Annotated in this window: 52 protein-coding genes and 1 pseudogene (2 of these 53 running past the window's edge); 18 read left to right on the forward strand and 35 right to left on the reverse strand. The window is 53.4% G+C overall.

Going from position 1 to position 57671, the window contains the following annotated elements:
- The 5 genes from dgoD to yidA form a co-directional block, all read right to left on the reverse strand.
- Positions 1-359 carry the 5' portion of a galactonate dehydratase gene (gene dgoD, locus N7E69_RS08225; protein ID WP_000704735.1) on the reverse strand. 790 nt of this gene lie to the left of the window's left edge, so 359 of the gene's 1149 nt are visible here — the first part of the coding sequence; the start codon lies at positions 357-359; its stop codon lies beyond the left edge, outside the window.
- A complete protein-coding gene (locus tag N7E69_RS08230) occupies positions 356-973 on the reverse strand; it encodes a 2-dehydro-3-deoxy-6-phosphogalactonate aldolase (protein ID WP_001198739.1) in 618 nt (205 codons plus the stop codon). The genes dgoD and N7E69_RS08230 overlap by 4 nt, the downstream gene beginning before the upstream one ends.
- The gene (locus tag N7E69_RS08235; protein WP_000127122.1) at positions 957-1835 is read right to left on the reverse strand and encodes a 2-dehydro-3-deoxygalactonokinase; all 879 of its coding nucleotides are present in this window, start codon (positions 1833-1835) and stop codon (positions 957-959) included. The genes N7E69_RS08230 and N7E69_RS08235 overlap by 17 nt, the downstream gene beginning before the upstream one ends.
- Complete coding sequence (gene dgoR, locus N7E69_RS08240; RefSeq protein ID WP_000174317.1) at positions 1832-2521, reverse strand: D-galactonate utilization transcriptional regulator DgoR; 690 nt, start codon at positions 2519-2521, stop codon at positions 1832-1834. The genes N7E69_RS08235 and dgoR overlap by 4 nt, the downstream gene beginning before the upstream one ends.
- 260 nt (positions 2522-2781) lie before the next feature.
- The gene (gene yidA, locus N7E69_RS08245) at positions 2782-3627 is read right to left on the reverse strand and encodes a sugar-phosphatase (protein ID WP_000985575.1); all 846 of its coding nucleotides are present in this window, start codon (positions 3625-3627) and stop codon (positions 2782-2784) included.
- Positions 3628-3931: 304 nt separating this feature from the next.
- Between yidA and N7E69_RS08250 the strand changes: the two genes are divergently transcribed.
- The 3 genes from N7E69_RS08250 (at position 3932) to N7E69_RS08260 (ending at position 7412) form a co-directional block, all read left to right on the forward strand.
- On the forward strand, positions 3932-5194 hold the full coding sequence (locus N7E69_RS08250) for an MFS transporter (RefSeq protein ID WP_000061259.1): 1263 nt from the start codon (positions 3932-3934) through the stop codon (positions 5192-5194).
- A gap of 13 nt (positions 5195-5207) precedes the next feature.
- A complete protein-coding gene (locus N7E69_RS08255; protein ID WP_001575168.1) occupies positions 5208-6401 on the forward strand; it encodes a mandelate racemase/muconate lactonizing enzyme family protein in 1194 nt (397 codons plus the stop codon).
- Between the two features lie 114 nt (positions 6402-6515).
- The gene (locus tag N7E69_RS08260) at positions 6516-7412 is read left to right on the forward strand and encodes a LysR family transcriptional regulator (RefSeq protein ID WP_001054589.1); all 897 of its coding nucleotides are present in this window, start codon (positions 6516-6518) and stop codon (positions 7410-7412) included.
- Positions 7413-7430: 18 nt separating this feature from the next.
- Here the strand turns inward: N7E69_RS08260 and gyrB are convergent, their stop codons facing one another.
- From gyrB to dnaA, 4 genes are all read right to left on the reverse strand, one after another.
- Positions 7431-9845: a DNA topoisomerase (ATP-hydrolyzing) subunit B gene (gene gyrB, locus N7E69_RS08265; RefSeq protein ID WP_000072047.1), complete on the reverse strand. Its 2415-nt coding sequence runs from the start codon at positions 9843-9845 to the stop codon at positions 7431-7433.
- A gap of 28 nt (positions 9846-9873) precedes the next feature.
- Positions 9874-10947 carry a DNA replication/repair protein RecF gene (gene recF, locus N7E69_RS08270; RefSeq protein WP_000060083.1) on the reverse strand — a complete coding sequence of 358 codons (1074 nt, stop codon included), beginning with the start codon at positions 10945-10947 and terminating at the stop codon, positions 9874-9876.
- Between the two features lie 147 nt (positions 10948-11094).
- Positions 11095-12195: a DNA polymerase III subunit beta gene (gene dnaN / locus N7E69_RS08275; RefSeq protein ID WP_000673474.1), complete on the reverse strand. Its 1101-nt coding sequence runs from the start codon at positions 12193-12195 to the stop codon at positions 11095-11097.
- A 4-nt stretch (positions 12196-12199) separates the two neighbouring features.
- Positions 12200-13600, reverse strand: coding sequence for a chromosomal replication initiator protein DnaA (gene dnaA, locus N7E69_RS08280; protein ID WP_000059090.1), 1401 nt, complete (start codon positions 13598-13600; stop codon positions 12200-12202).
- 660 nt (positions 13601-14260) lie between these two features.
- Here dnaA and rpmH point away from each other — a divergent pair.
- The 9 genes from rpmH (at position 14261) to N7E69_RS08325 (ending at position 21947) form a co-directional block, all read left to right on the forward strand.
- Positions 14261-14401, forward strand: coding sequence for a 50S ribosomal protein L34 (gene rpmH / locus N7E69_RS08285; protein WP_000831330.1), 141 nt, complete (start codon positions 14261-14263; stop codon positions 14399-14401).
- Positions 14402-14417: 16 nt separating this feature from the next.
- Positions 14418-14777, forward strand: coding sequence for a ribonuclease P protein component (gene rnpA, locus N7E69_RS08290; protein ID WP_000239725.1), 360 nt, complete (start codon positions 14418-14420; stop codon positions 14775-14777).
- Positions 14741-14998: a membrane protein insertion efficiency factor YidD gene (yidD, locus tag N7E69_RS08295; protein ID WP_001307474.1), complete on the forward strand. Its 258-nt coding sequence runs from the start codon at positions 14741-14743 to the stop codon at positions 14996-14998. Before rnpA ends, yidD begins: the two co-directional genes overlap by 37 nt.
- 2 nt (positions 14999-15000) lie before the next feature.
- A complete protein-coding gene (gene yidC, locus N7E69_RS08300; RefSeq protein WP_000378284.1) occupies positions 15001-16647 on the forward strand; it encodes a membrane protein insertase YidC in 1647 nt (548 codons plus the stop codon).
- Between the two features lie 140 nt (positions 16648-16787).
- Positions 16788-18152, forward strand: coding sequence for a tRNA uridine-5-carboxymethylaminomethyl(34) synthesis GTPase MnmE (gene mnmE, locus N7E69_RS08305; RefSeq protein ID WP_000019081.1), 1365 nt, complete (start codon positions 16788-16790; stop codon positions 18150-18152).
- A gap of 182 nt (positions 18153-18334) precedes the next feature.
- The gene (locus N7E69_RS08310; RefSeq protein WP_000819602.1) at positions 18335-19522 is read left to right on the forward strand and encodes an MFS transporter; all 1188 of its coding nucleotides are present in this window, start codon (positions 18335-18337) and stop codon (positions 19520-19522) included.
- The gene (gene yidZ, locus N7E69_RS08315) at positions 19491-20450 is read left to right on the forward strand and encodes an HTH-type transcriptional regulator YidZ (protein ID WP_000749365.1); all 960 of its coding nucleotides are present in this window, start codon (positions 19491-19493) and stop codon (positions 20448-20450) included. The genes N7E69_RS08310 and yidZ overlap by 32 nt, the downstream gene beginning before the upstream one ends.
- Positions 20451-20607: 157 nt before the next feature.
- Complete coding sequence (locus N7E69_RS08320; RefSeq protein WP_000190678.1) at positions 20608-21363, forward strand: 4'-phosphopantetheinyl transferase family protein; 756 nt, start codon at positions 20608-20610, stop codon at positions 21361-21363.
- Positions 21363-21947 (forward strand): NADPH-dependent FMN reductase, encoded by a 585-nt coding sequence (locus tag N7E69_RS08325; RefSeq protein ID WP_001575173.1) that lies wholly within the window; start codon positions 21363-21365, stop codon positions 21945-21947. The genes N7E69_RS08320 and N7E69_RS08325 overlap by 1 nt, the downstream gene beginning before the upstream one ends.
- 44 nt (positions 21948-21991) lie before the next feature.
- On the opposite strand, the gene adeP is transcribed toward N7E69_RS08325, so the two are convergent.
- On the reverse strand, positions 21992-23329 hold the full coding sequence (gene adeP / locus N7E69_RS08330; RefSeq protein WP_001675586.1) for an adenine permease AdeP: 1338 nt from the start codon (positions 23327-23329) through the stop codon (positions 21992-21994).
- 168 nt (positions 23330-23497) lie between these two features.
- Between adeP and yieH the strand changes: the two genes are divergently transcribed.
- On the forward strand, positions 23498-24163 hold the full coding sequence (yieH, locus tag N7E69_RS08335) for a 6-phosphogluconate phosphatase (RefSeq protein ID WP_000078082.1): 666 nt from the start codon (positions 23498-23500) through the stop codon (positions 24161-24163).
- A gap of 94 nt (positions 24164-24257) precedes the next feature.
- Here yieH and phoU read toward each other — a convergent pair whose 3' ends face one another.
- The 7 genes and pseudogenes from phoU to N7E69_RS08370 form a co-directional block, all read right to left on the reverse strand.
- Positions 24258-24983: a phosphate signaling complex protein PhoU gene (phoU, locus tag N7E69_RS08340; protein WP_000377800.1), complete on the reverse strand. Its 726-nt coding sequence runs from the start codon at positions 24981-24983 to the stop codon at positions 24258-24260.
- A 14-nt stretch (positions 24984-24997) separates the two neighbouring features.
- On the reverse strand, positions 24998-25771 hold the full coding sequence (pstB, locus tag N7E69_RS08345; RefSeq protein WP_000063118.1) for a phosphate ABC transporter ATP-binding protein PstB: 774 nt from the start codon (positions 25769-25771) through the stop codon (positions 24998-25000).
- 86 nt (positions 25772-25857) lie between these two features.
- Entirely contained in the window at positions 25858-26748 is an 891-nt protein-coding gene (gene pstA, locus N7E69_RS08350; protein WP_000212197.1) for a phosphate ABC transporter permease PstA, read from the reverse strand.
- Positions 26748-27707, reverse strand: coding sequence for a phosphate ABC transporter permease PstC (pstC, locus tag N7E69_RS08355; protein ID WP_000741630.1), 960 nt, complete (start codon positions 27705-27707; stop codon positions 26748-26750). Before pstC ends, pstA begins: the two co-directional genes overlap by 1 nt.
- Positions 27708-27842: 135 nt before the next feature.
- Positions 27843-28883, reverse strand: coding sequence for a phosphate ABC transporter substrate-binding protein PstS (pstS, locus tag N7E69_RS08360; protein WP_000867130.1), 1041 nt, complete (start codon positions 28881-28883; stop codon positions 27843-27845).
- Between the two features lie 165 nt (positions 28884-29048).
- Positions 29049-30421: pseudogene (locus N7E69_RS08365) on the reverse strand (fructose-specific PTS transporter subunit EIIC).
- A gap of 48 nt (positions 30422-30469) precedes the next feature.
- Positions 30470-31288 (reverse strand): shikimate 5-dehydrogenase, encoded by an 819-nt coding sequence (locus N7E69_RS08370; RefSeq protein WP_000166716.1) that lies wholly within the window; start codon positions 31286-31288, stop codon positions 30470-30472.
- A gap of 94 nt (positions 31289-31382) precedes the next feature.
- Here N7E69_RS08370 and N7E69_RS08375 point away from each other — a divergent pair, with 94 nt between their 5' ends.
- A complete protein-coding gene (locus N7E69_RS08375) occupies positions 31383-33140 on the forward strand; it encodes an SgrR family transcriptional regulator (RefSeq protein ID WP_000213166.1) in 1758 nt (585 codons plus the stop codon).
- Between the two features lie 150 nt (positions 33141-33290).
- On the opposite strand, the gene glmS is transcribed toward N7E69_RS08375, so the two are convergent.
- The 16 genes from glmS to asnC form a co-directional block, all read right to left on the reverse strand.
- Positions 33291-35120 carry a glutamine--fructose-6-phosphate transaminase (isomerizing) gene (gene glmS / locus N7E69_RS08380; RefSeq protein ID WP_000334052.1) on the reverse strand — a complete coding sequence of 610 codons (1830 nt, stop codon included), beginning with the start codon at positions 35118-35120 and terminating at the stop codon, positions 33291-33293.
- Positions 35121-35308: 188 nt separating this feature from the next.
- Entirely contained in the window at positions 35309-36679 is a 1371-nt protein-coding gene (gene glmU / locus N7E69_RS08385) for a bifunctional UDP-N-acetylglucosamine diphosphorylase/glucosamine-1-phosphate N-acetyltransferase GlmU (protein ID WP_000934851.1), read from the reverse strand.
- A 319-nt stretch (positions 36680-36998) separates the two neighbouring features.
- On the reverse strand, positions 36999-37697 hold the full coding sequence (locus N7E69_RS08390) for a Bax inhibitor-1 family protein (protein WP_000009908.1): 699 nt from the start codon (positions 37695-37697) through the stop codon (positions 36999-37001).
- A gap of 229 nt (positions 37698-37926) precedes the next feature.
- Positions 37927-38346 (reverse strand): F0F1 ATP synthase subunit epsilon, encoded by a 420-nt coding sequence (locus N7E69_RS08395; RefSeq protein ID WP_001251971.1) that lies wholly within the window; start codon positions 38344-38346, stop codon positions 37927-37929.
- Between the two features lie 20 nt (positions 38347-38366).
- Positions 38367-39749 (reverse strand): F0F1 ATP synthase subunit beta, encoded by a 1383-nt coding sequence (gene atpD / locus N7E69_RS08400; protein WP_000190499.1) that lies wholly within the window; start codon positions 39747-39749, stop codon positions 38367-38369.
- A gap of 26 nt (positions 39750-39775) precedes the next feature.
- The gene (gene atpG, locus N7E69_RS08405; RefSeq protein WP_000896506.1) at positions 39776-40639 is read right to left on the reverse strand and encodes a F0F1 ATP synthase subunit gamma; all 864 of its coding nucleotides are present in this window, start codon (positions 40637-40639) and stop codon (positions 39776-39778) included.
- A 50-nt stretch (positions 40640-40689) separates the two neighbouring features.
- Positions 40690-42231 carry a F0F1 ATP synthase subunit alpha gene (gene atpA, locus N7E69_RS08410; protein WP_001176751.1) on the reverse strand — a complete coding sequence of 514 codons (1542 nt, stop codon included), beginning with the start codon at positions 42229-42231 and terminating at the stop codon, positions 40690-40692.
- A gap of 12 nt (positions 42232-42243) precedes the next feature.
- Positions 42244-42777 carry a F0F1 ATP synthase subunit delta gene (gene atpH / locus N7E69_RS08415; RefSeq protein WP_001288957.1) on the reverse strand — a complete coding sequence of 178 codons (534 nt, stop codon included), beginning with the start codon at positions 42775-42777 and terminating at the stop codon, positions 42244-42246.
- 14 nt (positions 42778-42791) lie between these two features.
- Positions 42792-43262, reverse strand: coding sequence for a F0F1 ATP synthase subunit B (atpF, locus tag N7E69_RS08420; RefSeq protein ID WP_001052212.1), 471 nt, complete (start codon positions 43260-43262; stop codon positions 42792-42794).
- 59 nt (positions 43263-43321) lie between these two features.
- Positions 43322-43561, reverse strand: a complete 240-nt coding sequence (atpE, locus tag N7E69_RS08425) for a F0F1 ATP synthase subunit C (protein ID WP_000429386.1) — start codon at positions 43559-43561, stop codon at positions 43322-43324.
- Positions 43562-43607: 46 nt separating this feature from the next.
- Positions 43608-44423: a F0F1 ATP synthase subunit A gene (gene atpB / locus N7E69_RS08430; RefSeq protein ID WP_000135632.1), complete on the reverse strand. Its 816-nt coding sequence runs from the start codon at positions 44421-44423 to the stop codon at positions 43608-43610.
- 8 nt (positions 44424-44431) lie between these two features.
- Positions 44432-44812, reverse strand: a complete 381-nt coding sequence (gene atpI, locus N7E69_RS08435) for a F0F1 ATP synthase subunit I (RefSeq protein ID WP_000116686.1) — start codon at positions 44810-44812, stop codon at positions 44432-44434.
- A 614-nt stretch (positions 44813-45426) separates the two neighbouring features.
- Complete coding sequence (gene rsmG / locus N7E69_RS08440) at positions 45427-46050, reverse strand: 16S rRNA (guanine(527)-N(7))-methyltransferase RsmG (RefSeq protein ID WP_001519938.1); 624 nt, start codon at positions 46048-46050, stop codon at positions 45427-45429.
- Between the two features lie 102 nt (positions 46051-46152).
- Positions 46153-48042 (reverse strand): tRNA uridine-5-carboxymethylaminomethyl(34) synthesis enzyme MnmG, encoded by a 1890-nt coding sequence (mnmG, locus tag N7E69_RS08445; RefSeq protein ID WP_000499875.1) that lies wholly within the window; start codon positions 48040-48042, stop codon positions 46153-46155.
- Between the two features lie 378 nt (positions 48043-48420).
- Positions 48421-48864 (reverse strand): FMN-binding protein MioC, encoded by a 444-nt coding sequence (gene mioC, locus N7E69_RS08450; RefSeq protein ID WP_000763720.1) that lies wholly within the window; start codon positions 48862-48864, stop codon positions 48421-48423.
- A gap of 89 nt (positions 48865-48953) precedes the next feature.
- Positions 48954-49412, reverse strand: a complete 459-nt coding sequence (gene asnC / locus N7E69_RS08455) for a transcriptional regulator AsnC (protein ID WP_000433016.1) — start codon at positions 49410-49412, stop codon at positions 48954-48956.
- 150 nt (positions 49413-49562) lie between these two features.
- On the opposite strand from asnC, the gene asnA reads away from it, so the two are divergent.
- Positions 49563-50555, forward strand: a complete 993-nt coding sequence (gene asnA / locus N7E69_RS08460; RefSeq protein ID WP_000845123.1) for an aspartate--ammonia ligase — start codon at positions 49563-49565, stop codon at positions 50553-50555.
- Between the two features lie 4 nt (positions 50556-50559).
- Here asnA and viaA read toward each other — a convergent pair whose 3' ends face one another.
- Positions 50560-52011, reverse strand: a complete 1452-nt coding sequence (gene viaA / locus N7E69_RS08465) for an ATPase RavA stimulator ViaA (RefSeq protein WP_000956588.1) — start codon at positions 52009-52011, stop codon at positions 50560-50562.
- Positions 52005-53501, reverse strand: a complete 1497-nt coding sequence (gene ravA / locus N7E69_RS08470) for an ATPase RavA (protein ID WP_000940987.1) — start codon at positions 53499-53501, stop codon at positions 52005-52007. Before ravA ends, viaA begins: the two co-directional genes overlap by 7 nt.
- A gap of 347 nt (positions 53502-53848) precedes the next feature.
- On the opposite strand from ravA, the gene kup reads away from it, so the two are divergent.
- The 3 genes from kup to rbsA all read left to right on the forward strand — a co-directional run.
- Entirely contained in the window at positions 53849-55717 is a 1869-nt protein-coding gene (kup, locus tag N7E69_RS08475; RefSeq protein ID WP_000102338.1) for a low affinity potassium transporter Kup, read from the forward strand.
- Positions 55718-55933: 216 nt separating this feature from the next.
- Positions 55934-56353 carry a D-ribose pyranase gene (gene rbsD / locus N7E69_RS08480; protein ID WP_000715944.1) on the forward strand — a complete coding sequence of 140 codons (420 nt, stop codon included), beginning with the start codon at positions 55934-55936 and terminating at the stop codon, positions 56351-56353.
- 7 nt (positions 56354-56360) lie between these two features.
- Positions 56361-57671, forward strand: the 5' portion of a protein-coding gene (gene rbsA / locus N7E69_RS08485) for a ribose ABC transporter ATP-binding protein RbsA (RefSeq protein WP_000339359.1). It continues 195 nt past the right edge of the window; only the first 1311 of its 1506 coding nucleotides appear in the window; it begins with the start codon at positions 56361-56363; the stop codon falls past the right edge of the window.

Consider the following 57671-nt stretch of genomic DNA (forward strand, 5'->3'; position numbering starts at 1 on the left):
ACCCAGCTATAGGCCTTGATTTTGTCGCGCACCAGGCCGCCCATGAGCTGCCAGACCGGCGCATTCAACACCTTGCCTTTGATATCCCACAATGCCTGGTCAATACCGGCGATGGCGCTCATCATAATCGGGCCGCCGCGATAAAAACCGGCCCGGTACATTACCTGCCATAGGTCGTTGATACGCGCCGGATCTTTCCCTATCAGGTAGTCGGCAAACTCATGTACTGCCGCCTCTACAGTACGTGCCCGACCTTCAATGACCGGCTCTCCCCAGCCAACCACGCCTTCATCCGTTTCGATTTTCAGGAACATCCAACGTGGAGGTAAACGGTACGTGGTGATGTGAGTTATTTTCATTTCACTGCCTCTCGATACGCATTAACAAATGCCGCAGCCTGCTGCGCGGTGCGTTCAACGGATTGCCCGGCGCGATAGAGATCGCTACCCAATCCCGCGCCCACACAGCCGGCTTTAATCCATTGCGCCAGGTTTTCCGGCGTCACGCCGCCGACGGCAAATAGCGGAACATCCGGCGGAAGTACCGCTTTCAGCGCGCTGATGTAGCCCGGACCAAACGCCGACGACGGGAAAATTTTTAACGCCTGTGCGCCTGCATCCAGCGCAGAAAAGGCTTCCGTTGCCGTGGCGCAGCCCGGACACACGGTCATGCCATAGCTCACCGCCCGGCGGATCACCTCCGGTTGGATATTCGGCGTGACGATCAGCTTGCAGCCCATCCCGGCAAGCTGGTCTACCTGTTCCGGTTTCAGTACGGTACCAGCGCCAATAAGCGCCCTGCCGCCATACGCCTTCACCACGAAAGAAATGCTTTTTTCCCACTGTGGGGAGTTAAGCGGAATTTCTATAGCGTCAAATCCCGCATCCACCACCGCGCCAACGTGCGCCAGGGCATCATCGGGCGTAATACCGCGTAAGATAGCGATGAGAGGGAGATTAGTTTGCCACTGCATGAGCGATGCTCCTTATTCCAGCCTGAAATGCCATATCGCCATCCACGGTTGAAACATCACGCCCAATAGCACTAAACGCCTGTTGGTAACGTGAGATCAGCGCGGGTCCAGCGACGAGAGTGATAGCCTGTTGCGCCGCGAAGGATTCGCTCATGCTGGCGACTTCCGCGCCAATCAACAGGCCGGAGAGGAAGTCGCTGACCTGCTCACGCGCAAGGTGTCCCAACACGTGCGAGGCGCGAACCTCAAAAAGAGAAGGCAGGACGGCAGGAGAATTAAGACCGCGCTCCAGCCCCGCGGCATAGGCGTCGCCAGAAACTTCCTGTTCCGGCAAACCAGCCCCGACCAGCGAGTGACGCAGCAACAAGTGATGGAGTTCGCCTGTCATCACAGTACGAAAATCATGAATTTGTTGCGTATCAGTCTGTACCCATTTGCAATGCGTGCCGGGCATGACATAGACAGAAGAAGGAGAAAGTTCGCGGGCGCCAAGTAGTTGCGTCTCTTCACCGCGCATCACGTTGTGGTTATCCTCGCGTGAGACACACAATCCGGGAATGATCCAGATGTTGTCGCCAACGGCGGTTAACTGTTCGCCAATAGCGGAGAACAGGGCGGGAACCGGCAGATAAGGCGCATTTTGCCAGCCTACGTTACTGCCGATCATGCCCGCCATTATCACTGGGGTGGCGCTGTCGCGCCAGTGTGTTGTGACTTCTGCTAACACCGCGTCAGGAGATTTACCGTTCAGGCGTGTAACGCCTGCTTCTGATTGCCTGCTCTCCAGGCATTTGTCGCCCTGGTAAAGCCAGGCGCGCAGATTGGTCGATCCCCAGTCAATTGCGATGTAGCGAGCTGTCATGTGATTTCCTTTAACCTTCGTGTCGAGCTGGCGATCATGGTTAATGCCGCCTGCTCTGCCGCATCGCCATCCTGATGCCGTATCGCATCGAATAGCGCCTTATGTTCCTGGAGCGTTTTCGGCATGTTGGCCGCATCGCCCATCCAGGTCCGTTCAAATACCGCTCGCTGTAGCGAGCTGATCGCTACATTTAACTGTTGCAGCACCGGGTTATGCACCGACTGCAACACTGCCTCGTGATAGCGAATATCCGCCTCGTTAAACGCTTCCCGGTCCTGGTTGTTGGCAATCATGTCGTTTAGCGCCGACTCAATTTCAGCCAGATCGCTTGATGTTGCCCGTTCCGCCGCCCAGCGTGCTATTGCTGGCTCCACCAGGTTTCGTATTTCGCTCATCGCGCTGATAAGCCTCGGGTCGTAGTCATTTTCCAGCACCCATTGCAGCACGTCGGTATCGAGATAATTCCACTGGTTACGCGGTGCGATAAACGCGCCGCGATAGCGCTTCATTTCAATTAGCCGCTTCGCCATAAGCGAACGAAACACTTCGCGAATGATGTTGCGCGACGTTTCAAACTCCTCGCACAGATCCGCTTCCGCTGGCAGCGCCGAACCGGGTACGTATTTACCGCTGACAATCTGTTTGCCCAGCGTGATAACGATGCGATCGGTTTTATTGAGAGTCATAGAGAGTCCTTGTGCTCGATGTGAACTCTCTTACTTTACCGCGATAGCTGAATTACGCCGCAATTTTGTAGTACTAGCGTGATATCAACCGTCGTTACCATGCCATCAATGTAGTACAACACAATTATGTTGTACTACAATTTAGATCACAAAAACGACAATTGGTTATGGGGACGTTATAAGACGTAAACGAAAGATATAAAAAAACCCGCAGCAAGTGCGGGTCGTTAAGCGCGTATTTGCCCGATGGCGACTATGCCTTATCGGGCGGGGAAATGGCCGGATGAGTGATCGGGGTTCAGCACAAATTTTTCAATCGCCCAGGCAACACCATCTTCAAGGTTCGATTTAGTCACAAAGTTAGCCACCTCTTTGACCGACGGAATGGCGTTGTCCATTGCCACGCCCATGCCGGCGTATTCGATCATCGCAATGTCGTTTTCCTGATCGCCAATCGCCATCACCTCCTCTGGCTTAATACCCAGCGCCTCGGCCAGTGATTTTACGCCAGTGCCTTTATTAACCCGTTTATCGAGGATTTCAAGGAAGTACGGCGCACTTTTCAGCACGGTGTACTTTTCCTTCACCTCTGCCGGTATACGCGCAATCGCCCGGTCGAGAACGGCAGGCTCATCGATCATCATAACTTTCAGGAGCTGGGTGTTCGGGTCCATCTTCTCCGCTTCACAAAATACCAGCGGAATGGTCGCCACATACGACTCATGCACCGTGTAGTAGCTGATATCGCGGTTAGCGGTATAAAGCGTATTTCGGTCTAATGCGTGGAAGTGAGAACCCACCTCACGGGACAGTTTTTCCAGGTAACGGTAGTCATCATAGCTGAGCGCCGTTTGCGCAACCGTACTGCCGTCCCCTGCTTTCTGCACCAGCGCCCCGTTATAGGTGATGCAATAATCGCCGGGCTGTTCCATGTGAAGTTCTTTCAGGTAACTGTGCACACCCGCATACGGACGGCCTGTGGTCAGCACCACATTTACCCCTTTTTCACGCGCAGCGGCAATCGCGTTTTTAACCGCCGGAGAAATGGTGTGATCGGGCAGCAGAAGGGTGCCATCCATGTCGATAGCAATAAGTTTGATAGCCATGAAATCCCCGCATTAAATGAGTCCTGACTCATGCTAACGCGATTCCGCTCAAAAAACAGCAAAGAATCCGAGAGAAAGGGGGATAAGATTCACAAACGGGATTCCCCTTTTCAGGCCGTATTCTCCCTCCTGATGTATTAGATAACCTCATTAATCAAACAGAAAATACCGTTTTTCTAAAAGAATGTGTATTGCTACTTTGGACATCATCACTTAGAGCCTAATGGGATTGGTTCTTAATCAGTAAAAATCAACAAAAACTTATATTTTAAAATAACCTTATCCGATGAGAAGGAGATCGCTAATGTCGATGGCCCTTACCGCCCCCCCAACCAGGAAAAGATTTTTAATCGTTGCCTGTCTGTTTATTGGAATATTTATTGCTTATCTCGATCGCGTTAATGTTTCGGTATTAGCCGCGAATGAACCCTTCTTAGCCTATATGGGTATTGAAGGTATGCCATTGCAAATCGGCATGATGATGACCGTCTTTCTGGCCGCTTATGGTATCGCTAACGTTGTATTATCACCGCTTGGTGATTATCTCGGCCCCAGAAAAGCAATGATGCTTTGTATTCTGATCTGGACTATCGCTTTAATGATTGGCGGAGTCGCTACATCATTCGCTCTAATTATTATTTGCCGTATATTACTGGGCATCGGAGAGGGATTTTATTATCCACTGCAAAGCGTATTTATTAAAAACTGGTTCCCGAAGCAGGAACGCGGCAGAGCAAACGCGGCGTGGATCGTCGGCCAGTCAGTCGCTCCCGCCATTGCGATGCCTTTTTTCACCTGGTGGATAGGCACCCACGGCTGGCGCTCCAACTTCTTTTTATGCGCCGCTCTTGGGTTAATCCCACTCTGGCTACTTTGGCGATATGTTGCTGATAAACCAGAACAACATAAAAGTATCAGCGAGCAGGAACTGGCTTATATCAAAGCCGGGCAGGAAACGGAAAGCGCAGGCAGCAGCGAAAGTTTTATGTTGCGGGTAAAACCGGTGATTACCAACTACAGCTATTGGTTGCTGGTGCTGTGGTATCTGTGTCTGCAATGCCTGTACTGGGGGATGATTACCTGGCTGCCGACCTATCTAAAATCAGCCAGAGGGTTCAGTTGGGCGGAAATGGGCTGGCTGGCGTCGCTTCCCTTTGTCCTGTCGATATTTGCCAAAGCGGCCGCAGGCGTCTTCGTCGATAAAATAGGACGCAGCGCCCCCATATTAATGGTATTAATGTTTTTCGCTGGCGTCAGTATCTATTTCGGCACCATAACCGAACATAAATATATGTCAGCGGTACTCCTCTCCTTTGCTGTTGCTTTCTGTACGATGGGTACACCCGTTGCCTGGACGTTATTACAGGGAATGATACCCGGAAAATCTATTTCCGCCGCCAGCGGCGTAATGAACGGCGTCGCCAATGGACTCTCTTCATTATCCCCCGTATTTATCGGCTTATTTATTTCTATCACTGGAACTTATACCGGCGGCTTACTATGCCTGGTTTTTATCAGCGCTATCGCCGTGGTATCGGCATTAATCTTAACGATTAAAAAATATTAATTACGAGGAGTAAATGATGAAAATTACCAGCGTTGATATTATTGATGTGGCGAACGATTTTGCGTCCGCCACCAGCAAATGGCGTCCGGTGGTGGTAAAAATTAATACCGATGAGGGCATTTCCGGTTTTGGCGAAGTCGGGTTGGCCTACGGCGTCGGTGCCTCCGCAGGCATCGGCATGGCAAAAGATTTAGCCGCCATTATCATCGGCATGGACCCGATGAATAACGAAGCTATCTGGGAAAAGATGCTCAAAAAAACCTTCTGGGGGCAGGGCGGCGGCGGCATCTTTTCCGCTGCGATGAGCGGCATCGATATCGCGCTGTGGGATATCAAAGGCAAAGCGTGGGGCGTGCCGCTGTATAAAATGCTTGGCGGCAAAAGCCGCGAGAAAATAAGAACCTACGCCAGTCAGCTACAGTTTGGTTGGGGGGACGGCAGCGATAAAGATATGCTGACCGAGCCGGAGCAGTATGCACAGGCGGCACTGACCGCCGTCAGCGAAGGCTATGACGCAATAAAAGTGGATACCGTCGCAATGGATCGCCACGGCAACTGGAACCAGCAAAACCTCAACGGGCCTCTCACCGATAAAATCCTGCGTCTGGGCTACGACCGTATGGCCGCCATTCGCGATGCAGTCGGCCAGGATGTGGATATCATCGCCGAAATGCATGCCTTTACGGATACCACCTCGGCGATTCAGTTTGGCCGCATGATCGAAGAACTGGGCGTCTTCTACTACGAAGAGCCGGTCATGCCGTTGAACCCCGCGCAGATGAAGCAGGTTGCCGATAAGGTCAATATTCCACTGGCGGCTGGCGAACGTATTTACTGGCGCTGGGGATACCGTCCTTTCCTGGAAAACGGCAGCCTGAGCGTTATTCAGCCCGATATCTGCACCTGCGGCGGCATCACCGAAGTGAAGAAAATCTGCGATATGGCGCATGTTTACGACAAAACGGTGCAAATCCACGTTTGCGGCGGGCCAATTTCCACAGCAGTGGCGCTGCATATGGAAACCGTGATCCCGAACTTCGTCATCCACGAACTGCACCGGTATGCGCTGCTGGAGCCGAATACACAGACCTGTAAATACAACTACCTGCCGAAGAACGGCATGTACGAAGTCCCGGAGCTTCCCGGCATCGGCCAGGAACTGACCGAAGAAACCATGAAAAAATCACCAACCATCACCGTAAAATAAGCCAACTGTCTGCCTGCGCCGCAGGCAGACACCCTGTATTTGCGAGTCGTATCAACGCGACCTTATCCAGCCTGAGATAAAATCCTCTCAGTAAAGGGGTAACACAGGTGGCAAATGAATTTAACTATCCGGCAATTTCGCGCGTTTCTGGCCGTCGCGGATTTGCGTAGTTTTACCGCCGCCAGCAAATATCTGTGCATCACGCAGGGAGCTGTTAGCGGTTTAATCAACGAAATGGAAAGCCAGATGGAGGTTTCCCTTTTCGACCGCACTTCGCGCGTGGTGAAGCTATCGCCCGACGGCGAAAAGTTTTTACCCGCCGCCATGCGGGTTGTTGAAGAGTTTCAACGGGCCGAAAATTATGCCCGCGACCTGAAAGAGATCAAAAAATCCCTGGTGCGGGTTGTTGGCGCGCCGCTGATCGCCTGTGCTTTTCTGCCGCAAATCATCCATGCCTTTAAGCGGCAGCATCCGCATACCCACGTACAGCTTATTGATAAGCCCATGTCGCAATTACAAAAAAGCATTATGTTGGGAGAAGCCGATTTTGGTATCGGCCCGGAGCGGCCGCTGGAACCGGAAATCGACAAACAAACGCTGTTCACAACGGAAATCGCCCTGTACTGCCATCCGGACTATCGGCTGCATAAAAAAACGGTTCGCTGGGAAGAGATTCAAAGCGAAGAGCTGATCGCCGTTGGCAACGAATCCATTCCGATGATCTCCGCAACCGCTGGCGTGCGCATTAAGCCCAAAATGACGGTGGAACATATGGCGACCGCCATGTCGCTGGCGGCGCAGTGTGAAGGCGTGGTGATCGCCGGAACCTTTTCCCGCCATTACGCCAAAAGCTACCAATTAGCGACCTGTTCGCTCACGCCTCCGCTGCGGCGCAATATGAACCTTTATTTCCATGCGTGGCGCGCACAAACGCCCGCCACTCAGCGCTTTAGAGATTTTTTATTCAGCTATGTCGATGAACATCATGATGCCCCGGCCAACCAGCGGTAGGCCGGGGATTAAGGCAGGTTAAATATCGATATTCGCTGCTTTCAGGGCGTTCTCTTCGATAAAGGCACGACGCGGCTCAACGGCATCACCCATCAGCGTGGTGAACAGCTGGTCGGCAGCAATCGCATCTTTGACGGTCACACGCAGCATACGGCGGCTTTCCGGGTCCATGGTGGTTTCCCACAGCTGATCCGGGTTCATTTCACCCAGACCTTTATAACGCTGGATAGCCAGACCGCGACGTGATTCTTTCACCAGCCACTCCAGCGCCTGCTCGAAGCTGGTTACCGGCTGGCGACGCTCGCCGCGTTCGATAAACGCATCCTCTTCAATCAGACCGCGCAGCTTCTCGCCCAGCGTGCAGATACGACGATATTCCGCGCCGGTCACAAACTCGTGATCCAATGGATAATCGGTATCCACGCCATGCGTACGCACGCGAACGATCGGCTCGAACAGATTCTGTTCCGTATTAGTATGAACATCGAACTTCCACTGACTGCCGTGCTGCTCTTTCTCGTTCAGCTCGGTAATCAGCGCATTCACCCAGCGCGTTACAGTCTGCTCATCAGAAAGATCGGCTTCGGTCAGAGTTGGCTGATACACCAGCTCTTTGAGCAGCGCTTTCGGGAAGCGACGCTCCATACGACCAATCATTTTCTGCGTGGCGTTATATTCAGAGACCAGTTTTTCTAACGCTTCGCCGGATAGCGCTGGCGCATGAGCGTTCGCGTGCAGAGTCGCACCGTCAAGCGCGATGGAAATCTGGTACTGATCCATCGCTTCGTCGTCTTTAATGTACTGTTCCTGCTTGCCTTTCTTGACTTTGTACAGCGGCGGCTGCGCAATGTAGACGTGGCCGCGCTCGACGATTTCCGGCATCTGACGATAGAAGAAGGTCAACAGCAGCGTACGGATGTGCGAGCCGTCGACGTCCGCATCGGTCATGATGATGATGCTGTGATAGCGCAGCTTGTCCGGGTTGTACTCGTCGCGACCGATACCGCAGCCCAGCGCGGTGATCAGCGTCGCCACTTCCTGAGAGGAGAGCATCTTGTCGAAGCGCGCTTTCTCGACGTTGAGGATTTTACCTTTCAGCGGCAGAATCGCCTGGTTCTTGCGGTTACGCCCCTGCTTCGCAGAGCCGCCCGCGGAGTCCCCTTCCACCAGGTACAGTTCGGACAGCGCCGGGTCGCGTTCCTGGCAGTCCGCCAGTTTGCCCGGCAGGCCCGCTAAATCCAGCGCGCCTTTACGACGGGTCATTTCACGGGCGCGACGCGCCGCTTCACGCGCACGCGCGGCGTCGATAATTTTGCCGACGACAATTTTCGCGTCAGATGGGTTTTCCAGCAAGTATTCGCTCAGCAGTTCGTTCATCTGCTGTTCCACCGCCGATTTCACCTCGGAAGAGACCAGCTTGTCTTTGGTCTGCGAGGAGAATTTCGGGTCCGGTACTTTTACGGAAACCACCGCAATCAGACCTTCACGGGCATCGTCGCCAGTGGCGCTGACTTTGGCTTTTTTGCTGTAGCCTTCTTTGTCCATGTAGGCGTTCAGCGTACGGGTCATCGCCGCACGGAAGCCTGCAAGGTGAGTACCGCCGTCACGCTGCGGAATGTTGTTGGTAAAGCAGTAGATATTTTCCTGGAAACCATCGTTCCACTGCAGCGCTACTTCGACGCCGATACCGTCTTTTTCGGTGGAGAAGTAGAAGATATTCGGGTGGATCGGCGTTTTATTCTTGTTCAGATATTCAACAAACGCCTTGATGCCGCCTTCGTAGTGGAAATGATCTTCTTTGCCATCGCGCTTGTCGCGCAGGCGGATGGAAACGCCAGAGTTCAGGAATGACAGTTCACGCAGGCGTTTCGCCAGGATCTCATATTCAAATTCAGTGACGTTAGTGAAGGTTTCGTGGCTCGGCCAGAAACGTACCATCGTGCCGGTTTTATCGGTATCGCCAGTGACGGCCAGGGGTGCCTGCGGCACGCCGTGCTCGTAGATCTGACGGTGAATTTTGCCATCTCGCTGGATAACCAGTTCCAGTTTTTGCGACAGAGCGTTGACTACCGAGACGCCCACGCCGTGCAGACCACCAGAGACTTTATAGGAGTTATCGTCAAATTTACCGCCCGCGTGCAGAACGGTCATGATCACTTCCGCCGCCGAGACGCCTTCTTCCGGGTGAATACCGGTCGGAATGCCACGGCCATCATCCGTTACGGACACGGAATTATCGGCGTGAATAGTCACGACGATATCTTTACAGTGTCCCGCGAGCGCTTCGTCGATAGCGTTATCTACCACCTCGAATACCATGTGGTGCAGACCGGTGCCGTCATCCGTGTCGCCGATATACATACCCGGGCGCTTACGCACCGCATCCAGCCCTTTCAGGACTTTGATACTGGAGGAGTCATAAGAATTCGACATCAACGTTTCTCGCTCATTTAATCTTGGGTTAATCCGTTATTTTACCCTTTTCCACGGTAAACATCTTCGAATTTTCATCCGACATGTCTATAACGTGTTCAGCGCTAATTGCGCTGACAAAGACCTGCGATTGCGTGGCTTTTAAGCGGCTGGCCAGCAGTCCGCGACGCGCATCGTCAAGTTCAGAGGCAAAATCATCTATCAGGTACAGGCAGCGCCGCCCGCTTTCGCGGGTGAGGAACTCGCCCTGCGCCAGACGTAAGGCGCACATCAATAACTTTAGCTGCCCGCGCGACAGGGTATCTTCCACCGGCGCGCCGTCGGCGCGAATGCGAAAGTCCGCTTTATGCGGCCCGTGCGCGGTGTAGGTCAACATACGGTCACGCTCAAAGCTTCGCTCCAGCACGTCCGCATAGTCTGTCTCTTTCTCCCAGCCGCGCTGGAAAGAGAACGTCAGGGAAAATTCAGGTAAAAACTGCTGACAGGTATCCGCCATGTCCTGTGCGATAGCGCTACTGTACTCCGCCCGCCAGGTACTAATTTGTTCCGCCAGCGGAATCAGCTCTTTATCCCACGGGCGCAATTGCTCATAACGACTCACCTGGCGCAGCGCAGCATTACGCTGTTTCAGCAATCGTTTCAGGTTGCTCCAGGCGGTGAAGAATCCGGCTTCGTTGTGAAAGCATCCCCAGTCAAGGAACGCTCTTCTGTATTTGGGGCCGCCGTTGAGTAAAGTAAACCCCTCCGACGTAATCAACTGCATCGGCATTAAATGCGCCAGCTCCGCGATCTTGTGACCGTCGGTACCGTCGATACGGACTTTGCTGTCGCCCTGCTTATCTTTGGTTAAGCCAATCGACGTCTCACGCTCTTCGCCCTGCAGGCGCCCGTGGAGAACAAACGCTTCCTGCTCATGACGAATCACGCGGCCAGGCTGCAAACTGCGAAACGCCCGACCGTGGCCAAGCGTATAGATAGCTTCCAGCACGCTGGTTTTGCCGCTGCCGTTGGCGCCAACCAGGAAGTTAAAGCCGGGGGATAAAGCGAGATCCGCATTTTCTATGTTGCGGAAGTCTTTGATTAAAAGGCGCGTCAGTGACATATATTAGTACATTCGTCCAGGGGCGTGTGTGTCGCAGCCAGTTCGTCTACCGCCAGCGCGCAGAAAGCGGAGCGTACACGAAGTACGTGAGCATTTCGAGCACTGCCGGGAGGCGAAATGGCAAGTAAACCAGCCCCTTTTCAGATTCTACAGCCTCATTGGCATAACAACGTAGGCAGCACTCTGTGACGCCGCATCCTCAATCTGTACGCTGGATACGGAATCCGTCAGCATAATGCGCACGGTTTCGCACTTCAGCGCATTGAGCACGTCCAGCACGTAACTGACGTTAAAGCCGATTTCCATCTCCGTCCCGCCGTAGCTCACGTCCAGAATCTCTTCCGCTTCTTCCTGCTCCGGGTTATTGGCGGTGATTTTGAGCTGATTCTCACTGACGTACAGACGCACGCCGCGGAATTTCTCATTCGAGAGGATTGCTGCGCGGGCAAACGCCTGCTTGAGGATATCGCAGCCCGCTTCCAGATGTTTATCCGGATTCTTCGGCAGAACGCGACGGTAATCCGGGAAGCGACCATCCACCAGCTTCGAGGTGAAGATAAAGTCGCCAACGTGCGCGCGGATATTATTACTGCCGATCTGCACGCGCAGCGGGTTTTCACCGCCGTCGAGCATACGCATCAGTTCAATCACGCCTTTACGCGGCACAATCACCGAGTGGCTGGGTAAAGACGCTTCCAGCGGCATTGAGCACACCGCCAGGCGGTGGCCGTCGGTCGCGACAGTGCGCAGTTCGCTACCTTCCGTTTCAAACAGCATACCGTTTAAGTAGTAGCGCACATCCTGATGAGCCATCGAAAACTGGGTCGCTTCAATCAGGCGCTTCATCGTGGCCTGCGGCAGCGTAAATTCAACTTCGCTTTGCCAGTCGTCAAGATTCGGGAAATCGGCGGCAGGCAGCGTAGACAGCGAGAAGCGGCTACGGCCAGAACGCACCAGCATCCGATCGCCTTCCAACTGAACGGCAATCTCCGCGCCCTCCGGCAGGCCGCGGCAGATATCAAAGAATTTCCGCGCCGGCACGGTAGTGGCGCCCGGCTCATGCGGCTGAGAAAGCGTAACGCGCGCGACCATCTCCATTTCAAGATCGGTGCCGGTCAGAGAAAGCGTACCGTCCGCTACCTGGAGGAGCAGGTTACCGAGAATCGGCAGCGTAGGACGACCGCCCAGCGGGCCGCTGACCTGCTGAAGCGGTTTTAATAAATGTTCACGTTCAACGGTAAATTTCATAGGATCACGACGACAATGTTCTGATTAAATTCGAAAAATCTTCTTTGATATCGTGGCTTTCTTCACGCAGTTGCTCAATTTTACGACAGGCATGAAGTACGGTAGTGTGGTCGCGCCCGCCAAACGCATCGCCGATTTCCGGCAGACTGTGGTTGGTGAGTTCTTTTGCCAGCGCCATAGCCATCTGGCGCGGACGTGCTACCGAGCGAGATCGACGCTTAGAAAGCAGATCCGCAATTTTGATTTTGTAATACTCGGCCACCGTCTTCTGGATATTGTCGATGGTGACCAGTTTTTCCTGCAACGCCAGTAAATCGCGCAGCGCTTCGCGCACAAAGTCGATAGTAATCGCCCGGCCGGTAAAGTTGGCATTGGCGATCACCCGGTTCAGCGCGCCTTCCAGTTCACGTACGTTAGAGCGTAGACGCTTGGCGATAAAGAACGCTACTTCGCCTGGCAGACGAATATCATTTTCGTCCGCTTTTTTCATCAGGATCGCCACGCGGGTTTCCAGCTCTGGTGGTTCGATCGCCACTGTTAGCCCCCAACCAAAGCGGGACTTGAGACGATCCTCAACGCCGTTGATCTCTTTCGGATAGCGATCCGACGTCAAAATGATCTGCTGATTGCCTTCCAGCAGAGCGTTAAAGGTGTGGAAAAACTCTTCCTGGGATCGTTCTTTATTGGCGAAGAATTGAATATCGTCGATCAGCAATGCGTCAACGGAGCGGTAGTAGCGTTTAAACTCTTCGATGGCGTTATTTTGCAGGGCTTTTACCATGTCCTGCACAAAGCGCTCGGAGTGCATATACACGACTTTCGCGTTGGGTTTGCGCGCCATAATGCCGTTACCCACCGCGTGCAGCAGGTGAGTTTTACCCAGACCGGTGCCGCCATAGAGGAATAACGGGTTATAGGCGCCGCCAGGATTATCCGCCACCTGACGTGCCGCCGCGCGCGCCAGTTGGTTGGATTTACCTTCGACGAAGTTATCAAATGTATGTTTAACATTGACGTTGGAGCGGTAGGTCGGCTCCGCCGGCGCTGGTACGTTATCCCAGCCCGAACGGGCCGCAGGCGCTACGCGCTGCGGCTGCGCCGTCGTTGTCTGCGTAGGCGCGACAACGTTATGCACAGGCGTTTTTAGCGTTTGCGTAACGGGCTTTGTTCCCACTTCAAAACGCAGTTGTGGGGCATCCGCGCCGCAGAATGCGTTGAGTAATCCATTGATATTGTTGAGGTACTTATCTCTTACCCAATCGAGCACAAAACGGTTTGGCGCATACAAAGCCAGCGTGTTATCGCTCAGTTCCGCCTGCAACGGGCGTATCCACATACTGAATTCTGTGGCTGGTAACTCATCCTGCAATCGGGCAAGACACTGCTGCCAAAGCGAAAGTGACACGGCGGACTCCACTCGAACAAAAGTCGATAAATGACAAAGGCTGATACATTAATGATTGTTGGCGCACGTCGATAAGACCCTGCATGAAGGGTGACGCACGAACCGCTGTCTGCGGTTTTCACGGATCTTTCAAACGATCGCGACTTCACGCAGTCTGAAAGATTTCGTGTTCATGCCTGACCAGGATCGTTTGAAACGATCAGGACCGCGGATCATAGCCTAAACTGAGCAAGAGATCTTCTGTTTCTCACAGATTCTTCCCGATTTATCCACAGGACTTTCCAGGAAAGGATAAGTGTAATCGATCCTGGGGAACTCCTGTACGCTTTCGCGCGCATATTGAAAAAATTAATAGGTAAAGGTGAGCAGACGCCTAAAAGATCGCATAAAGATCCAGGGCGATCCTTGCGCTTTACCTGGCAGTCCGTATAATTCTCCACCCGTCGCGCAATGCCCGTCATATGGCGTCAACGCTGCTTATTTTCCGCACAAAAAGGCGTGGAAAATCGCGGGAAAATAAGGAAAGAGAATTGACTCCGGAGTGTACAATTATTACAATCCGGCCTCTTTAATCACCCACACTGTGGCGTAAGTCGTTCAAAGTTTGTTCGGGTATACGCAAAAGTCAGTGAATTTATTCAAGTTTAGGTAGAAATCGCCATGAAACGCACTTTTCAACCGTCTGTACTGAAGCGCAACCGTTCTCACGGCTTCCGTGCTCGTATGGCTACTAAAAATGGTCGTCAGGTTCTGGCACGTCGTCGTGCTAAAGGCCGCGCTCGTCTGACCGTTTCCAAGTAATAAAGCTAACCCCTGAGTGGTTAAGCTCGCATTTCCCAGGGAGTTACGTTTGTTAACTCCCGCTCATTTCACATTCGTCTTCCAGCAACCTCAACGGGCTGGCACGCCGCAAATCACCATCCTCGGCCGCCTGAATTCGCTGGGGCATCCCCGTATCGGTCTTACCGTCGCCAAGAAAAATGTTCGACGTGCGCATGAACGCAACCGGATTAAACGTCTGACGCGTGAAAGCTTCCGTCTGCGCCAGCATGAACTTCCTGCAATGGATTTCGTGGTGGTGGCGAAAAAAGGGGTTGCCGACCTCGATAACCGTGCTCTCTCGGAAGCGTTGGAAAAATTATGGCGCCGCCACTGTCGCCTGGCTCGCGGGTCCTGATAGCCCTTATTCGGGTCTATCAACGCCTGATCAGTCCGCTGCTTGGGCCGCATTGTCGTTTCACGCCAACGTGCTCAAGCTACGGAATTGAGGCATTGCGCAGGTTTGGAGTGATAAAAGGCAGTTGGTTGACGGTGAAACGCGTATTAAAATGCCACCCTTTACACCCTGGTGGTGACGATCCCGTCCCGCCCGGACCATTTGATACCAGAGAACACTAACGATGGATTCGCAACGCAATCTTTTAGTCATCGCTTTGCTGTTCGTGTCTTTCATGATCTGGCAAGCCTGGGAGCAGGATAAAAATCCGCAACCTCAGACTCAACAGACCACGCAGACAACGACCACCGCAGCGGGTAGCGCCGCCGACCAGGGCGTACCAGCCAGTGGCCAGGGGAAAATGATTACGGTGAAAACCGATGTGCTTGATTTGACTATCAACACCCGTGGTGGTGATGTCGAGCAGGCCTTGCTCCCGGCTTACCCGAAAGAACTGGGTTCCAACGAACCGTTCCAGCTGCTGGAAACCACCCCGCAGTTTATCTATCAGGCGCAAAGCGGCCTGACAGGCCGCGACGGCCCGGATAACCCGGCGAACGGCCCGCGTCCGCTGTACAACGTCGAGAAAGAGGCGTTTGTACTGGCCGACGGTCAGAACGAACTGCAGGTTCCGATGACTTATACTGACGCCGCAGGCAACACGTTTACCAAAACGTTTGTCTTTAAGCGTGGCGATTATGCGGTTAACGTGAACTATAGCGTGCAGAACACCGGCGAAAAACCGCTGGAAGTCTCCACCTTTGGTCAGTTAAAACAATCCGTCAACCTGCCTCCTCATCGCGACACCGGCAGCAGCAACTTTGCGCTGCATACGTTCCGCGGCGCAGCGTACTCCACGCCGGATGAGAAGTATGAGAAATACAAATTCGACACTATTGCCGATAACGAAAACCTCAACGTCAGCTCCAAAGGCGGTTGGGTGGCAATGTTGCAGCAGTATTTCGCTACCGCATGGATTCCGCGTAACGACGGCACCAACAATTTCTACACCGCTAATCTGGGTAACGGCATTGTCGCTATCGGCTATAAAGCGCAGCCGGTACTGGTACAGCCAGGCCAGACTGGCGCGATGACCAGCACCCTGTGGGTCGGCCCGGAAATTCAGGATAAAATGGCGGCTGTTGCACCGCACCTGGATTTGACCGTGGACTACGGTTGGTTGTGGTTCATCTCTCAGCCGCTGTTCAAGTTGCTGAAGTGGATCCACAGCTTTGTGGGCAACTGGGGCTTCTCCATTATCATCATTACCTTTATCGTTCGCGGTATCATGTACCCGCTGACCAAAGCGCAGTACACGTCAATGGCGAAGATGCGTATGCTGCAGCCGAAAATTCAGGCGATGCGCGAACGTCTTGGCGATGATAAACAGCGCCAAAGCCAGGAGATGATGGCCCTGTACAAAGCGGAGAAGGTTAACCCGCTGGGCGGCTGCTTCCCGCTGATCATCCAGATGCCTATCTTCCTGGCGTTGTACTACATGCTGATGGGTTCCATTGAACTGCGTCATGCGCCGTTCGCTCTGTGGATTCATGACCTGTCCGCACAGGACCCGTACTACATTCTGCCGATCCTGATGGGCGTAACGATGTTCTTCATTCAGAAGATGTCGCCGACCACCGTGACCGACCCGATGCAGCAGAAGATCATGACCTTTATGCCGGTCATCTTTACGGTGTTCTTCCTGTGGTTCCCGTCAGGTCTGGTGCTGTACTATATCGTCAGCAACCTGGTCACCATCATTCAGCAGCAGCTGATTTACCGTGGTCTGGAGAAGCGTGGCCTGCATAGCAGCGAGAAGAAAAAATCCTGATTCGGTGTAGGCCGGATAAGGCGAAGCCGCCATCCGGCAAGGCGCGCCGGTCAGCCTGATGGCGCTAACGCTTATCAGGCCTACAATCAAAAGGCGGTCATATGACCGCCTTTTTTATTGCAACAAAGTTGAGACTAACCATGAGCCATAACGACACTATCGTCGCCCAGGCAACCCCACCGGGACGCGGTGGCGTGGGTATCCTGCGTATCTCTGGTCTGAAAGCGCGCGACGTTGCGCAAGAGGTGCTGGGCAAGCTGCCGAAGCCGCGCTATGCCGACTACCTGCCGTTTAAAGACGTTGACGGCAGCGCGCTGGATCAGGGTATTGCGCTGTGGTTCCCCGGCCCGAACTCCTTCACCGGTGAAGATGTGCTGGAGCTACAAGGGCACGGCGGTCCGGTGATCCTGGACCTGCTGTTAAAACGTATCCTGACGCTTCCAGGCGTGCGCATTGCCCGACCGGGCGAGTTCTCCGAGCGAGCGTTCCTCAACGATAAGCTCGATTTAGCCCAAGCAGAAGCCATTGCCGACCTGATCGATGCCAGTTCCGAACAGGCGGCGCGTTCGGCGCTAAACTCGTTACAGGGGGCATTTTCCGCCCGCGTTAACCACCTTGTGGAAGCACTTACTCACCTGCGAATCTACGTCGAAGCGGCTATCGATTTTCCGGATGAGGAGATCGACTTTCTCTCTGACGGCAAAATCGAAGCGCAGCTCAATGGTGTCATCGCCGATCTTGACGCCGTGCGCACCGAAGCGCGCCAGGGCAGCCTGCTGCGCGAAGGGATGAAGGTAGTGATTGCCGGACGCCCGAATGCCGGGAAATCCAGCCTGCTGAATGCGCTGGCAGGCCGTGAAGCGGCCATTGTTACCGATATCGCCGGCACCACGCGCGACGTGTTGCGCGAGCATATTCACATCGACGGGATGCCGCTGCATATCATCGATACCGCCGGACTGCGCGACGCCAGCGACGAAGTTGAGCGTATCGGCATCGAACGCGCCTGGCAGGAGATTGAACAGGCCGATCGCGTGCTGTTTATGGTGGATGGCACCACGACGGACGCCGTTGACCCTGCCGACATCTGGCCGGACTTTATCGCCCGTCTGCCCAAAAATCTACCGATTACCGTGGTACGTAACAAGGCGGATATCACCGGCGAAACGTTGGGTATTAGTGAAGTAAACGGTCACTCACTGGTTCGCCTCTCGGCGCGTACCGGCGAAGGCGTCGACGTGTTGCGTAACCACCTCAAGCAGAGCATGGGGTTTGATACCAATATGGAAGGCGGCTTCCTGGCCCGCCGCCGTCACCTACAGGCGCTGGCGGAAGCCGCTGAACACCTTGAGCAGGGCAAAGCGCAGCTATTAGGCGCATGGGCGGGGGAACTGCTGGCGGAAGAGTTGCGCCTGGCGCAGCAAAGCTTAAGCGAGATTACCGGCGAGTTTACCTCCGACGACCTGCTGGGACGGATTTTCTCCAGCTTCTGTATCGGCAAATAACGTTGTGTTGCCCGGTGGCGCGATGCTTACCGGGCCTACAAAACCCGTAAGCCGGATAAGGCGTTTATGCCGCCATCCGGCAGCAATGATTTCCCATGCGGAAATCACTGTTGTCCAAATGGCAACTCGTCTCGCGCAACGTCGCCCCGTATTCTTAGCGCCACACTTTTCGTGAGGCCGCTATGAAACGTTTTCTACTGTGTAGTTTTGCCCTGGTTTTACTCTATCCTGCCGGTATTGATATGTATCTGGTCGGTTTACCGCGTATAGCCGCCGATCTGAACGCCAGCGAGGCGCAGTTGCATATCGCCTTCTCCGTTTACCTGGCCGGAATGGCGACGGCCATGCTGTTTGCCGGGAAGATAGCCGATCAGTCAGGCCGCAAACCGGTCGCGATCGTCGGCGCGATCGTCTTTATGATGGCCTCACTGCTTTGTTCACGGGCGTCGGAAGGCTCGCTATTTCTGAGTGGGCGTTTTCTTCAGGGAATAGGTGCAGGCGGCTGCTATGTGGTGGCGTTCGCCATTCTGCGCGACACGCTCGACGAGCATCGCCGGGCGAAAGTGCTGTCATTATTGAATGGGATTACCTGTATTGTGCCGGTACTCGCCCCGGTGGTGGGGCATTTGATTATGCTTCGTTTCCCCTGGCAAAGTCTGTTCTATACGATGTCCGCGATGGGCATTATTGTGGGCCTGTTATCACTGTTTATCCTGCGCGAGACGCGCCCGGTAAGGCTGGCTCCACGCGATTTATCACGATCGTCGCCCGCCGCCGAGTCGCTGATTAACCGTTTTTTCGTTAGTCGACTGGCGATCACCACCCTTAGCGTGTCGGTGATCCTGACCTTTGTCAATGCCTCTCCAGTGCTGCTGATGGAGGTGATGGGATTTAGCCGTGGCGACTATGCCATTACCATGGCGCTCACCGCAGGCGTCAGTATGGTCGTCTCTTTTTCCACCCCTTTTGCGCTTGGGTTATTTAAGCCGCGAACCTTAATGCTCGTCTCACAGGGGCTGTTTTTGACGGCTGGCGTGACGTTAAGCCTTGCTCATACCAATACCGTCACACTCTTTGGCCTGACGCTTATCTGCGCCGGATTCTCGGTTGGTTTTGGCGTCGCGATGAGCCAGGCGCTGGGGCCGTTTTCGCTGCGCGCTGGAGTGGCCAGTTCCACGCTCGGTATCGCGCAGGTTTGCGGTTCATCACTGTGGATTTGGCTGGCGGCAATACTCGGTATCAGCGCGATGAATATGCTGATCGGGATTCTGATTGGTTGTAGCATAGTGAGTATTCTGCTGATCTTCTCCGTCACGCCCAACAGGTCCGTAGCCGAGCATGAAGAAATCCCTTACCAATCTCGACCTTAATTTGCTGTTATGCCTACAGTTACTCATGCAGGAGCGCAGCGTCACTAAAGCTGCAAAACGGATGAACGTAACGCCCTCGGCGGTCAGCAAATCGCTGGCGAAACTCCGGGCATGGTTTGACGATCCGCTGTTCGTCAATACGCCGCTGGGCCTGGCGCCGACGCCGCTGATGGTCAGTATGGAGCAAAGTCTGGCGGACTGGATGCAGATGGGGAATCAACTGCTTGATAAACCGCATCATCAAACGCCGCGCGGTTTAAAATTTGAGTTGGCAGCAGAGTCGCCGCTGATGATGATTATGTTTAATTCACTGTCGCAGCAGATTTATCAGCGCTATCCGCAGGCTACCATTAAGGTTCGCAACTGGGATTATGACTCGCTGGAGGCGATTACGCGCGGGGAAGTCGATATCGGATTTACCGGACGCGAAAGCCATCCCCGCTCGCGAGAATTGCTCAGTCTGTTGCCGCTCGCGATTGATTTTGAGGTGTTGTTTAGCGATTTGCCGTGGGTCTGGCTGCGGGAAGATCATCCGGCACTGCGTGAAGCGTGGGATCTGGACACTTTTCTGCGCTACCCGCATATCAGTATTTGCTGGGAGCAAAGCGATACCTGGGCGCTGGATGATGTCCTGCAAGAAATGGGACGCAAACGCCATATCGCGTTGAGCCTGCCGGGGTTCGAGCAGTCACTCTTTATGGCCGCCCAGCCGGATCACACCCTGATAGCAACCGCGCCGCGCTATTGCCAGCACTACAATCAGCTCCACCAGCTACCGTTAGTGGCGCGCCCCCTGCCTTTTGATGCGCAACAGCGGGAAAAGCTGATGGTGCCGTTTACCCTATTATGGCACAAACGTAATAGTCATAATCCCAAGATTGTGTGGCTACGACAGGCTATCAACACGCTCTGCCGTCGCCTTATCTGACCACCTGCGTTGATAAATTAACCTTCCTCTTACCAGAAATGTCACCGTCTGATTAAAGAACCTTCTGAAATTGAATTTTTAGCGCGTAAAACCTGTCCATAATTTACGTTAATGTTACTCTCGTCATTATCACGGCCCATTAATCACGGAGCGAAAAATGGCGACTCACTTTGCCAGAGGGATACTTACGGAGGGACAGTTGGTTTCAATTCGTCTCTCTTCGTCTTGCCATATTGAAGCCAGAAACCTGCCTGCTCACCGACGAACGCGTTTTCTCGCCTCCAGAGGCCTTCTTGCCGAACTGATGTTTATGCTGTACGGAATTAGCGAGCTGCCGGAAATCATTATTCAGGCGAAAGGTAAACCCGCGTTTCGTGACAAAAATCTGCCAGGCTTTTCTATCTCCTACGCCGGAAATATGGTTGGCGTGGCGTTGACCACCGAAGGAGAGTGCGGGCTGGATATGGAATTACAGCGCACCTCCCGCGGCTTTCACCATCCGCATTCGCTCGAACGCCACCCTTTCTCCCGTAATGAAAACTTATGGGTAGCCAATCAAAACGATCCCAACGAAGCGCGAGCGCAACTCATTACATTGCGCCAGAGCGTGTTAAAACTCACCGGCGATGTCATGAATGACGATCCGCGGGAGCTGCAACTTTTACCCGTTGCCGGACGCCTGAAGTGCGCGCATGTCACGCAGCTTGAAGCCGTGTGCGATGCGGAAGATGTGCTGGTATGGTCCGTAACCGTTACGCCAGCGATAGAAAAATTAAAAGTGTGGGAGTTCGATGGCAAACTGGGCTGGAAAAGCCTGCCCGATATCCAGACGCGCGCCAATGAGCCAACCGGCCGTCTGATGCGATTCGCCCAACTCCCCGCCGCCAAATCGTATACGCTTAATCGTTCATAATGAAAAAAGGGGCACGTATGTCTGAAACGCTGAATGTGGTTACACTGCTGGGAAGTTTACGCAAAGGTTCCTTTAACGGGATGGTGGCGCGTACGCTGCCTAAAGTCGCGCCGGCAGGAATGACGGTATCGCCGCTGCCTTCGATCGGGGATATTCCGCTGTATGACGCCGATATCCAGCAAGAAGAGGGATTTCCAGCCAGCGTAGAGGCGCTGGCGGAGCAGATTCGCAACGCCGACGGCGTCGTCATTGTGACGCCGGAATATAACTATTCCGTTCCCGGCGGCCTGAAGAATGCCATCGACTGGCTATCCCGTCTGCCTGAGCAGCCGCTGGCGGGTAAGCCCGTTCTTATCCAGACCAGCTCAATGGGGGCGATTGGCGGCGCGCGCTGCCAGTATCATCTGCGTCAGATTCTGGTGTTCCTTGATGCGATGGTGATGAATAAACCGGAGTTTATGGGCGGCGTGATTCAGAATAAAGTCGATCCGCAGACTGGAGAAGTGGTGGATCAGGGAACGTTAGATCATTTGACTGGTCAGTTGACCGCATTTGGCGAGTATATTCAGCGCGTTAAAGCGTAAGTTCGTTAAAAACCCTCCCCCCGATGGGGCGAGGGTTCATTTCATCAGTGTGCGTCAATAAACACAATCTTCAGCACGAATAACAGCGCGACAATCACTACGCACGGGCTAAGGTCGCGCAGGCGACCGGTACCAATTTTCATCACGCAGTAAGAGATAAAGCCCAGCGCGATACCTTCGGTGATCGAGAAGCTAAACGGCATCATTACCGCCGTAATAAACGCCGGGACCGATTCGGTTAAATCCTGCCAGTTTACCCGCGCCAGGCTGGAGGTCATCAGCACGCCGACGTAAATCAGCGCGCCCGCCGCCGCGTAAGGCGGCACCATGCCCGCCAGCGGCGACAGGAAGATAACCAGCAGGAACAAAATACCGACCACCACCGCCGTTAAACCGGTGCGACCGCCCACCGAAACGCCGGAAGAGGACTCAATATAAGCGGTCACAGAAGACGTTCCGACAAATGCGCCAGTGACAGAAGAGATACTATCAACAAACAGCGCCTGCTTCATGCGCGGGAATTTGCCTTTCTCATCCGCCAGGCCGGCTTTATCAGTCACGCCAATCAGCGTACCGGAGGAGTCAAACAGGTTTACCAGCATGAAGGAGAAAATAACCCCCGCCAGGCCAAGATTGAACGAACCTGCCAAATCGACATGCCCTACCACGCTGGTGACGCTTGGCGGCGCGGAGACAATGCCGTTGTAATGTACATCGCCCATCATCCAGCCAAGCAGCGTCGTGACGATGATGGACACCAGCACCGCCGCATGAATGTTGCGCGAAGCGAGAATCGCAATAATAAAGAATCCGAGAACCCCCAGCAGCACGCTGTGCGAGGTCAGGTTGCCGATGCTGACCAGCGTTTCCGGGTTAGCGACGATCATGCCGGCGTTTTTCAGCCCCATCATGCCGATAAACAGGCCGATGCCGCTGGTGATGCCCACGCGCAGGCTGACCGGAATGTTGGCGATCATCCAGTAACGCACGCGGAAGATAGTCAGCAATAAAAGACCAACAGCGCCCCAGAAAATGGCGCCCATGCCTACCTGCCACGGCAGTCCCATTGCCTGCACAACCACGAAGGCAAAGAACGCATTCAGCCCCATCGCGGGCGCCAGCGCCACCGGCAAGTTAGCGAACAGGCCCATCAGAATACTGCCAAAGGCCGCAATCAGACAGGTGGTCACAAAGACGGCGCTGGTGTCCATGCCAGCTACGCCCAGAATTTGCGGGTTAACAAAAACGATATAAACCATCGTCAGGAAAGTGGTAAAACCGGCGATCACTTCGGTTCGTGCCGTCGTGCCATGTTCGCGCAGTTTAAACACGCGTTCCAGCATACCCTGACCAGAAGCCTGGGTGGTGTGTTGTTGACTCATTATCAATTTCCGGAGAAAGGAGGGAAAATTCGCCGTTATCCTATACCAAAATGCGACACCTGGCGCAGTTGTGTGGTAATTTTTTTCACTCAATTTGTTAGTACGGCAACGATTGCGTCCCCTCATTCAGCATTACGTAAACGTTAAACTTGTTAAAATGGAAATGACATGTCCCAAATCGAAGCGGTGTTTTTTGACTGTGACGGCACGCTGGTCGACAGTGAAGTAATTTGCTCGCGCGCCTATGTCACTATGTTCCGGCAGTTCGGCATTACGCTTGAGCTCACGGAAGTATTCAGACGCTTTAAAGGCGTAAAGCTCTACGAAATTATCGATACCATCAGTAAAGAGCATGGCGTTGCGCTGGCAAAGGCGGAGCTGGAGCCGGTGTACCGCGCGGAAGTGGCGCGCCTGTTCGATACCGAACTGGAAGCGATCGCGGGCGCAAATACCCTGCTGGAGAGCATTAAGACGCCCATGTGCGTGGTATCCAACGGACCGGTCAGTAAGATGCAGCATTCGCTGGGTAAACTGGGCATGTTGCATTATTTTCCCGATTTGCTGTTTAGCGGTTACGATATTCAACGCTGGAAGCCCGATCCGGCGCTGATGCTCCACGCGGCGAACGCCATGAAGGTCAATGTTGAGAAGTGTATTCTGGTGGATGATTCCAGCGCAGGCGCGCAGTCAGGAATTGCGGCGGGAATGGAAGTGTTTTATTTCTGCGCCGATCCGCATAACAAGCCGATCGATCACCCTAACGTGACGACTTTTACCGATTTGGCGCAGTTGCCGGGATTGTGGAAAGCGCGCGGGTGGGAGATTACGCGTTAACTGAAATGCCGGATGGCGCTGACGCTTATCCGGCCTACAGCATCTGTACCTGTAGGCCCGGTAAGCGCAGCGCCACCGGGCAAAAGAATGAGATTTACTCTTTCGGATCTTTCCCCGCCAGCAGCTTATCCAGCTCATCGCCGCCGACGTGACGGAAGTCTTGCCCCTTCACGAAGTAGAAGATGTATTCACAGATATTCTGGCAACGGTCACCGATACGCTCGATAGAGCGCGCGCAGAATAACGCGGTCAGCACGCTGGGAATGGTGCGCGAGTCTTCCATCATGTAGGTCATCAGCTGACGCACGATGCCTTCGTACTCCTGGTCAACTTTCTTATCTTCACGATAGATACGCACCGCTTCGTCGAGATCCATGCGCGCGAACGCATCCAGCACGTCGTGCAGCATCTGCACGGTGTGGCGGCCCAGTGACTCCAGACTCACCAACAGCGGCTGGTGCTGCTGGGAGAATTTCTCCAGCGCGGTACGGCAGATTTTATCCGCCACGTCACCAATGCGCTCCAGTTCGGCGATGGTTTTGATAATCGCCATCACCAGGCGCAGATCGCTCGCCGTCGGCTGGCGCTTGGCGATAATACGCACGCAGGCCTCATCGATGGCGACTTCCATCATATTAACCTGATGGTCGCCTTCTACCACGCGCTTCGCCAGCTCGCTGTCCTGGTTGTGCATAGCGGTGATAGCGTCAGAAAGCTGCTGCTCCACCATGCCGCCCATGGTCATTACCTGAGTGCGGATGCTTTCCAGTTCGGCGTTGAACTGGCCGGAAATATGTTTATTAAGGTTCAGACTGTCCATTACGCACTCCTGAATTAACCGTAACGACCGGTGATATAGTCTTCTGTTTGTTTCTTCGCGGGCTTGGTGAACAGATCGTCCGTGTTGCTGAACTCAATCAACTCGCCCAGGTACATAAACGCCGTATGATCGGAGCAACGTGCCGCCTGCTGCATGTTGTGGGTCACGATCACCACGGTGTAATCCTGTTTCAGCTCGGTGATCAGCTCTTCAATACGCCCGGTAGAGATCGGGTCCAGAGCTGAGCATGGCTCATCCAACAGCAGCACTTCCGGGCGAATGGCGATACCGCGCGCAATGCACAGGCGCTGCTGCTGACCACCGGAGAGAGAGTACCCGCTCTGGTGCAATTTATCTTTGGTTTCGTTCCATAATGCGGCTTTGGTCAACGCCCACTGCACGCGTTCGTCCATATCGGCACGAGACAGCTTCTCAAACAGACGCACGCCAAAGGCGATATTGTCATAGATGGACATCGGGAACGGCGTCGGCTTCTGGAATACCATCCCCACTTTTGCGCGCAGCAGCGCGATATCCTGGGTGTTGGTGAGAATATTGTCGCCATCCAGCAGAATTTCACCTTCCGCGCGCTGCTCCGGATAAAGCGAATACATTTTATTGAAGGTACGCAGTAGCGTTGATTTACCACAGCCGGATGGCCCGATAAATGCCGTTACCTGATTCTTCGCGATATCCAGATTAATGTTCTTCAGGGCATGGAATTTGCCGTAGTAGAAGTTCAAATCACGAACCTGAATCTTACTCGGGGCAGTTTCAACCATACTCATTTCACTCTTTTCCTCATCCAGCGCCGCATCCGCCACGCCGTAAAATAATGCCTGATGGCGCTACGCTTATCAGGCCTACAATGTCTTTAACCGTGTTTTTTCTTCGCGAAAACAACACGCGCCAGAATATTCAGCAGCAGTACGCACAGGGTAATAATCAGCACGCCCGCCCAGGCTAATTGTTGCCATTCGGCAAACGGGCTCATCGCGAATTTAAAAATGGTCACCGGCAGGTTGGCGATCGGCTGCATCATGTCGGTGCTCCAGAACTGGTTGGAGAGCGCGGTAAACAACAATGGCGCCGTTTCGCCGGCAATACGCGCAATAGCCAGCAGGATACCGGTCATAATGCCGGAGATAGAGGCTTTCAGCGTAATCGCGGAAATCATCTTCCACTTCGGCGTACCCAGCGCATAAGCGGCTTCACGCAGGCTATCCGGCACCAATTTGAGCATGTTTTCAGTGGTACGGATAACGATCGGTACCTGCAACAGCGCCAGCGCAATCACCCCTGCCCAGCCGGAGAAGTGCTGCATCTGCGCCACCACGATGGTGTAAACAAACAGCCCCACAACAATTGACGGCGCGGAAAGCAGAATGTCGTTAATAAAGCGAATGATTTCCGCCAGCCAGGATTTACGGCCATATTCCGCCAGATAGATCCCGGCCATAATCCCCAGCGGCGTACCCAATACGGTAGCCCAGAGAATCAACAATCCACTCCCCGCTAGGGCGTTCGCCAGCCCGCCGCCCGCCGTGTTCGGCGGCGGCGTCATTTCGGTAAACAGCGCCAGCGACATACCATCAATGCCGCGCGTGATGGTGGACATCAAAATCCAGATCAGCCAGAACAGGCCAAATGCCATCGTCGCCATTGAGAGCGTTAGTGCGATACGGTTCTTCATGCGGCGACGCGCCTGCATCTTGCGACGGGATTCCGCGAGCTGCGCGGTGTTCTGCATATCAAGCGTAGCCATTAACGTGCTCCCTCGTTCTTCGCCAGACGCATAATCATGAACTTAGACGCCGCCAGGACGATAAAGGTGATCACAAACAGGATCAGCCCCAGCTCCATCAACGCTGCCACGTGCAGGCCCGATTCCGCCTCAGCGAATTCGTTCGCCAGCGCGGAAGTGATGCTGTTGCCCGGCATATACAGCGACGCGCTGTCGAGCTGGTAAGTGTTGCCGATGATAAAAGTGACCGCCATCGTTTCACCCAGAGCACGGCCCAGCCCCAGCATAATGCCGCCGATCACGCCATTTTTGGTGAACGGTAGCACGATGCGCCAGATAACTTCCCAGGTAGTACAGCCGATACCGTAAGCGGACTCTTTCATCATTACCGGTGTTTGCTCGAAGACGTCGCGCATAACCGCCGCAATGTAGGGGATGATCATGATGGCGAGGATGACGCCCGCCGCCAGAATGCCGATACCAAAGGCCGGGCCGGAGAACAGCGCGCCGACAAACGGAATGTTGGAAAGAATATTGCCGACCGGCTCCTGGAAGTACGTCGCAAACAGCGGCGCGAAGATAAACAGCCCCCACATGCCGTACACGATACTGGGAATTGCCGCCAGCAGTTCAATGGCGATGCCGAGCGGACGCTTTAGCCAGCCTGGCGCCAGCTCGGTTAAAAACAGGGCAATGCCGAAACTGACCGGAACGGCGATCAGCAGTGCGATAAAGGAGGTCACCAGCGTGCCATAAATGGGCACCAGAGCGCCGTAGATATCGTTTGGCGCGTCCCATTCCTTAGTCCAAAGAAATGAGAAACCAAATTTCTGAATACTTGGCCAGGAGGAGATGATCAATGAGACGATAATACCGCCCAACATCAATAGCACAATCAGCGCAGCCAGTTTTACCAGCGCGCTGAAAATCATGTCGCCTTTTTTACCCGGCGGGTTAAAAGCAGGCTTGGTTGCAGCCATAAATTACTCTTTCCATTAAACGCATTTTACGACGTTGCCCCTGCCGGATGGCGCTACGCTTATCCGGCCTACAACGTGGGCCTGCGGTCGAAACCGTAGGGCGGATAAGCGTAGCGCCATCCGCCAATTCGTTAATTAATACAGCGCCTTACCGTTGCTGTCTTTTATACTGGTCTTCCATGCAGCACGAACCTGCTCAACAACGTTATCCGGCAGGCTGGCGTAGTCCAGATCATTCGCCTGCTTAGCGCCATTTTTGTAGGCCCAGTCGAAGAACTTCAACACTTCAGCACCCTGCTCAGGTTTCTTCTGCGCTTTGTGGACCAGGATAAACGTGGTGGAAGTGATTGGCCACACATCGTCACCTTTCTGGTTGGTCAGATCCTGCGCGAAGGTTTTGCTCCAGTCTGCGCCTTTCGCCGCATTAGAGAAGCTCTCTTCCGTCGGGCTTACCGGTTTGCCGTCGGCAGAAACCAATTTGGTGTAGGCCAGGTTGTTCTGCTTGGCGTAAGCGTATTCAACGTAGCCAATAGCGCCTGGCAGACGCTGTACAAATGCTGCGATGCCGTCGTTACCTTTACCGCCCAGACCGGTTGGCCAGTTCACGGTAGAACCCGCGCCCACTTTCGATTTCCACTCGTCGTTGACTTTCGCCAGGTAACTGGTGAACACGAAGGAGGTACCGGAACCGTCAGCGCGACGCACCACAGCGATATTCTGTGAGGGCAGCTTCACGCCTGGGTTCAGTTTGGTGATGGCTTCATCATCCCACTTCTTGATTTTACCGAGGTAGATGTCACCCAGCGTTTTACCATCCAGCACCAGTTCACCGGATTTGAGGCCTGGAATATTCACCGCCAGCACCACGCCGCCGATCACCGTCGGAAACTGGAACAGGCCTTCCTGATTCAGTTTTTCGTCAGACAGCGGCGCATCGGAAGCGCCAAAATCAACGGTATTCGCGGTGATTTGTTTCACGCCGCCGGAAGAGCCTATCCCCTGGTAATTGACTTTGTTACCGGTTTCTTTCTGGTAGGTATCCGCCCATTTGGCATACACCGGCGCAGGAAACGTTGCACCGGCACCTGTCAGGCTTGCTGCTGCAAAGGCAGAGAACGCGCTCATCGATAAGGTCGCGGCGACAACAGTTGCGACAGTGGTACGCATAACTTTCATAATGTCTCCTGCACGGTTTCGGTAAATCGTTGTTTGAGTTGCTACGATGAGCAAAATAGGACAAATTGATGACAGTTATATGTCTTGATTATGACGGTTTGATGACAATGGAAATAAAAAAGCTGGCCCGGGGAGACACCAGACCAGCCTGCAGGGGGAGATGAATTAAACTGTTTGCGCAACCGCAGACGGTTTCAACAGCGCGTACATCAGGCCGCAAACAATCGTGCCCAGGGCAATCGAGAGCAGATATTGCATCACATGTTCTACCGCATGCGGGATCGCCAGGACAAAGAGACCACCGTGTGGCGCCATCAGTGTACAACCGAAATACATGGACAGTCCCCCGGCGATTGCGCCACCGACCATCGTGGAAGGGATGACGCGCATCGGGTCACGCGCAGCGAAGGGAATCGCCCCTTCAGAGATAAAGCACAGCCCCAGGATAAAGGATGCGTTACCCGCTTCATGCTCAGAAGCAGTGAATTTCGCTCTGGCCGCCCAGGTTGCGACGCCCATCCCTAATGCCGGTACCATCCCTGCCGCCATAATGGCCGCCATCGGCATATAGGAATGAGAAGCCAGTAAACCGACGCCGAAGGTATACGCAGCTTTATTCACCGGCCCACCAAGGTCAAAACCTTGCATTGCGCCCAGCAACATTCCCAGCAAGATAGCATTCGTAGAGGTCATATTCCCCAGGAACGTCGTCAGCCCTTCCATCACCGCAGACACCGGGCCACCCACCACGTAAATCATGATTAGGCCGGTAATCAGCGTAGACAGTAGCGGCAGAACCAGCACAGGCTTAAGCGCTTCCATTGACGCTGGTAGCTTAATATTTTGCGCCAGAAACCGTACGCTGTAACCGGCCGAAAACCGGCCACAATCCCTCCCAGGAAACCAGCACCGCACAGGCTGGCCAACATCCCGCCAATAAGCCCCGGGGCCAGACCCGGACGATCGGCAATTGAGAAGGCAATAAACCCAGCCAGTACCGGCACCATCAGCGCAAAGGCCGCCTTACCACCGATTTGAAATAACGCAGCCGCCAGCGTGCCCGGCTCATTGAAGGCCTGGATACCGAAGACAAAAGAGAGCGCGATACACAATCCTCCCGCCACCACCAAAGGAAGCATATGGGATACGCCGGTCATTAAATGCTTATAAACGCCGGGTAGCTCTGTTTTACCAGCTGAAGAAGAGCGCCCGGCACTCCCCTGATAGACCTCGGCGCTATTGAAAGCATTATCCATTTCCTGCGCACTCTTTTTTAGCGCCGCGCCGGTACTGGTGCGATAGAGTCTTTTGCCAACAAAGCCTGACAGATCCAGCTCAATATCCGCCGCGATAATCACCACATCCGCTTGCGCTATCTCTTCCGCGGTCAGCGTGTTCTTCGCCCCGACGGAACCGCGGGTTTCAACCTTGATCCAGTCACCACGCTTGCGGGCTTCAATTTCCAACGCTTCTGCCGCCATAAAGGTATGGGCGACGCCCGTCGGACAGGCCGTCACAGCAACAATTTTTTTAGTCATAGTAGGGTACCCTGTTCTTTTAATTTAAAGAAAAAGCGGGAAAAAATGTTACAGACGTGACCAGGCCGCGGCTTTCTGGAACAGCGCGTCGTCCGGGCGAATCCCGGTATAAAGGACAAATTGTTCCACGGCCTGAATAGCAAACACTTCGGAACCGGTAATCACGGTTTTACCGCGTTCACGGGCGTAGCGGATCAGCGGCGTGACGGGCGGTAGCGCCACCACATCAAAGATAACGCTCGCCTTATCCACTTCCTGTTCGGAATAAGAGAGTTTGTCGGCATCATTACCGCCAGCCATTCCGATAGGCGTGGCGTTAATTAACAAATCGGCTTCAATACCGTCGGTATCCGGGCGCCATTCATAGCCATAGAGTTCGGCCAGTTGTTTACCTGACGCTTCATCAATCGCGACAATATAACCACGGGTAAACCCCGCATCCTTCAGCGCGCAGGCCACCGCCTTTGCCATACCACCGCTGCCACGCAAAGCAAACACCAGGTCGGGAGAGACCTTGTAACTCGCCAGCAAGCGAGCTATTGCAATGTAATCGGTGTTGTACGCCTTCAGATGGCCATTGGTATTCACAATGGTATTAACTGAGTGAATGGCCTGAGCAGAAGCATCCAGTTCATCCACCAGCGGAATGCAGGCTTCTTTAAACGGCATAGAGATCGCGCACCCACGTATCCCCAGCCCGCGCACGCCGCTAATGGCCTGCGTAAGATCGGTCGGCGAGAAAGCTTTGTAGAGATAATTGAGATCCAGCGCTTCGTACAGATAGTTGTGAAAGCGTGTACCGAAGTTACTTGGGCGTGCCGCCAGGGACATGCAGACCTGCGTGTCTTTATTAATGCGCTTTGTCATGATGAATCCTCATAGAAGTTGCGATAGGGAAAATCATCGGCTAAAAAGGGGATATTAAAAATTGCTCATTCCCGTTCGGGAAATTTCACCTTTTATGACAACCCGGCACACTGAACAAAAATACTTAAAGCTACTCCAGCACTATGGCGACAAGCCTGTTAGCGTGACATTACAGGAGCTGGCGGATGTGTTGTTCTGCACCCGACGGCATATGCGTAATCTGTTGCTTCAGATGCAGGAGGCAAAGTGGCTCATCTGGCAATCACAGGCCGGACGTGGGCATCGCGCCCGGCTTCACCTGCGCTATAAACCAGAACAGCTGTTAAGCGAAAAGGCGGAGCAGTTACTGGAGTCTGGTCATATTGATCAGGCCATTCAGCTGCTGGGTAAAAATAAGCACCAGGTGGCGCAACTGCTGCGTTCAAAGCTGGGCTATAGCGTGCGGGCAGACTATCAGCGGCTGTGCATCCCCTATTATCGGACAATGCCGTCGCTGTGCCCCGGCATACCGTTGCGTCGCTCTGAGCAGCATCTGGTCAGGCAGATTTTTAGCGGCCTGACGCGCATAAATGAGGAAAAAGGTGAAGTCGAAGCCGATCTTGCCCACCACTGGCGGCAGATTGATCCACTGCGCTGGCGTTTTTATCTGCGCCCCGCCGTCCTCTGGCATGATGGTCAGGAGCTGACGATCGACGCGGTTATCGCTTCACTGACCCGCAGCGCTAAGCTGCCGTTGTTCTCGCACTTGCAGACCATTCAGGCCACCGGGCCGCTGAGCCTTGAAATTACGCTGGCGCACCCGGATAACCGACTGCCGCTGCTGCTCAGTCGTATTGATGCCATGATCCTACCGCCTGACCATACACAACGCGCTGATTTCCCGGCACATCCCGTGGGAACTGGCCCTTATGAGGTGGTGGAAAACAATGGCTTTCATCTGCAAATGAAGGCCTTTGACCACTATTTCGGTCTGCGCGGGCTGCTGGATGAAGTGGAGGTCTTTATCTGGCCGAATTTAACGGAGACAGATAACCTGGCGGAATCGCTGTCGGATAACGACACGGCAGCCTGGCTCAGTTCCAGCCTGAGCGATGAGGATTACGTTTCCGGACGGCTTAGCCAGGTATCAGGCAAACCTTCTGACAACCTGCGCGAGATGTTTCTTGAGCGTGGAGGCTATTTTTTATTATGCGACAGTCGCTCTCCGCACTGGCATACCGCCGAACATCGCCGCTGGCTGCGGGAAACACTCAGCCCTTACGCCTTACTCCAGCATCTGAGTGAGGCAATTCGCCCCTTCTGGGTACCGGGCGGCAGCCTACTGTCCTCCTGGTTTCATACTATTGAGGCGGGCCCAGCCTGTTCACCTTTTATCTCGTCGTCGCCCTACGCAAAACTGCGTCTGGCCTATCACGATCAGCACCCTGAATTTCCGATGCTCCTGGATATCATGCAAGAGATCATGCGCCAGCAGGGCATTTTACTTGAGGGCGTGGAGCTGAATTATGATGACTGGGCGAATGGCAAAGCCAATGTGGATCTCTGGCTGGGGACGGTCAATTTCCCCATTCCCGAAGAGTGGAACGTCGGTACATGGCTGCTGGGCTCCCCTTTACTGCGCCACGCCATCAGAGGTGGGGATGATGCGCTGCTGGCCCAATGGGAAACCCAGTGGCATGCCGAAACCATCAGCGCGGAACAACTGGTCAGGGAAACCACCCGTTCAGGCTGGCTACAGCCGCTTTTTCACCACTGGATGCGACTCAAAGGCCCCGACCGGGCCAGGGGGATCCACCTGAATAACCTGGGATGGTTTGATTTCCGATCCACCTGGATTGAGCCAGGGCCTTAAAGAAGAGAATGTGACCGGGTACCCGTAGCGCAGGTAGGCGTAGCACCTCTTAGTCGCTCTTCAGCCACCATAGAGAAAGAACAGCGCCTGTCACGGCGCACAAAAAAAGGCCGTCTATCGACGGCCTTCTGCCTGGTACTACATTTGTACTTACTCTACGGTAACCGATTTCGCCAGGTTACGCGGCTGGTCAACGTCGGTGCCTTTAATCAGCGCCACGTGATACGCCAGCAGTTGCAGCGGAACGGTGTAGAAGATAGGCGCAATGACCTCTTCCACATGCGGCATCTCGATGATGTGCATGTTGTCGTTGCTGACGAAACCCGCATCCTGATCGGCGAAGACGTACAACTGACCGCCACGTGCGCGAACTTCTTCGATGTTGGATTTCAGTTTCTCCAGCAGTTCGTTGTTCGGCGCCACCACAATCACCGGCATATCGGCGTCAATCAGCGCCAACGGCCCGTGTTTCAGCTCGCCTGCAGCATAGGCTTCCGCGTGAATGTAAGAGATCTCTTTCAGCTTCAGCGCGCCTTCGAGCGCAATCGGATATTGATCGCCACGCCCCAGGAACAGCGCATGGTGTTTGTCAGAGAAATCTTCCGCCAGGGCTTCGATACGTTTGTCCTGCGACAGCATCTGCTCAATACGGCTCGGCAGCGCCTGTAGGCCATGAACGATATCATGCTCAATGGACGTATCCAGACCTTTCAGACGCGCCAGTTTCGCCACCAGCATCAACAGCACGGTTAACTGGGTGGTGAAGGCTTTGGTAGATGCTACGCCAATTTCCGTACCCGCGTTGGTCATCAGCGCCAGATCGGATTCACGCACCAGCGAAGATCCCGGCACGTTACAAATGGCCAGAGAGCCCAAATATCCCAGCTCTTTCGACAGACGCAGGCCAGCCAGGGTATCTGCCGTTTCGCCAGACTGGGAGAGCGTGATCATCAGGCTGTTACGGCGCACGGCAGATTTGCGATAGCGGAATTCAGAGGCGATTTCAACGTCGCACGGAATACCTGCCAGCGATTCAAACCAGTAACGGGAAACCATACCGGAGTTGTAAGACGTACCGCAGGCGAGGATCTGAATATGCTCAACCTTCGACAACAGATCATCGGCGTTCGGTCCCAGCTCGCTTAAATCCACCTCACCGTGGCTGATGCGCCCGGTAAGGGTGTTTTTGATCGCGTTCGGCTGTTCGTAGATCTCTTTCTGCATGTAGTGGCGGTAAATACCTTTATCGCCCGCGTCATATTGCAGATTAGATTCGATATCCTGACGTTTTACTTCCGCGCCGGTGTTATCGAAGATATTTACCGAACGGCGAGTGATTTCAGCGATATCGCCCTCTTCAAGGAAGATAAAGCGACGAGTCACTGGCAACAGCGCCAGCTGGTCAGAAGCGATAAAGTTTTCGCCCATACCCAGGCCAATCACCAGCGGGCTACCAGAACGTGCCGCCAGTAGGGTATCCGGGTGACGGGTATCCATGATCACTGTACCGTACGCACCACGCAGTTGCGGGATAGCACGCAGAACAGCCTCACGCAGAGTACCGCCCTGTTTCAGTTCCCAGTTTACCAGGTGTGCAATCACTTCGGTGTCGGTTTCAGAAACGAAGGTATAGCCACGCGCTTTTAACGCTTCACGCAGCGGTTCATGGTTTTCGATGATGCCGTTATGCACCACCACAATGTGTTCAGAAACATGCGGATGCGCGTTAGCTTCTGAAGGTTCACCGTGCGTCGCCCAGCGAGTGTGAGCAATACCAGTGCCGCCATGCAGAGGATGTTCTTCCGCTGCCTGAGCCAGCATCTGGACTTTACCGAGGCGACGCAGGCGGGTCATATGACCTTCTGCATCCACCACGGCCAGACCGGCAGAGTCATATCCGCGGTATTCCAGACGACGTAAACCTTCGAGAAGGATTTCAGCTACATCACGCTGCGCGATAGCGCCAACAATTCCACACATAGTTTTATTTCCTGATTATGGCATTACGCCATGCGTTGTCGCTGACCTGTATGCCCGTCGTTGCGGGCGCCCCGAGCCTTGTAGAGAGTGGGGTTATTTTTATAAGTACTGCTCATGGAGCGGAGGATTATTTTATCCTCTCATCTCCGGTCTGCCGGATGGCGCTGACGCTTATCCGACCTACAAAATCACTTTTTCTTCACCGGACGCTGCCAGCCTTGCTTATGCACCTGCGGCACGCGGCTTAATACCAGTTCATTGTCGGCTACATTACGGGTGACGGTAGTCCCTGCGGCGATGGTGGCCCCTTTACCAACAGTAACCGGCGCCACCAGTTGGGTATCGGAGCCGACAAACACATCGTCGCCAATAACCGTTTTGAATTTGTTCGCGCCATCATAGTTACAGGTGATGGTCCCCGCGCCGATATTCACGTTGTCGCCAATTTCCGCATCTCCCAGGTAGGTCAGATGGCCGGCTTTAGAACCTTTACCGAGACGCGCTTTTTTCATTTCAACGAAATTGCCGACGTGAGCGCCCGCTAACAGCTCCGCGCCGGGACGCAGGCGAGCAAACGGGCCGATGGTGCAGGCCGCTTCCAGATGCGCATCTTCCACCACGCTGTATGGGCTAATTTCGCAGTCATCGCCAATAACGCTGTTTTTAATAATGCAGCCCGCGCCGATCTTCACGCGGTGACCGAGCGTTACATAACCTTCGATGATAACGTTAGCGTCAATTTCGACATCCATTCCACAATGAAGGGTGCCGCGGAGATCAAAACGTGCCGGATCGCGCAACATAACACCGGATAACAGCAGTTTCTCCGCCTGTTCGGCCTGGTAAATACGCTCCAGACGAGAAAGCTGTAGACGGTTATTCACGCCGTCCGTTTCGCTGATGCGAGCCGGATGCACCGCGGCGATCTCCCGTCCTTCCTGATAAGCCAGCGCGATGATATCTGTGATGTAATATTCACCCTGCGCATTATTGTTAGTCAGCTTAGACAACCAGCGTTTCAGGTCCGCGCCGTTGGCGATCAGAATACCAGTGTTAATTTCCTGGATCTGACGCTGTTCATCAGTGGCGTCTTTATGTTCAACGATGCCGGTCACTTTACCGTTTTCACGCGTAATACGGCCATAGCCGCTCGGATCGTCCAGCTTCACGGTTAATAACCCAATACCACCCTGCGGTTTGGCATCGCGCAGGCGCTGTAAGGTTTCAACCGAAATCAGCGGCACGTCGCCGTAAAGCATTAAAATATCTTCATCGTCGCTAAAAAAGGGCGCGGCCTGCTGCATTGCGTGACCTGTTCCCAACTGTTCCGCCTGAAGCACCCAGTTCAGCTTGTCATCTTTCAGGGTCTGTTTTAACAACTCGCCACCGTGGCCATAGACCAGATGAACCTGTGCGGCCCCTAATTTAGTAGCTGCATCAATGACATGCTGCACCATGGGTTTACCCGCCAGCGTGTGCAGCACTTTAGGAATATCGGAATACATGCGTGTGCCTTTACCTGCGGCAAGGATCACTACGCTCATAGCACTATTTAACATACGCGTCCTGACTGTAATTTGAGAACGAATTTATACTGTTTCACGTTGAAAATACTACATTTTTTTCATCGTAAAATGGAAGAAGGATAAAACGCTCACCGGGATAAAATCCCCGCCTGCTAATGAATCATTTTCGTTCATTACCGCGCCTCTTGTCTCCTGAAAAGTAAAAACACCCGCGTATTGGCAACGTAGTCCGATGTTTTTGCTGTTTTTTTACTCCATAAATAAAGAAGATAACGTAATAAAGCGCAGGGGAGTCAGAAAAGCAAAAACCAGCGACAGAGGCCGCTGGTTTTCCGTTGCGCATATTTTTTACTTAATTACGCGACATAAAAATCCGCAAAATATACCAGAACATGGTCGCGATAGAAGCAAACAGATGTAATGCCGCGCCAGCTGGGCGATCGGTAGGGTAATGGTGAATAATGTTAGAAGTATCGTAAAGTATAAACCCGGCGCACAGCAGTACCATTAGCGCAGAAAACCAGACGCCCAGCGAGAAGCCGCAGATGACGCTGGCAATAATCGCGCCAAAAGCAATGAACCCAGCCATAGTCAGAAACGAGCGCAGAAAAGAAAAGTCTTTTTTTATGGAAAAAGCGGTAAACGTCAGACCGCCAACCAGCAACAGAGTCGTTATTGCCGCCGCGCCAATGCTCGACGGGTTAATATACGCCGCCACCGTTAACAGGGGGGCAAAAATCAGGGATTCTGCCAACACATAAATCCCCAGCCCGATAAGTTGCGTTTGATTAGTCCCCGCATTATCCGCCAGACGGGTTGCCAGCATTCCCACCAGCATAAAAGCGCCGAGAACAACCAACCAGCTATATCTTCCACCAGCCAGCAGCACATCAAGCGCATACTCCCCGACCCCTATAAAACTCCACGCCGCGCTCAATACGATAAAACCGACGATGGCGACGGCGAGATGAAGATAAGCGCGACGAATAAAGGTAGTACGATCAATCCTTGAGTCGGGTTGTGGACCCGCAAAGGATGGCTGAAATGACATAGTAATAATCCCTCATTTTATGCAATAAAAACGCATCCATTCCTTCCTTCTTCGCACAATGTGCAGATGCCAATGACAGAAAGAAAGATTTAATGAAAACAGCGCTGTCGCTGAAAACGCGTCGCCTTCAGCCGCTTGTTTTTGTCGTTGCTAGTTTATCGAATAAAAATTGAGAGGATAAAAAAAAACCAGTCCGCAATCAGACTGGTTTTATGCTTTCAAGCCGGTGTTACATCGCTTTTTTGGTCAACTCGATAACGCGCAGTTTAGCGATCGCTTTGGCCAGTTCCGCAGACGCCTGAGCGTAATCCACGTCACCGTGCGAGCTCTTAATGTGCTCTTCGGCTTTACGCTTCGCTTCCAGGGCTCGCGCTTCGTCGAGATCCTGACCGCGAATCGCGGTATCCGCCAGAACGGTCACGCTGCCAGGCTGCACTTCCAGAATGCCGCCGGACAGATAGATAAACTCTTCATGACCGTGCTGCTTAACGATGCGAATCATACCAGGCTTAATGGCGGTGAGTAGCGGCGCGTGCCCCGGGTAAATCCCCAGTTCGCCTTCGCTACCCGTAACCTGGATTTTCTCGACCAGACCGGAGAACATTTGTTGCTCCGCGCTGACGACATCCAGGTGGTAAGTCATTGCCATATCACCCTCCGATTAAGGCGTTAAAGTTTTTTGGCTTTTTCCACGGCTTCGTCGATGGAACCGACCATGTAGAACGCCTGCTCCGGCAGGTGATCGTATTCGCCTTCCATGATGCCTTTAAAGCCACGGATGGTGTCTTTCAGGGAGACGTATTTGCCCGGAGAACCGGTAAATACTTCCGCCACGAAGAACGGCTGGGACAGGAAGCGCTGAATTTTACGCGCGCGAGCTACCACCAGTTTATCTTCTTCAGACAGTTCATCCATACCGAGGATGGCGATGATGTCTTTCAGTTCCTGATAACGCTGCAGGATGGACTGAACGCCACGCGCGGTGTCGTAGTGTTCCTGACCAACAACCAGCGGATCCAGCTGACGGCTGGTGGAGTCCAGCGGGTCAACGGCCGGGTAGATACCCAGGGATGCGATCTGACGGCTCAGTACCACGGTTGCATCTAAGTGCGCAAAGGTGGTGGCTGGAGACGGGTCAGTCAAGTCATCCGCCGGTACGTATACCGCCTGTACGGAGGTGATAGAACCGGTTTTGGTGGAGGTGATACGTTCCTGCAGAACGCCCATCTCTTCCGCCAGAGTCGGCTGGTAACCTACTGCGGAAGGCATACGGCCCAGCAGTGCGGATACTTCCGTACCGGCCAGGGTGTAACGATAGATGTTATCGACGAACAGCAGTACGTCACGACCTTCGTCACGGAATTTCTCCGCCATGGTCAGGCCGGTCAGTGCAACGCGCAGACGGTTTCCCGGCGGCTCGTTCATCTGGCCATACACCAGGGATACTTTATCGATAACGTTGGAGTCGGTCATTTCGTGGTAGAAGTCGTTACCCTCACGAGTACGTTCCCCTACGCCCGCAAACACTGAGTAACCGGAGTGCTCGATCGCGATGTTACGAATAAGCTCCATCATGTTTACGGTTTTACCTACACCCGCACCACCGAACAGACCGACTTTACCGCCCTTCGCGAACGGACACATCAGGTCGATAACTTTGATACCGGTTTCCAGCAGTTCCTGAGAGTTTGACAACTCTTCGTAGGAAGGTGCTGCGCGGTGAATCGCCCAACGCTCTTCTTCGCCGATCTCGCCTTTCATGTCTACCGGTTCGCCCAGGACGTTCATGATACGACCCAGCGTGGCTTTACCTACCGGGACTTCGATCGGGTGTTCGAGATCTTTTACATCCAGACCGCGACGCAGACCGTCAGAAGACCCCATCGCGATGGTACGCACGATACCGCCGCCAAGCTGCTGCTGAACTTCCAGCACCAGCTTCTCATTACCATTCTGCACCTCAAGGGCATCGTACACGCGTGGTACGGCATCCTGAGGGAACTCGACGTCGACCACGGCGCCGATTACCTGGACAATCTTTCCAGTAGCCATCTTAAATCCTCTACGAAATAACCTGGTTAAACCGCGGCGGCCCCCGAGACGATCTCGGTGAGTTCCTGAGTAATGCTGGCCTGACGAGCTTTGTTGTATACCAACTGCAGCTCTTTAATCAGGCTGCCGCCATTATCGGTTGCGGCTTTCATCGCCACCATTCGTGCGGCCTGCTCGCTGGCCAGGTTTTCTACCACGCCCTGATAAACCTGAGACTCCACATAACGACGCAGGAGAGTATCCAGCAGCGCTTTCGGGTCTGGTTCATACAGGTAATCCCAGGCTTTACGCTTCAGATCATCATCTTCTGACGCCGGCAGCGGCAGCAGTTGAGTGATCGTCGGCACCTGAGACATGGTGTTAATAAATTTGTTGCTGACAATGTAAAGCTTGTCCAGACGGCCTTCGTCGTAGGCCTGCAACATCACTTTAACCGGACCGATCAGTTCGGACAGAGAAGGGTTATCCCCCATACCTGTCACCTGAGCGACAACGTTGCCGCCTACGGAATTAAAGAATGACACGCCCTTAGAGCCGATCATTGCGAGTTCGCACTGAACGCCTTTATCGGACCATGCCTTCATATCCGCCAGCAGCTTTTTGAACAGGTTAATGTTCAAGCCACCGCACAAACCACGGTCGGTCGACACTACCAGGTAGCCCACGCGTTTAACGTCGCGCTCTTCCAGGTAGGGGTGCTTATATTCCAGATTACCGTTCGCAAGGTGACCAATCACTTTGCGCATGGTCTCTGCATAAGGACGGCTGGCCGCCATGCGATCCTGCGATTTACGCATTTTGGAAGCGGCGACCATCTCCATCGCTTTAGTGATCTTTTGCGTGTTCTGGACGCTTGCGATCTTACTACGTATCTCTTTTGCGCCGGCCATGAGCTTCTCCTCAATGCCTTACGGCCTGCCCTAAGGCAAGCCGCCAGACGTTACCAGGACTGGGTTGCTTTGAAGGAATCGAGGATGCCTTTCAGCTTGCCTTCGATTTCGTCGTTATAGCCACCGGACTGGTTGATCTCTTGCATCAGCGGAGCGTGATCACGGTCGACGTAAGCCAGCAGTGCGGCTTCGAAGCTACCGATTTTCGCCAGTTCGACATCCGCCAGATAACCACGTTCTGCTGCGAACAGAACCAGAGACTGCTGCGCGACGGACATCGGCGCATACTGTTTCTGTTTCAGCAGTTCGGTCACTTTCTGACCGTGGTCAAGCTGTTTACGGGTGGCATCGTCAAGGTCGGATGCAAACTGAGAGAACGCCGCCAGTTCACGATACTGCGCCAGCGCGGTACGAATACCACCGGACAGTTTTTTCATGATCTTGGTCTGGGCTGCGCCACCTACACGGGATACCGAGATACCCGGGTTAACCGCAGGACGAATACCGGCGTTAAACAGGTTAGATTCCAGGAAGATCTGACCATCGGTAATGGAAATTACGTTGGTCGGAACGAACGCGGAAACGTCACCTGCCTGCGTTTCGATAATCGGCAGCGCGGTCAGAGAGCCGGTTTTCCCTTTCACTTCACCTTTGGTGAAGGCTTCGACGTAGTCGGCGTTAACACGCGCAGCACGCTCCAGCAGACGAGAGTGGAGGTAGAATACGTCGCCCGGGAATGCTTCACGTCCTGGCGGACGACGGAGCAGCAGGGAGATCTGACGGTAAGCAACAGCCTGTTTAGACAGGTCATCGTAAATGATCAGCGCATCTTCACCGCGGTCACGGAAGTATTCGCCCATTGCGCAACCGGCATACGGCGCCAGATATTGCAGAGCAGCGGATTCGGACGCGGTCGCCACCACAACGATGGTGTTAGCCAGCGCGCCGTGTTCTTCCAGTTTACGCACCACGTTAGAGATGGTGGACGCTTTCTGGCCGATAGCGACATAGATACATTTGATACCGGAATCGCGCTGGTTGATGATGGCGTCGATAGCCAGCGCGGTTTTACCGGTCTGACGGTCACCGATGATCAGTTCACGCTGACCACGACCGATTGGGATCATGGAGTCAACGGCTTTATAGCCGGTCTGCACCGGCTGATCGACAGACTGACGATCGATAACGCCCGGCGCAATCGCTTCAACGGCAGAGAAGCCGTCATTATCAACCGGACCTTTACCGTCAATTGGCGCACCCAAGGTGTTCACCACACGTCCCAGCAGACCGCGGCCAACCGGAACTTCCAGGATACGACCCGTACATTTAACCTTCATGCCTTCGGCAAGGTCAGCGTATGGACCCATGACTACCGCACCCACGGAGTCGCGCTCCAGGTTCAGTGCGATAGCGTAACGGTTACCCGGCAGGGAGATCATTTCACCCTGCATACAATCGGCCAGGCCGTGAATGCGGATAACACCGTCACTGACAGAAACAATAGTACCTTCGTTGTGAGCTTCGCTCACCACATTGAACTGAGCAATGCGCTGCTTGATCAGTTCGCTGATTTCGGTGGAATTCAGTTGCATGCTCCAGTCCCCTTAAGACTGCAAGACGTCTGCAAGGCGCTCAAGACGGCCGCGTACGCTGCCATCAATGACCATATCACCCGCCCGGATGATAACGCCTGCCATTACAGACTTATCGATTTTGCAATTCAGCTTCACTTTGCGTGACAGACGTTTTTCCATCGCGGCGCTGATTTTCGAAAGCTGCTCTTCACTCAATGCGGTTGCCGACGTAACTTCTACCTCGGAGGTAGCTTCACTGGCGGCACGCAGATGAATAAACTGCTCCAGAACATCCGGGAGCGCGTTCAGACGATTATTTTCAGCCATCACCCGAATCAGGTTCTGACCGTTTTCGTCTAACTGCTCACCGCAGACTGCGATAAACGACTCAGCGAGCGTTTCCGGCGCCAGCGCGCCAGAGAGAAGCTCTGCCATTTGTTCGTTCTTGGTTACCTCGGCGGCAAACGCCAGCATATCCTGCCAGCGCTCTACACTTTGGTGTTCAACGGCAAAGTCAAAAGCTGCTTTGGCGTAGGGGCGAGCTACCGTAACAAATTCAGACATCAGCCCCTCCCTCCTTACAGTTCAGCGACAAGTTTATCCACGATGTCGCTGTTAGCAGCTTCATCCACGGAACGTTCGATGATCTTCTCGGCGCCAGCAACAGCCAGGATAGCAACTTGCTTACGCAGCTCTTCACGGGCGCGTTTACGCTCGGCTTCAATTTCCGCCTGCGCCTGCGCCACGATTTTAGTACGTTCCTGCTCTGCTTCAGTTTTGGCTTCGTCCAGGATCTGAGCGCGGCGTTTGTTTGCCTGCTCGATGATTACCTGAGCTTCCGCTTTCGCTTTTTTCAGCTGGTCGGTCGCGCTGGCCTTTGCAAGGTCAAGATCCTTATGTGCTCGTTCAGCAGAAGCGAGACCGTCAGCAATTTCTTTCTGACGTTTCTCGATGGCTGCCATTAACGGCGGCCATACGTACTTCATGCAAAACCAGACAAAGAGAATAAACGCGATGGCCTGGCCGAGGATTGTTGCGTTAAGATTCACAGCACAATGCCTCTATCTAGTTAACCTTCTGATATTGCTCTTAATTCAAGCAACGCTTACTACGCGACAGCGAACATCACGTACAGACCCAGACCTACAGCGATCATCGGGATAGCATCCACCAGACCCATAACGATAAAGAACTGAGTACGCAGCAGAGGAATCAGATCAGGTTGACGCGCCGCGCCTTCCAGGAATTTACCCCCGAGGATGCCGATACCGATCGCAGCACCGATTGCCGCCAGACCCATCATCACAGCGGCAGCCATGTACAGCAGATCCATATTCAGGTTTTCCATGACAGTCTCCAGTTTGTTTCAGTTAAAACGTAGTAGTGTTGGTAAATTAATGCTCTTCGGACGCCATCGACAGATAGACAATCGTCAGAACCATGAAAATGAAGGCTTGCAGCGTAATAATCAGGATGTGGAAAATGGCCCACGGCACATTCAGAATCCACTGTGACCACCACGGCAACAGACCAGCAATCAGAATGAAAATCAGCTCACCGGCATACATGTTGCCGAACAGTCGCAGACCCAGAGAAACCGGTTTGGACAGCAGACTTACCCCTTCAAGGATTAAGTTGACAGGAATGAACGCCCAGTGATTGAACGGCTGCAGCGTCAACTCTTTTGCGAAGCCGCCGATGCCTTTCATTTTGATGCTGTAGAACAGAATAAGGATGAATACGCCCAGCGCCATCGACAGGGTGATGTTCACGTCAGCAGACGGCACCACGCGCGTTGCCGGCAGACCCAGCCAATGCTCAGCGATATACGGCAGCAGGTCGATAGGCAGTAAGTCCATCAGGTTCATAAGGAATACCCAGACGAAAATCGTCAGGGCCAGCGGCGCAATCAGCTTGCTTTTGCCATGGTACATGTCTTTCACGCTGCCATGCACAAAGCCGACTATCAGCTCAATCGCGGTCTGAAACTTGCCTGGCACGCCGCTGGTCGCTTTTTTAGCAACGCTACGGAACATCACCAGAAACAACAGACCCAGCACCACCGAGAAGAACATGGAGTCAATATTGAGCGTCCAGAAGGTGGCTGGGGGGTTCTGCGGATCCACCAGCGAGAAAGTACGCAGGTCCAACTGAAGGTTATTCAGATGGTGTCCTATGTATTCCTGCGGCGTCATATTTTCTGAAGCCATGATGCCTTTTACCCTTTGTTGTTAATTACAGCCGACGCCAGTATCTGAACCACCAGCACCAAAACCCACGTAACGATCAGCGGCAAAAACACCGCCTTTAAAACCGCCAACGCCACCACCAGTAAAACCAGCATCGCTAACACCTTGAAGGCTTCACCGAAGGCGAAAGTCCAGGACACGCGGCCCTTAGCAGGTGTATGCGCCTGGTGACGCCAGGCAAATATCATAAACAACATATTAGGCAGTGCCACTGCCAATCCCCCACATACTGCGGAGATGCCCCAGAAGGGGTCTTTGAGGCAAAACAGCAATCCACTTGCTATTACCGCCAGAAACTGAATGAACAGAAGCTTACGAGCAACGTTTCGACTCACGAGCGACACAGACATCACGTTTTTACTCCTGCTCACTTCGAGGTATGCCGCGTGTCGTATAAAACGTTCTTTAAGACTTAGAGTCAAGCATCAAAAAGCGGTCAAATTATACGGTGCGCCCCCGTGATTTCAAACAATAAGTAGCCAAAAGGTGAATAAATGTTTAAATATTTTTCTCTGGCCCGCATTTTTAACTTTTAGCCAAAGTGTGAACGATCGTACAAAACTGCAAATAGCGCGAAAACACTGGCGATAAAGCGTGCACCAGATCACACATTAAACATATTCATGCTTACGCAATTCATTTACGTGTCAATTCATGCCTTTTCATCTTTTTGATATTTAAGCGTAAAACCAGGTACTGTTTTAAAAATACCAGCTTACACCTTAAAAACGCCCCATTGACATTTATAATAAAAATTTAACAAGCAAAAGTGATTTTTCGATTCGATTTTTAGCAGACTGATATTTACAAAGTTGATTACTCTCTGTTTTAACAAAATAAGCGACGTTGTCATGTTGAAACGAAACCGTAAATCCAGAGTTAAATGTAACAACGCTGAAATGCGTTATACCTGTCGATTTTTAACACAAGCCGCGTCGTTTTTTTCTATTTTTTTTGATAAAAATTAAACTTTGTTTGACTTAATAATCACCAGATGCCGCTCGCCTTCCAGTTGCGGAACGCGTAATTTTTCAACAGATTCGACGCTAAAATTGTCAGGTAGTGAGGCAATTTCATCCCCTGGCAATTGCCCTTTTAAGGCATAAAAACGCCCTTTCTCTCCCGGCAGATGGTGACACCAGCTCACCATATCATTCAACGATGCGAAAGCGCGGCTGATAACGCCATCAAACGGCGGTTCGGAGGGATAGGCTTCAACGCGGCTTTGAACCGGCGTGATGTTTTCCAGTTTCAGTTCGTGCTGGACCTGACGCAGAAAACGTACCCGCTTGCCCAGGCTGTCGAGTAAGGTGAAATGCGCGTCAGGGAGAACAATAGCCAGCGGGATGCCCGGCAGCCCCGGTCCTGTTCCTACGTCGATAAAACGCTGTCCCTGAAGATACGGCGCAACGACTATGCTGTCGAGAATATGGCGTACCAACATTTCGTTGGGATCCCGCACTGACGTCAGGTTGTATGCTTTGTTCCATTTGTGCAGCATATCAACGTAGGCGACCAGCAGCGTTTTCTGGTGATCGGTAAGAGAAATACCGGCATCAGCCAGCAGACGAGAGAGTTTGTTGAGCACGGTCATTACCTGTTAATAATCAAATGCCCGATGCGCTTTCGCTTATCGGGCCTACAAATTTGTAGGGCGGGCAAGCGAAGCGCCCCCGCCAAATTAGTGTTATCAAGCGCTACGACGCAGCATACCTTGTTTTTTCAGCCATACCAGCAGAATGGAGATTGCCGCTGGCGTAACGCCGGAGATACGCGATGCCTGGCCGATAGACGCCGGTTTATGATCGTTCAGCTTGGCGATAACTTCGTTCGACAGACCGGAAACCTGACGATAATCCAGCGTGGCAGGCAGCAACGTATTCTCGTTACGTAGTTGTTTTTCAATCTCATCCTGCTGGCGAGCGATATAGCCTTCGTATTTGACCTGGATTTCCACTTGCTCAGCGGCTTGCTCATCTTCAAGCGCAGGCGCGAATGCGGCAAGCGAAGTGAGCTGCGCGTAGGTCATTTCCGGACGACGCAACAGATCTTCGCCGCTGGCCTCACGGGAGAGAGGCGTGGTCAAATGCGCATTCACTTCATCGGCGGATTCCGCAGACGGCGTTACCCATGTCGATTTCAGCCGCTGACGTTCGCGTTCGATACTTTCCAGCTTCTCGTTGAAGCGCGCCCAGCGTTCATCATCCACCAGACCCAGCTCGCGGCCCATTTCGGTCAGACGCAGATCGGCGTTGTCCTCACGCAGCATCAGGCGATATTCGGCGCGGGAGGTAAACATGCGATACGGCTCTTTGGTGCCCAGCGTACAGAGATCGTCCACCAGCACGCCGAGATAAGCCTGAGAACGCGCAGGCGCCCAGCCCTCTTTGTCGGCGGAAAGACGCGCGGCATTCAGACCAGCGAGCAAGCCCTGCGCCGCAGCCTCTTCATAGCCGGTAGTACCGTTGATTTGACCAGCAAAGAACAGGCCGTGAATAAATTTACTTTCCAGAGTCGGTTTCAGATCGCGCGGGTCGAAGAAATCGTACTCAATCGCATAACCAGGACGAACGATCTTCGCGTTCTCCATGCCCTGCATGGAACGGACAATCTGCATCTGCACGTCAAACGGCAGGCTGGTGGAGATACCGTTAGGGTAAATCTCGTTAGAGGTCAGTCCTTCCGGCTCAAGGAAGATCTGATGCTGGTTACGATCGGCAAAACGCATCACCTTGTCTTCGATCGAAGGACAGTAGCGCGGGCCGATCCCTTCGATCACGCCAGCGTACATTGGGCTACGATCGAGGTTATTACGAATCACGTCATGGGTTTTCTCATTGGTATGCGTGATGTAACACGGCACCTGTTGCGGATGCTGAGAAGCATTCCCCATAAACGAGAAAACCGGCATCGGGTTATCGCCATGCTGTTGAGCCAACACGCTGAAATCGATAGTACGCGCATCAATACGCGGCGGTGTGCCGGTTTTCAGGCGGCTGACGCGTAGCGGAAGCTCACGCAGACGGCGAGACAGCGGGATGGATGGCGGATCGCCAGCACGACCGCCGCTGTAGTTATCCAGACCAATATGAATTTTGCCATCCAGGAAGGTTCCGACGGTCAGTACCACCGCTTTCGCGCGGAATTTGAGCCCCATTTGGGTCACGGCGCCGACAACGCGATCGTTTTCGACAATCAGATCTTCAACCGCTTGCTGGAAGATCATCAGATTCGGCTGATTCTCCAGCGCGGTACGCACCGCCTGGCGGTATAAGACTCGATCCGCCTGAGCCCGGGTAGCGCGAACGGCCGGACCTTTGCTGGCGTTTAGTATCCTAAACTGAATACCTGCCTGATCGATCGCTTTCGCCATCAGACCGCCGAGCGCATCCACCTCTTTTACCAGATGTCCCTTTCCAATACCGCCGATCGCCGGGTTGCAGCTCATCTGTCCCAACGTGTCAATATTGTGTGTCAAAAGCAGAGTCTGTTGACCCATACGCGCTGCGGCCATCGCGGCCTCAGTGCCTGCATGACCCCCGCCAATAATAATGACGTCAAAAGGATCCTGATAAAACATGGTAATTGCCTCGCATAACGCGGTGTGAAAATGGATTGAAGCCCGGGCGGTGGATTCTACTCAACTTTAGCCGATGGAGAAAGCCCCGGGATCCGGGCTATTAAAAAGAAGATCTTTTTATTTAGAGATCTGTTCTATTGTGATCTCTTATTAGGATCGCGCCAGGCTGTGGATAACCCGGATCCTGTAATAAAGATCAATGCGTTGGAAAGGATCACTAGCTGTGAATGATCGGTGATCGTGGCCCGTATAAGCTGGGATCAAAACGGGTACTTATACACAACTCAAAAAGTGAACAACGGTTATTCTTTGGGTAACTACCGGTTGATCCAAGCTTTCCACCAGATTTATCCACAATGGATCGCACGATCTTTACACTTATTTGAGTAAATTAATCCAGGATCCGAGCCAAATCTCCGCTGGATCTTCCGGAATCTCATGTTCAAGGATGTTGATCTTCAGTGTTTCCCCAACCTGTTTTGCGCCAGCGTCTTTCAGTTCCGCTTCTATTTTCTCAATCGCGCCGCAAAACGTGTCGTATTCTCGACTACCAATGCCAATTGCGCCGAAACGTACCGCGGAAAGATCGGGTTTCTGCGTCTGAAGGTCTTCATAGAAAGGGGTCAGGTTGTCCGGAATGTCTCCGGCGCCGTGCGTTGAGCTGATTATCAGCCAGATCCCGGAAGCTGACAGATCCTCTAATAACGGACCGTGCACCGTTTCGGTTGAAAAACCGGCAGCTTCCAGCTTTTCCGCCAGATGTTCCGCGACGTATTCGGCGCCGCCCAGGGTGCTGCCGCTGATAAGAGTAATGTCTGCCATTGATCGCTCGCTCAGGTAAAGAGGCTGCATTGTACTCTGTGAACGAGCTGGGATCTACCTGTGGAAAAATGTGGGATTAAAAAAGCCGATCATGGCTTGATGGTGCGCATGATCGGGTTCTGCAAGACGATCAGTGTCTCAGTGGACTGAATTTCATCAATTGTTTGGATCTTGTTGATAAGTACGTGCTGAAGCGCGTCGATTGATTTGCACATCACTTTTATAAAGATGCTGTAGTGACCGGTGGTGTAATACGCTTCCGTCACCTCATCCAGGCTTTCCAGCCGGGCCAGTGCGGAGGGATAGTCTTTGGCGCTTTTGAGAATGATGCCAATAAAGCAGCCCACATCGTAGCCCAGCTGTTTAGGGCTGACGTCAATCCGTGCGCCCGTAATGATCCCGGCCTGCTTCATTTTCTCGACGCGAACGTGAATGGTTCCAGGGCTAACGCCAAATTGTTTGGCCAGTTCGGCGTAGGCGGTGCGGGCATTTTCCATTAAGGCGTCAAGTATGCCGCGGTCCAGATTGTCGATCTGATAATTTTCCATCGCTTTTTCTTATGCTGATTAATGATTATCTCTATTTTAGCCATTATTTTTAACGAATCAAAATTGAAGTTGGCTTTTTATCTGTTGATTATTGAATAGTGCTCTCGTTTTGTTGCTTAATCATAGGCAACAGGACGCAGGAGTAAAAAAATGAAAACCGCTTACATTGCCAAACAACGTCAAATTAGCTTCGTGAAATCACATTTCTCTCGCCAGCTTGAGGAGCGTCTGGGTCTGATTGAGGTCCAGGCGCCGATCCTGAGTCGCGTAGGAGATGGTACGCAGGATAATTTGTCCGGCTGTGAAAAAGCGGTGCAGGTAAAAGTGAAAGCGTTGCCTGACGCCCAGTTCGAAGTGGTGCATTCACTGGCGAAGTGGAAACGTCAAACCCTGGGGCAACATGACTTCAGCGCGGGCGAAGGGCTGTACACGCACATGAAAGCCCTTCGCCCCGATGAAGACCGACTCTCTCCGCTCCACTCGGTCTATGTGGATCAGTGGGACTGGGAGCGTGTCATGGGCGATGGCGAGCGCCAATTTTCCACCCTGAAAAGCACAGTAGAGGCTATATGGGCTGGAATTAAGGCGACGGAAGCAGAAGTGCATAAACAGTTTGGTCTGGCGCCGTTCCTGCCAGAGCAAATTCAGTTTGTTCACAGCCAGGAGCTGTTGTCTCGCTATCCGGATCTGGATGCGAAAGGGCGCGAACGCGCGATCGCCAAAGAACTTGGCGCCGTTTTTCTGGTGGGGATCGGCGGTAAACTGAGTGATGGCCACCGCCATGATGTACGCGCGCCGGATTATGATGACTGGAGCTCCGCATCTGAGCTGGGCTACGCCGGTCTGAACGGCGATATCCTGGTGTGGAACCCGGTGCTGGAAGATGCGTTTGAGCTTTCCTCTATGGGTATTCGCGTAGATGCCGATACGCTGATGCGCCAGCTGGCGTTGACCGGTGATGAAGATCGTCTGCAACTGGAGTGGCATCAGGCGCTGCTGCGCGGCGAAATGCCGCAGACCATCGGCGGCGGGATTGGGCAGTCGCGTCTGACGATGTTGCTGCTGCAATTGCCGCATATTGGTCAGGTACAGTGCGGCGTATGGCCCGCGCAGGTTCGCGAAAGCATTCCTGCTATTTTATAAGCCGTTAGCGCCGCCAGCGTCTCAGCAGGCGGCTTCGCATCCCGGTGTCAAAGCGCCAGATATGATCGAAAATGCGCATGATGCCGGGTTTGCCGTGCGCCGACATCGCCACCGCATGGAATCGATGCTGGTGAAGACGCTGCAACTCTCCCACTTTGCTCACCACGTCATCCGGCAAGCGCTGGGCGATAAAATCCGAAATGACCACCGCATCGGCATCAAACCATTCCCGTCCCTGCATTCTTTCAATAATGGCGCGAAAACAGCTGGCGATATCCGTGCCGCCGCGAAAACGTTGACTTAAAAAGCGGATAGCCTGCTCGATACCTTCCGGGCCGGAGAGTTCATAACGCACAACGTCAGTGGAAAACAGCATAATAAAGCAGCGGCGGTTATCCGCCAGCGCAACGCGCATCAACGCCAGGCAGAACGCTTTTGCGCACTGCTCGTTAAATCCTCCCATCGAGCCTGAAGTATCGACGCAGACAATAAACGGTCCGCGCGGCTGCTCGTCGACATCCTGGTGTACTACCGGCCGTTCGGTCACTTTCTCACGCCACGCTTCGCCATGCAGGCGATAGGTGAGGAGCTGTTTTTCCACTAACCGGCGGTAAAATTCATATTCCAGCTCGGTGATGCCGAGCGTCGCCAGCTCTGGCGGCAACAGGCGCAGAATATCATCGCCTTGCTGTATACCGTCAACCTGCTCCGGCACCGTTGCGGGTTCGCGTACCAGTGTACGAAAGGTTTCCATCGGCGCGTCTTTTTTCGGTACCGATTTGGCTTCCCGCGAACGTCCCAGTTGTTCCGCCAGTTGCATTAGCTCCGGCTGGGCGGCGAGAAATTCGCCGTATTTTACGATCAGTTGATAATCACCACGTTTAAGCTGGCCCGCGCTCATATCCCACAGGCGGCCTGCGGCATTATCATTTTCCGCCAGCGTCGGTTCCAGTTGCCCGCTCAGCGTCATCCGTTCCTGAACGTCACTCAGCAACTGCTCGCGCTCTTCTTCCAGTAGTTGCTGATTTAACGTGGTGGCCTGCACGACCAGACTTAACCGCCAGCGTTGCAAAAAAAGCGTGTGTAGCGCAGGGGTAAAGGTACTGTTGCTCTCCGTCAACTGCTTCGCCTGCGCGGCATACGGTGAATGCAGGCGGTGAAGCAACGCCAGTATTTGCGGCAGTTGCACGATGAACTGTGGGGTAGAGAGAAGTTGGCTTTGCTGATAACACATGACCTCTTCCGTGAGTTCCGGCGGAACGCGTGCGTCTTTAAGACGGCTGCGTAGCGCTTCCCGCCAGCGCGGGAGATCGGCGGTCACGGCGTTTTTTAAACGCGGAAACTTTTCAAAGAAAATGACCAGTTGTGGGGAAGCCAGTAGCGCGAGGATCATCTCTTCGACCATTCCCTCTTCGCTGACGGCCAGCATGGTATTTAGCGTATCCAGCGTCAGCATTGTTGCGCCTGGCGGATCTGTTCTCCTACATCCTGCAGGCTGGCCTCAATGCGCCCTAACCAGTCGCTGTGAATAAACAGGCAATGTTGCTGCTCGCTGAAGCGAGTATGCTGCTGGCGCCAGTCGTTTTCTAACGTTTCCAGCTGCTGTTTGATCTCCGCAGGCATACTGTCTTCAGCCGCTCCCGGTAACGCCAGACGGGTACCTTGTAGACTGATGTCGCGCACCACCAGATGTTGAGCGTTATCGACTTCCATATTCAGCGTTTGGGCAAAGCCGATCCCGTTCAGTTTGCCGCGGATCTCGCCGCCTTTGGTCAGCCAAAGTTCCAGCGCGCTGCGGTCAAAGGTAATATGGATCACTTCCATATCATGCAGTTTTAGCGGTTTTTGTAGCAATAACGTCAACGTTGACGCACTGGCTTCCGGCGGTAAAGTGTAATGCGGGCGGCGGCTGAACATACCGCCTTCTTTAATGACGGTGAAGGCGGTTTTATCGCTTTGCTGTTGCTGCAACTGGAGGCGGCGCTGGACAATACCGCCGAGGCGAGTCAGCATGGCCTGCTGCTGCCAGGCGTGTCCGGTCATCAATATTTCCAGTTGCTGTTGCATGAGATTCAGACTCTGCGCGTCATACCACAAGCAATCTTTTAGCAGGATAAGGTCAATCGGCGCAACCGCGTCACGTCCGCTAAAGAAGGCGCTGGCCTGTAACAGGCGGATGGCTTTCTTCCAGCGACGGTCGGAGACATAAGGCGCATTCGGCAAATTATCCAGCTGTTGGCGCAGAGTAAATATCAGCTCAAAGACCGGATCAGGCAGTGAAATCGCGCCGATATCTTTTTGCCACTGTTGATATTCTTCGTCGCTTACCTGTAACGAGGCGGGGACCGGGTTATCACTCTCATCCTGCTGACTAACCAGCATGGAGCGGAAATTGGCTTTATCCTGAACTTTATCCAGCCACAGACGAATCAACATTCGGTCGTACAAGGCTTCCAGGCTGCTGTCCGCTTCGGGCAGTTCGTTAGAGGCCGCCACCAGCAGCCGCATCGGAATTTTTTCCTCAAATGCGCCGTTGCGGAAATGGCGTTCGTTAATGGCGGTCAGCAATGTGTTCAGGATAGCGGGCCCGGCTTTCCAGATTTCATCCAGAAAAACGATTTCGGCTTCGGGAAGGTAGCCGGTCGTTAAGCGTTCATAGCGACCTTCATCTTTCAGCGCCTGAATAGAGAGCGGGCCAAAAACCTCTTCCGGCGTGGAAAAGCGTGTCATCAGATATTCAAAAGCGCGGGCGCGCTGGAAAGCAAACTTCAGGCGGCGGGCAATCAGACTCTTGGCGATACCGGGCGGGCCCAACAAAAAGACGCTCTCACCGCTTAACGCCGCCAGTAGGCAAAGGCGTATGGCATGACTACGTTCATACAGTCCCTTCTCAAGGGCGCTGCTCAGACGGGAAATTCTTTCCGCTAATAAATGTGGGTGAGCCATAATAAAGAGGCGTCCTTTCGACAAATGGATCATGCTAATTGCGAGTATAGACGTTTCACCACCGGGGCTGTAATCGTCTGACGCGCTGTTTATTTTTCTTTGAGCCAGGTTAATCTGGCTTCATTTAGGGGTACGATTTTATGATTAATCGTGCATACTGTGCGCTTTTTTGTGGGCCAAGGGACTAAGCACACATTTCATATCTATACACTCATTCATTCAAACTACATCAAGGCGGCAAAGGAGTGAATCCCCTGGCACTGACTTAAACGTGTGACTGGGGTAAGCGAATGCAGCCGACAAGGAGGTAGCGTGAAGGGTGACGTGTATAAACGAAAGATGAGTCTATGAGCACTGATAATAAGCAATCGTTGCCTGCGATTACCCTCGCAGCTATTGGGGTTGTCTACGGTGATATTGGTACCAGCCCGCTTTATACGCTTCGTGAATGTTTGTCCGGTCAGTTTGGTTTTGGCGTTGAACGAGATGCCGTGTTTGGTTTTCTGTCGCTGATCTTCTGGCTACTCATCTTTGTGGTTTCCATCAAATATCTCACCTTCGTGATGCGCGCCGATAACGCGGGTGAAGGTGGAATTTTGACGCTGATGTCGCTTGCCGGGCGTAATACCTCGGCGCGCACCACATCCATGTTAGTTATCATGGGACTGATAGGCGGCAGCTTTTTCTATGGCGAAGTGGTCATTACGCCGGCGATTTCGGTGATGTCGGCGATTGAAGGCCTGGAGATTGTCGCGCCGCAGCTGGACACCTGGATTGTCCCGCTCTCCATTATTGTGCTGACTCTGTTGTTTATGATTCAGAAGCACGGTACGGGAATGGTAGGGAAACTCTTTGCGCCGATCATGCTGACCTGGTTTTTAATCCTGGCGGTACTTGGCCTGCGCAGTATTATCGCCAATCCCGAAGTGTTACATGCGCTGAATCCTGTCTGGGCGGTACGTTTTTTCCTTGAATATAAAACCGTATCATTTATTGCGTTGGGCGCGGTGGTGCTGTCGATTACCGGCGTAGAGGCGTTGTACGCCGATATGGGACACTTCGGTAAGTTCCCGATTCGCCTGGCGTGGTTTACCGTGGTATTGCCGTCGTTAGTACTGAACTACTTTGGTCAGGGCGCATTGCTACTTAAGCATCCGGAAGCGATTAAAAACCCCTTCTTCCTGTTGGCGCCGGACTGGGCGTTAATTCCGCTGCTGATTCTGGCCGCGCTGGCGACGGTGATCGCCTCCCAGGCGGTCATTTCCGGCGTCTTTTCGCTGACGCGTCAGGCCGTGCGTCTTGGCTATTTGTCGCCAATGCGCATTATCCATACCTCCGAGATGGAGTCCGGTCAGATCTATATCCCTTTCGTTAACTGGCTGCTTTATTTCGCGGTCGTGGTTGTTATTGTTAGCTTTGAGCACTCCAGCAACCTGGCGGCGGCCTATGGTATCGCCGTGACCGGCACGATGGTGCTGACGTCTATTCTTTCTACGACCGTGGCGCGTAAGAACTGGCACTGGAACAAATATTTTGTCGCGCTGATCCTCATCGCATTCCTGTGCGTGGATATCCCGCTGTTCTCGGCTAACCTCGATAAATTGTTGTCCGGCGGTTGGCTGCCGCTGAGCCTGGGTCTGATCATGTTCACGATCATGACCACCTGGAAGAGCGAGCGTTTCCGTCTGTTGCGTCGTATGCATGAACACGGTAATTCGCTGGAAGCGATGATTGCTTCGCTGGAGAAGTCACCGCCGGTTCGGGTGCCGGGTACTGCCGTATACATGTCGCGCGCGCTCAGTGTGATCCCTTTTGCTTTATTGCATAACCTGAAGCACAACAAAGTGTTGCATGAGCGCGTAATCTTACTGACGTTGCGTACAGAAGATGCGCCATATGTGCATAACGTTCGCCGGGTGCAGATTGAGCAGTTGTCTCCGACATTCTGGCGCGTGGTGGCTAGCTACGGCTGGCGCGAAACGCCAAACGTTGAAGAGGTGTTCCACCGCTGCGGTCTGGAAGGGCTTAGCTGTCGGATGATGGAAACGTCGTTCTTTATGTCGCACGAGTCGTTGATTGTCGGCAAACGCCCGTGGTATTTGCGTCTGCGTGGCAAGCTGTATTTGTTGTTGCAACGCAACGCCCTGCGCGCGCCGGATCAGTTCGAGATCCCGCCTAACCGCGTGATTGAGTTAGGTACGCAGGTCGAGATTTAACCTCCCATCAACATGCCGGGGGCCGCGTTGGCTTACCCGGCCTGACCAATCCGTAGATTCCCACAAGATAATCGCCTGATGGCGATTATCTTCACCTGATTTCCGCTAGCGAAACGTTTCGACGGCGATCACAATTCTGTTACGTCATGATGGTTTTATGAACACATCCAGGGTTACACTGCGGCCAGCGAAACGTTTCGCTAGTGGAGCAGAAAAATGAAGAAAGGCACCGTACTCAACTCTGAAATCTCGTCGGTCATTTCCCGTCTGGGGCATACTGATACTCTGGTGGTCTGTGATGCGGGTTTACCCATCCCGAATAGCACCGCGCGTATCGATATGGCACTAACCCAGGGCGTACCTTCTTTTATGCAGGTGGTGGATGTCGTGACCCGGGAAATGCAGGTTGAGGCGGCGATTCTTGCAACGGAAATCAAACAACAGAATCCGCAGCTCCACGAAACGTTGCTCACTCACCTTGAGCAACTGCAGCAACACCAGGGAAACACCATAAAAATTAGTTATACGACACACGAACAATTCAAAAAATTGACTGCAGACAGTCAGGCGGTGATTCGCAGCGGGGAGTGTTCCCCGTATGCGAACGTCATTCTTTGCGCTGGCGTTACGTTCTGAGGCCGCTATGGACGCATTACTGCAACTCAAAGGGATCGATAAAGCGTTCCCCGGCGTGAAGGCTCTCTCCGGCGCCGCGTTAAACGTTTATCCTGGCCGCGTTATGGCGCTGGTGGGGGAAAACGGCGCCGGAAAATCCACCATGATGAAAGTATTAACCGGCATCTATACGCGAGATGCGGGATCGTTGTTATGGCTGGGTAAAGAGACCACCTTTAATGGGCCTAAATCGTCTCAGGAAGCCGGGATCGGCATTATTCATCAGGAACTGAACCTGATTCCGCAGTTGACCATTGCGGAAAACATCTTCCTGGGCCGTGAGTTTGTGAATCGCTTTGGCAAAATCGACTGGAAAAAGATGTATGCCGAAGCCGACCACCTCTTAGCCAAACTCAATCTGCGTTTTAAGAGCGATAAGCTGGTGGGCGAACTCTCTATCGGCGATCAGCAAATGGTGGAAATCGCCAAAGTGCTGAGCTTCGAATCCAAAGTCATCATTATGGATGAACCGACCGATGCGCTGACCGACACTGAAACCGACTCTCTGTTCCGCGTTATCCGCGAATTAAAATCGCAGGGGCGCGGCATTGTCTATATCTCCCACCGTATGAAAGAGATCTTCGAAATTTGCGATGACGTGACGGTCTTCCGCGATGGGCAATTTATCGCCGAGCGTGAAGTGGCCACGTTGACCGAAGATTCTCTTATCGAAATGATGGTGGGACGTAAGTTGGAAGATCAGTACCCGCATCTGGATAACGCGCCGGGTGAGATTCGCCTGAAGGTCGATAATCTGTGCGGACCGGGCGTGAATGATGTCTCTTTTGTGCTGCGAAAAGGCGAGATCCTTGGCATCTCCGGCCTGATGGGCGCCGGTCGCACCGAGCTGATGAAAGTATTGTACGGCGCGATGCCGCGAACCAGCGGTTACGTGACGCTTGATGGACACGAAGTGGTGACGCGTTCTCCGCAGGACGGACTGGCCAATGGCATCGTTTATATCTCTGAAGACCGTAAGCGCGATGGACTGGTGCTCGGCATGTCAGTTAAAGAGAATATGTCGCTGACGGCGCTGGACTATTTCAGCCGCGCTGGCGGAAGCCTGAAACACAAAGATGAGCAGCAGGCGGTGGGGGATTTTATCCGTCTGTTCAACGTCAAGACGCCGTCAATGGAACAGGCGATAGGCCTGCTTTCTGGCGGTAATCAGCAAAAAGTGGCGATTGCCCGCGGGTTGATGACGCGCCCGAAAGTGCTCATTCTCGACGAGCCGACCCGCGGCGTGGACGTCGGCGCCAAGAAAGAGATTTATCAGCTT

Source organism: Salmonella sp. 3C, assembly GCF_025426275.1.
Lineage (GTDB): Bacteria > Pseudomonadota > Gammaproteobacteria > Enterobacterales > Enterobacteriaceae > Salmonella > Salmonella enterica.

Coding starts and splice junctions, on each gene's coding strand:
- N7E69_RS08230 (WP_001198739.1), bottom strand. CDS start 973: ATGCAGTGGCAAACTAATCTCCCTCTCATCGCTATCTTACGCGGTATT.
- N7E69_RS08235 (WP_000127122.1), bottom strand. CDS start 1,835: ATGACAGCTCGCTACATCGCAATTGACTGGGGATCGACCAATCTGCGC.
- dgoR (WP_000174317.1), bottom strand. CDS start 2,521: ATGACTCTCAATAAAACCGATCGCATCGTTATCACGCTGGGCAAACAG.
- yidA (WP_000985575.1), bottom strand. CDS start 3,627: ATGGCTATCAAACTTATTGCTATCGACATGGATGGCACCCTTCTGCTG.
- N7E69_RS08250 (WP_000061259.1), top strand. CDS start 3,932: ATGTCGATGGCCCTTACCGCCCCCCCAACCAGGAAAAGATTTTTAATC.
- N7E69_RS08255 (WP_001575168.1), top strand. CDS start 5,208: ATGATGAAAATTACCAGCGTTGATATTATTGATGTGGCGAACGATTTT.
- N7E69_RS08260 (WP_001054589.1), top strand. CDS start 6,516: ATGAATTTAACTATCCGGCAATTTCGCGCGTTTCTGGCCGTCGCGGAT.
- gyrB (WP_000072047.1), bottom strand. CDS start 9,845: ATGTCGAATTCTTATGACTCCTCCAGTATCAAAGTCCTGAAAGGGCTG.
- recF (WP_000060083.1), bottom strand. CDS start 10,947: ATGTCACTGACGCGCCTTTTAATCAAAGACTTCCGCAACATAGAAAAT.
- dnaN (WP_000673474.1), bottom strand. CDS start 12,195: ATGAAATTTACCGTTGAACGTGAACATTTATTAAAACCGCTTCAGCAG.
- rpmH (WP_000831330.1), top strand. CDS start 14,261: ATGAAACGCACTTTTCAACCGTCTGTACTGAAGCGCAACCGTTCTCAC.
- yidD (WP_001307474.1), top strand. CDS start 14,741: ATGGCGCCGCCACTGTCGCCTGGCTCGCGGGTCCTGATAGCCCTTATT.
- yidC (WP_000378284.1), top strand. CDS start 15,001: ATGGATTCGCAACGCAATCTTTTAGTCATCGCTTTGCTGTTCGTGTCT.
- mnmE (WP_000019081.1), top strand. CDS start 16,788: ATGAGCCATAACGACACTATCGTCGCCCAGGCAACCCCACCGGGACGC.
- N7E69_RS08310 (WP_000819602.1), top strand. CDS start 18,335: ATGAAACGTTTTCTACTGTGTAGTTTTGCCCTGGTTTTACTCTATCCT.
- yidZ (WP_000749365.1), top strand. CDS start 19,491: ATGAAGAAATCCCTTACCAATCTCGACCTTAATTTGCTGTTATGCCTA.
- N7E69_RS08320 (WP_000190678.1), top strand. CDS start 20,608: ATGGCGACTCACTTTGCCAGAGGGATACTTACGGAGGGACAGTTGGTT.
- N7E69_RS08325 (WP_001575173.1), top strand. CDS start 21,363: ATGAAAAAAGGGGCACGTATGTCTGAAACGCTGAATGTGGTTACACTG.
- adeP (WP_001675586.1), bottom strand. CDS start 23,329: ATGAGTCAACAACACACCACCCAGGCTTCTGGTCAGGGTATGCTGGAA.
- yieH (WP_000078082.1), top strand. CDS start 23,498: ATGTCCCAAATCGAAGCGGTGTTTTTTGACTGTGACGGCACGCTGGTC.
- phoU (WP_000377800.1), bottom strand. CDS start 24,983: ATGGACAGTCTGAACCTTAATAAACATATTTCCGGCCAGTTCAACGCC.
- pstB (WP_000063118.1), bottom strand. CDS start 25,771: ATGAGTATGGTTGAAACTGCCCCGAGTAAGATTCAGGTTCGTGATTTG.
- pstA (WP_000212197.1), bottom strand. CDS start 26,748: ATGGCTACGCTTGATATGCAGAACACCGCGCAGCTCGCGGAATCCCGT.
- pstC (WP_000741630.1), bottom strand. CDS start 27,707: ATGGCTGCAACCAAGCCTGCTTTTAACCCGCCGGGTAAAAAAGGCGAC.
- pstS (WP_000867130.1), bottom strand. CDS start 28,883: ATGAAAGTTATGCGTACCACTGTCGCAACTGTTGTCGCCGCGACCTTA.
- N7E69_RS08370 (WP_000166716.1), bottom strand. CDS start 31,288: ATGACAAAGCGCATTAATAAAGACACGCAGGTCTGCATGTCCCTGGCG.
- N7E69_RS08375 (WP_000213166.1), top strand. CDS start 31,383: ATGACAACCCGGCACACTGAACAAAAATACTTAAAGCTACTCCAGCAC.
- glmS (WP_000334052.1), bottom strand. CDS start 35,120: ATGTGTGGAATTGTTGGCGCTATCGCGCAGCGTGATGTAGCTGAAATC.
- glmU (WP_000934851.1), bottom strand. CDS start 36,679: ATGTTAAATAGTGCTATGAGCGTAGTGATCCTTGCCGCAGGTAAAGGC.
- N7E69_RS08390 (WP_000009908.1), bottom strand. CDS start 37,697: ATGTCATTTCAGCCATCCTTTGCGGGTCCACAACCCGACTCAAGGATT.
- N7E69_RS08395 (WP_001251971.1), bottom strand. CDS start 38,346: ATGGCAATGACTTACCACCTGGATGTCGTCAGCGCGGAGCAACAAATG.
- atpD (WP_000190499.1), bottom strand. CDS start 39,749: ATGGCTACTGGAAAGATTGTCCAGGTAATCGGCGCCGTGGTCGACGTC.
- atpG (WP_000896506.1), bottom strand. CDS start 40,639: ATGGCCGGCGCAAAAGAGATACGTAGTAAGATCGCAAGCGTCCAGAAC.
- atpA (WP_001176751.1), bottom strand. CDS start 42,231: ATGCAACTGAATTCCACCGAAATCAGCGAACTGATCAAGCAGCGCATT.
- atpH (WP_001288957.1), bottom strand. CDS start 42,777: ATGTCTGAATTTGTTACGGTAGCTCGCCCCTACGCCAAAGCAGCTTTT.
- atpE (WP_000429386.1), bottom strand. CDS start 43,561: ATGGAAAACCTGAATATGGATCTGCTGTACATGGCTGCCGCTGTGATG.
- atpB (WP_000135632.1), bottom strand. CDS start 44,423: ATGGCTTCAGAAAATATGACGCCGCAGGAATACATAGGACACCATCTG.
- atpI (WP_000116686.1), bottom strand. CDS start 44,812: ATGTCTGTGTCGCTCGTGAGTCGAAACGTTGCTCGTAAGCTTCTGTTC.
- mnmG (WP_000499875.1), bottom strand. CDS start 48,042: ATGTTTTATCAGGATCCTTTTGACGTCATTATTATTGGCGGGGGTCAT.
- mioC (WP_000763720.1), bottom strand. CDS start 48,864: ATGGCAGACATTACTCTTATCAGCGGCAGCACCCTGGGCGGCGCCGAA.
- asnC (WP_000433016.1), bottom strand. CDS start 49,412: ATGGAAAATTATCAGATCGACAATCTGGACCGCGGCATACTTGACGCC.
- asnA (WP_000845123.1), top strand. CDS start 49,563: ATGAAAACCGCTTACATTGCCAAACAACGTCAAATTAGCTTCGTGAAA.
- viaA (WP_000956588.1), bottom strand. CDS start 52,011: ATGCTGACGCTGGATACGCTAAATACCATGCTGGCCGTCAGCGAAGAG.
- ravA (WP_000940987.1), bottom strand. CDS start 53,501: ATGGCTCACCCACATTTATTAGCGGAAAGAATTTCCCGTCTGAGCAGC.
- kup (WP_000102338.1), top strand. CDS start 53,849: ATGAGCACTGATAATAAGCAATCGTTGCCTGCGATTACCCTCGCAGCT.
- rbsD (WP_000715944.1), top strand. CDS start 55,934: ATGAAGAAAGGCACCGTACTCAACTCTGAAATCTCGTCGGTCATTTCC.